Origin of the sequence: Nostoc foliaceum FACHB-393, from assembly GCF_014698505.1 — a bacterium.
Lineage (GTDB): Bacteria > Cyanobacteriota > Cyanobacteriia > Cyanobacteriales > Nostocaceae > Nostoc > Nostoc foliaceum_A.
In genome coordinates, this window is the sequence record NZ_JACJTD010000006.1 from 57,672 (window position 1) to 115,342 (window position 57,671).

The window sequence follows — 57,671 nt, forward strand, 5'->3', positions numbered from 1 at the left end:
TGATCTGATACGTCATCGACTGGCAGAACGGCGGCGTTCTGAAATTGCTCGTAATATAGTTCAAGCACAAGTAGAATACCAGTCGGGTAAAGTGTTCCGTGGAACTGTTACTCAAATGATGGATGAGTTACGCAAGTGATAACTGTAGTTCTGGCATCATCATTTAAACGAGCATTTAAGCGATTGGTACGACGACAGCCAGAATTACAAGAGCGAATTGAAGAGCGGTTAGCATTACTAACCGCCGATCCATTTGATCCATTGTTGCAGACCCATAAACTAAAAGGCAAACTGTCTGGAGCTTGGGCGTGTTCAGTGGACTATGATTGTCGCATTGTCTTTAACTTCGTGCAAAATATAGAATCTGGTGAAGAAGAAATTTTGCTAATTGATATCGGCACTCATGATGAAGTGTACTGAATTGTAGGTGCTGTTGAAGAAACCAGATTTGCAGGAAATAGTGCGATCGCTTCTACTATTTTCCCAGATTTACACCGCACAGCAATTACTCCAAGCCGGAGAAAGGAACACACCCAGCAAGGCAAAAGTAAAAAGTTAAAATTCACTCATCAAAAAAGGTTTATAACTACTTTTGTATCGCTATCTTTAGCCAAAAAATATGTGTGAAGCCAATCCAATAGCTCCTCCTGCTAGCACTAACCAAGCTGAATTAATTTTAAATCTAAACACAGCGATCGCACTCAAAACTACCATAATAATTGTTAACCAATCTACCAGTGCAGCTCGTCCTAATGTGTAGGTAACTCCTGCCATTAATCCTAAAGAAGCCGCATTCACACCATCCAGAAATCCACTTGCCCAGGAAGATTGACGCAATTTAGGAACCCAAGGATTAACCACCAACACCAGCACAAAAGCTGGCAAGAAAATGCCGATTGTACCAGCGATCGCTCCGGTATTTCCTGCTAGCAAATACCCAATAAATGTTGCAGTGGTGAAAACAGGGCCCGGTGTAAACTGCCCGATCGCTACGGCATCTAAAAGCTGTTGTGATGTGAGCCACTGGTTGCGCTCGACTAAATCTCGTTGCAGAAATGCCAGCAATACATAACCACTACCATAGAGAACACATCCAATTTTGAGAAAAAATACAAAGACGTTAATCCAACTGACTGATGTAACTGCTGCTGTTGTACTCCCAACCTGCGCCAGAATACCTGAAATAGGTAACAGGAATGCTCCGCTTGTATGTCCTCTGGCTTGCCAATTCTTGAGTAGCATTACAGCGATACCTAGTAATATCAGCACCAAAATTTCATTCAAGCCAGCTAAGTACGCTATAATAGCTGCCACCCCGGCAATAATTGTCGGCATGTCTTTGGCTGCCTTTTTCCCCAAATTCCACACAGCCTGAATCACGATCGCAATAATTACAGGTTTAATTCCATAGAGCAGCCATTCTACCTGGGGAACTGTTTGATAACGAGCATAAATGGCGGCTAATGCCCAAACAATCAACATCGCAGGTAGAATAAAGCAGCTACCCGCAACCAGTAAACCACGCCATCCGGCTCGTTCGTAGCCAATGTGAATGGCTAATTCCGTCGAGTTGGGGCCTGGAATCAAATTCGTAATTCCCAGTAAATCTAGCAGTTTCTCCCGGCTCATCCACTGACGGCGATTCACCACTTCATTGTCCATCATGGCGATGTGGGCAGCAGGCCCACCAAAAGCGATCGCCCCCAATCGCAAAAACACCGCCGCCAGTTCTGTTAATCGCTGCTTTTGTTGTTTGGGAGTCAGAGCATTATAGGAAATCACTTCTTGCTCTTTCTGGATATCCTCAGCTTCTTGCGTCACTATAGTTTTCCTGATTAATTATCATGACAAAATCAGGATATCGAATTTCGATAACGAAAATCTATATAATTAGAAATTAATTTATGATACTATGCCATTGACTAAAAAACACGGTAATGCAATCGAGATTGCGGAGTATATATGAGTAATGTCAAGAAAGTGAGCGATGAGTTTTCGGCAGGTGGACAGCCAACCCCAGAGACACTAAAACAGCTTGCTGATGAAGGATATAAGTCTGTGGTGAATCTGCGATCGCCCAATGAGGTTGGAGCGTTAGCAGACGAACAGCAACAAGCAAAAGCCGCAGGTCTTGAATATGTCAATGTTCCACTCAATTCAACTTCAGCCAACGACAACTTGACTGCAACAGTTCTCTCAGAACTAGAAAAATTGCCGACTCCTGTATATTTTCATTGTGGTGTAGGTGGACGAGCCAGCGCCTTAGCGCTCATTGCCTTTGCAACCCATCAAAAGTTGAACCGTGAACAGGTTTTGGCAAGAGCAAAGGAACTTGATATCAACCTAAACCAACCTCATCTCCAGAAGTTTTTAGAAAGCCTATCGTGACTAGTGGTGAGTTGAAGTTATAGAGACGCGATTAATCGCGTCTGTACTGAATTATGAGTTAAGAGTTAGGAGTTAAAAGTTTTCCCCAATCTGCCCTACTCCCTACTCACCACTATTTCTCGAACAATTCGCCAAATAATTCCCGTACCTTTTCTTTTGCGTCTTCTAGAGTCATTTTTCCTAAATCGGTAGCCCGATATAGTCGTCGGCTCTGCCGCCCCGATCTCTCCTCAACAGAATATAGATATCCCTTGCGCTCCATATCATGCAGCATTGGATAGAGTGTTCCAGCACTGAGTTTATAGCCGTGACGTGCCAGTTCTTCAATAATACCTAGCCCAAAAATTTGCTCCTGAACTGCATGATGCAGAATGTGAAGCCGAATCAAGCTTGAGTAGAATTCTCTTCCATCCATTGGGCAAGGCTTTTGCGACACTTAGAATTTCATTTTCCCTTATATCGCACTGGTTCAAATCTACCGCCTAAATATTTGGCGAGAAATTCTTATGCGATCGCATCCCTCGCTCAAAACATTTTCTAATATGACAAACCAGCCTGCTACTGACCAATTTAAAATATTAAGGTGGTCAGTAAATTACACTAACCACCATGCGTGAGACTTTATTTAACTATTCCTGAATGACCAGGGATATCTGCTAAAGGTTCAAATCTGCCGCCTAAGTATTTAGCAAGAAACTCTTCTGCGATCGCAAAAAAGTGCAAGCGATTTTCTGGTCTGGCAAAACCATGTCCTTCATCTGTGTAAAGTGCATATTGCACCGGCAAACCAGCTTGCTGCATTGCGTTGACAATTTGATCGCTTTCTGATTGTTTCACTCGCGGATCATTTGCACCTTGACCGATAAGTAAAGGTTTTTGAATTCGGTCAGCAAAGAATAAAGGCGATCGCGACTTCAAAAATTCCTCTTCTGTCTCCAAGTTACCGACACGATGATAAAGCATTGCCTTCAGCGGTTCCCAATAGGGCGGTATAGTTCCTATCAGCGTAATTAGATTACTCGGCCCCACAATATCCACACCAGCAGCAAAAACTTCTGGTGTAAAAGTTAACCCCACTAAGGTAGCGTAACCACCATAAGAACCACCCATAATTGCAATCTTTTGCGGATCGGAAATACCTTGTTCCACTAGCCAGTTTACACTGTCAATCAAGTCGTCGTGCATCTTAGCAGCCCATTCTCGATTTCCAGCATTCAAAAATGCTTTGCCGTAGCCAGTGGAACCGCGAAAGTTTACTTGTAAAACAGCATAACCCCGGTTAGCTAGCCATTGCGCTGTAGGAGAGAAACCCCAAACATCCCGCGCCCAAGGGCCACCGTGAACCAGCAATACTGTTGGTAAATTCTGGGTAGGTATTCCCGCAGGGGTTGTTAGGTAACTGTGGATAGTTAAGCCATCCCGTGCTTCGTAGGAAATCGGTTGCATTGAAGCTAACTGCAACGTTTCGAGTTTGGGTTGGTTACTAAAAAGGAAAGTGCTAGTTTTTGACTCTCGGTTGTAGGCATAGTAATAAACTGGCCCATCGTCAGTTCTATAAGCTACTAGCCAAGTTTTATCTTCCAAGTCGCGGCTAATTACAGAGAATTCTCCAGGACGCAGCTTGGCAATTTCTTCAAAATCAGCGGCGATACTTTGGTCAATTACCTGCCATTCCTGTTTATCTTTGTAGAAAGAAACTGCTTGGATAACTCGTGTTACAGGCTGAATGACTATCCCCATAACATCATACTGCTCATCTTGGGCGATCGCTGTTTCTTCACGGGTATCTAAGTCAACAGCTAGCAGACGTTGGGCGTTAGCATCATGACTGCCTTCAATATAAAGTGTTTTGCCATCAGCCGAGAAGCTAACAGAATTCCCTTGTTCTTCTAGTCCCCAGTGACGGAGAACATCCCACTCTTTATCTGTGGTTTCCCGTAATAACAAATCGTAACCACCATCAGGAGTACTAGCTATTGCTGCACGTACTTGAAAATCAGCGTCAGATGTCCAACTGATAATGTTACCGGGGTTGTCAGTGTCGAACTCAATCGCACCATTTTTTAAGTTGATGCGGTAAACGTCAAACTTTTGGGGATTATTTAAGTTCAACGCTACCAGCACTTCATCTGGAAATTTAGGTTCCAGTTCCACGAGTTCGGCTTTCACACCCTGGAATGGCGTTAAGTCACGCACAATCTTGGAGTGAATATTAACCAAGTGGAGGTGAAAGTTCTCGTCGCCATCCGAGTCTTGCATATAAATCAACTGGTCGGCGTTATAAGTCCAAAAGAAAATGCGGATACCGCGCTTTTTGTCGGCAGTTAGTATTTGGTCGTCTTCTTGTCCTATAGTTCGCAACCATACCTGCAAAACATTTTTCTCATCAGGGGCGATATATGCCAAGTACTTACCATCAGGCGAGAGTTGTGGGCTAGTTTTTTCGGGATTCCCAAACAGAATTTCGCGCGGAATCAGCGGTGGTAGGGAGGGTGCTTGAGCAGATGACATATTTTCTTTTCATCCTCTACTTGACTACCCTATTGTCACTTGGTGGAGAAAATGACAATTCATCCTATTGGGTGAACCTAGAATAGGTACGGGAATGCCTGAAGGTAAAAGAGCGCCCCCATGTAGAGTCGCAATTTATTGCGTCTAAAAGACAGGCACATTAGAGAGACGCGATAAATCGCCGTCTCTACAGACGAATTTACTCATCAATTATTCTCGGCGACGAGTCTTTGATACTCGTGAATGAGTCTTTGATACTCGTGAATGAGTCTTTGATATTCGTGAATGAGTCTTTGATACTCGTGAATGAGTCTTTGATACTCGTGAATGAGTCTTTGATACTCGTGAATGAGTCTTTGATATTCGTGAATGAGTCTTTGATACTCGTGAACGAGCCTTTGATACTCGGCGACGAGTCTTTGATACTCGGTGACGAGTCTTTGATACTCGGTGACGAGTCTTTGATACTCATTGACGGCAATTATCGCAATGTCCGCAACTCAGGTTAGCGGCTTCTTTGCCAAAACCAAAGGCGTTTAACAAAAACTGCCAACGACATTGCTTAGTTGTCAGGTATTGATGCATCTGCTTTGCAGCGTGTAATTGCGTCGGTGGCTGATTTCCCGCTTTTTGAGCAATGGTGTAATGAAAAGGGTCAAGCCAGTTTAGCTGACCACTGCTGTGGAGTAATGCCAGCGCTGTAGCACCTTCGGGAAATTTTCGGGTTACTGCATTCACTTCTCCCTGTTTCGGTAATTTTTTCACAAGTTGCTGCGCTATTTGTTGTTGCGATCGCATTTGTTCTTGAAAAAACTCTTGTCTCTGCTTATCCCCTGAATCTAACCACCCCGTAGGTTCACTCACTAATGTCAACGCTTCTGCGGGTTTCCCATCCCTTCCAGCGCGGCCTATTTCTTGCACATATTCAGATAGCAGATGTGGCGCGTGAAAATGTGCGACCCAACGAACATCACTTTTATTTATCCCCATACCAAACGCACAGGTGCAAACCACAAAGGGTATTTTACCACTTAACCAGTTTGCTTCTACTGCACGGCGTTCAGCCGCACCCAATCCCGCATGATAACTAGCTGTGGCATAACCCATCTCTGCTAACCATTCAGCTAAATCTTCGCTATCTCTCCTAGTGCGAACATAAACTAATCCCGATTGTTGCGGTCTAATTTGAATAAACTTTAATAACTGCTGTTTCCTACCTCGTGGTGTCCAAGCTATGCGAACGCTGGGATGCAAGTTCGGACGGTAAGGATTCAAGCGGAAAATCTCTGGTTGCTGTAATTGTAAAACTGTTTGAATAATCTTTTGGGCTGAGGGGTCAGCAGTAGCAGTAAAAGCAGCGATGCTGATTTTTGTTCCTGGTGGTTTTGATTTTAGCAATGCAGGACGCACCGCTCCTAATCTGCGATAAGCCGGGCGAAAAGTATCACCCCACTGCACTAAACAATGGGCTTCATCTAAAATTAAGCCATTAATTTGCAATTGTGGGTGAGACAATGTTTCCCACACAGGCGCACTTAGCAAAGTTTCTGGCGATAAATAAAGTAATCTTAGCTGTTGACGTTCCAAAGCTTGCAGAGTTGCACGGCGTTGAGATGAAGACAATTCACTATGTAAAAGTGCTGCTTTTTGGTGGCTTTCTCGTAGTTCCTGTACTTGATTTTCCATCAACGCCACCAAGGGCGAAACTACTAAAGTTAATCCTGTTTGTAGGAGTGCAGGAAGTTGAAAACAAATCGACTTACCTCCACCTGTGGGCATAATAATCAGCGCATCTTTTTTCGCCAATAAACTGCTGACAATTTCTCCTTGTGGTGGACGGAAATCTTCATAACCCCAGATTTTTTGAAAAGCTGCGCGAACTTCTTGCCAAGATTTTGTTGTAGGCTGATTCATAATCAATGCTAGATACACATATATCCTTGAATACTGAAATATAGCCTTTATTATCCAGCTAATGGTTCAGTAATTTCATCATCTGACACTGCAACCCGCTGACCGAAAGAATGAATTATAATTAATTATTGTTTTCCGACATATTAAATAAAAGATGTAGACGGATGAACGAAGAATTAAAACACAAGTTTTACATCAGCACTAATAAATCTAAATTAGATATTCAAATGATTCATGATTTTTTAGAAACCTCCTATTGGGCTGAAAACATCCCATTAGATACTGTTGAAAAGTCAATAAACAATTCTTTATGTTTTGGACTTTATGAAGGTAATCAACAAGTTGGCTTTGCGAGAGTCATAACTGATTATGCAACTTCTGCGTTATTAAAAGATGTTTTTATTCTGGAGCCTTATCGAGGACAGGGTTTAGGAAAATGGTTTGTAGAATATATTTTGGAATATCCAGAACTGCAAGATGTGCAAAGGTGGTTGTTAGGTACAAAAGATGCTCATGGACTTTATCACCGTTATGGGTTTAAAAATTTGACAGAGCCGGAAAAAATCATGATGCGTTTAAATCCTAATACTTATCAATCATGAGTAAGAGGATATTTTAAAAGTATTAGGCGAGTAGAAATCGCTACTACACAAACATAGGCGCTTTGCTGCTTACCACAGGGTAGTTCACCTGCATAGACTACCCAAAATCAAAGTTTTGCTAACCTGCGGAGGCAGGTTTTGTCTGTATAGCCGTGACTTCTAGTCGCCAAAGCTACTGATTTTGGGAATGGAAGGGACAACCACCCGCCGTTAATTTCTGAAGAAAAGCATTATTATCAAAATAATGTTCTAAAGACTCAATCTTTAAGTCATCAGTCACACGAGCAATACTAACTCCTACGATTTCTATTGTTTCTCCTGTGGGTGCATAGTCTTTATAGGAGCCATTAAATGTTCCCCAATGCCGCCACTTAAAGGTAACATTAGGCGGCCCCGAAAGGATTTCTGTTAATTCCCAAAGGAAGCCATTAGGAAAGGCTGTATGAAAAACTTCAAATGACGATTCAAAGGTTTCTGTTTCAGAGCTATACTGCTCACTTTCACCCAAAAACAGGTTATAAGTACCTTCAACTGCAACATCCTGAGCAGTGAATTGTTGTCCTCCATTGGTACTCATTTTAAACTTATCAGTAACAATCGAAAGCCACTGTTGAGGATTAGATTTATTAGAAGCTTCCATCTCAAAATTTCGGACTAAGTTTTGTGCGATCGCTTCTAAAGAACCTTCTGGATGCTGAAATTTACTCTCTTGATGAAGAAATTCATTGGTGTATGAATAATCCGGGCGTTTTCCTTCTCGCCACTGTACTTCTTCATCATGAGCAATGACTATATCTCTATCTTGTACCCAGAGTGGCAATTTTGTTGTTTTCTCGCTACTCATACAAGCTAACTGACTATAAACATCGTTTCTTAGAATAAGATTTTATGGATATAAGTAAATCGAAAAATCTCAAAAAGTAAACAATATTCATAATAAACCCAGTATGCTTGACTTTTTGCACAAATCAGAATATTGGCAACACAGATGCTTCTTGAGCTATAAATTTATCCTATCGGATTTAGAAGCTTTTTAGTCTGTAAACAATTCTGCTGATAATTCACCTTCAGCAACCTTTGTCACAGAACCTGTCATAGAAATCGTAAAATCATCTTTGACTTGGATCAAAATTTCTCCACCAGGCATTTGCACAGTAATAGAGGAATCACACAAACCAAGTTTATGTGCAACAGCCGCTGCTGCACTGCTGCTACTACCTGAAGCTAAAGTGTAGCCAGCGCCCCTCTCCCAAATTTCAATTTGGATGGTATTTCGGTTAACAACTTTCATAAATTGAACATTGGTACGGTTTGGAAAAAGGGGATGAACCTCTAATATTGGCCCATACTGTTTGGCAATGGCGGGCTTGACTTCAGCTAGAGGAATCACACAGTGGGGATTACCAATAGTCGCTGCACAAAAGGTAAAAGTTTCATCGCTAACACTGATTTTTTCTTCAATTACTTCTCTGCGTAGGTGTAGCCCGCCGTAGGCATCGCCAACTACTGGGATATCATTACTCCAAAAGCTAACTTTTCCCATCTCTACCTGAACCGTTTTCCCTGCATCTTGAATAACCGATTGAACCAATCCACCCACAGTTTCAATTGAGAAAGACTCTTCGCTAACAAGACCTCTATCCCAGAGGTAGCGAGAAAAAATCCGCAGTCCATTGCCACTCTTTTCAGCCTCACTCCCGTCTGGATTGAAGATGCGTAATGCAAACCGGGCTGTTTTAGACGCTAACGGCCCCAACAAAATACCATCTGAGCCAATTCCAAAATTCCGATGGCAAATTGTTTTAATTTTTTCAGGAGTGAGCGGAAATAATAAATCTTGGGGATTCATAACTAGATAGTCGTTACCAAGAGCATGATATTTGTAGAACTTCATCAATTTAGGCTAATCACACATTACTACAAGGCAAAAAAATTGCTGTATTTAAATCAAATCTAATTCCATTACATTCCCTTCAGAGAAACCGATACTGGAGTAAACGGGTTTACCCAATGGCGAAGCGTTAAGAACTACTCGCGTGCAACCGATCGCTTTTAAATATTCAATTGCTCTATTAGTTAAGTCTTTGGCAATGCCTTGTCTGCGGTAAGATTGTTCAACGTAAACGCCCCAAATATATCCAAATTTGCGGTATTCATCTTTGAAAACATTCGGGTATAAACCTGCAAAAAGTTGACAACTAACAGAACCCACCACGGTATTATCAACCTCTGCAATAAAAGCCTTGTAAAATAAATCCTGACGCGCCTCTTCTATGAATTTGAGGGTAATATTCTGCCACTCCAGGAGGATATTACTCTCATCAATACCAATATCTAGCCACATTTGGTAAAACTGTTTTGCAATCAGTGAGTCTTCTTTGGTGGTGGCTTCTCTGATAGTGATATGTTTTTCTGTCAGCATAATTTTCCAACAAATTTTCGGAACTCAAACATAACTCCTCCCCAAAGTTGGAGAGGAGTGATTTAACATCAGCTAAAAATTAGGTGTGGTGCTTTTATTCTGAGCAGATTAAATCAGTCAACAGTTAACAGATCCCATCTCAGACTTTCTGCGCTGATACTTCCTCTGGCTTTTCTTGACTTTGCAAAGATGCATACAGCCTATTCAATGCATTTACATAAGCTTGCGCGGATGCCACGATGATATCTGTGTTCGCTGCATGACCAGAAAACACTTTAGATTCATAACGTAAACGAATCGTCACTTCTCCAATGGCATCAATACCGGCTGTTACAGACTGCACAGAAAACTCAATCAACTGGTTGGGCACATTCACCACACGGTTGATGGCTTTGTAAACTGCATCCACTGGCCCAGTACCGATCGCAGCATCGGTTAATTCTTCACCTTCTGGGGTACGCAGGGTAACTGTAGCAGTGGGACGGGCGTTGCTACCACAGGAAACTTGCACCAACTCTACTCGGAACAAATCGGGTGCTTGTTGGATTTCATCATTAACGATCGCTTCCAAATCCCAATCAGAAATATCTTTCTTTTTATCTGCTACTTCTTTGAATCTGACAAATGCTTTATTTAATTCAGTATCTGACAGTTCAAAGCCCAATTCTTTCAATCGGGTGCGGAAAGCATTTCTGCCTGAATGTTTGCCCAAAACTATTTGATTGTCTGTCAAGCCAATCAATTGGGCATCCATAATTTCATAGGTGAGTTTGTTTTTTAACACACCATCTTGGTGAATTCCAGACTCATGGGCAAAGGCATTTGCCCCGACGATCGCTTTATTTGGTTGGACTAACATTCCCGTCAAATTGGAAACTAAGCGTGAGGTTTTGTAAATTTGTCGGGTGTCGATATTTGTCAGGGACTCTTGAGAATCTTCTGGTCTTCCGAGATAGGGATTAAAATATTGTCGCCGCACATGCAACGCCATTACCAATTCTTCTAGTGATGCATTTCCGGCTCGTTCGCCAATGCCATTGATAGTACATTCTAGTTGGCGTGCACCATTTTTCACGGCTTCTAAGAAGTTAGCAACTGCCAAGCCTAAATCATTATGACCGTGAACGGAAATAATTGCTTGGTCGATGTTGGGGACATTTTCAATAATGCCTTTAATGATTGCTCCAAATTCGCTAGGGGTGGTGTAACCGACAGTATCGGGAATGTTAACTGTTGTTGCACCAGCTGCGATCGTTCGCTCTAATACTTGGTAAAGAAATTCTGGATCGGAACGAGCCGCATCCATTGGCGAAAATTCGACATCTTTCATGAAGGACTTGGCATAAGCTACCATTTCTTCTGCGATCGCTAATACCTCTGCCCTTGACTTCCGCAACTGATACTCTAAATGAATATCAGAAGTCGAAATAAATGTGTGAATTCTAGCGTTAACTGCTGGTTTTAATGCTTCTGCGGCTGCTTCAATATCTGCTTTAATTGCTCTTGCCAAACTGCAAATTACCGGGCCATTTTCTGTCCCCACAATCTTGGCAATCTTGCTGACTGCTTCAAAATCTCCGGGACTAGCAAAGGCAAAGCCTGCCTCAATTATATCTACGCCCAGACGCGCCAGTTGCTTGGCAATAACTAGCTTTTCGTCTATATTTAGAGTCGCTCCCGGACACTGTTCTCCATCTCGCAGTGTAGTATCAAAAATGATAATTCGATCTGTTTTATTTGTCATTTGCGGTTTGTTGTTTAGTTTTTACTTGTAACTCAAAATATCTTCAACCTTAGTTTTTCTTTTACTCTTACCTTTGTAAATAATTGCTAAGGCTACTAACCTTCAGTTTTTTCTATTTGATCTCTGATATCATTTAAATCTATATATCTATCAGTAGCATTGCGTAACTCTCTCGCGATCATTCCTTCAGTTGAAACTACCGTAATATGTGTATTTTTTGAGCGTAATAGTTCGATTGCTCTTTCAAAATCTCCATCGCCACTGAATAATACTACTCGGTCATACTGGTCTACTGTATTAAACATATCTACAACAATTTCAATATCTAAATTCGCTTTTTGCGAGTAACGACCAGAAGTATCATCATAGTATTCTTTAAGAATTTTAGTTCTGACTGTATATCCTAGACTAATTAGAGCATCTCTAAAACCTCGCTGATCTTGTGGGTCTTTTAAGCCAGTGTACCAGAATGCATTAATTAATGTTGTTTCTGATTGCTCATGTTTGAAGTATTCTAAGACTCGCCGCGGGTCAAAAAACCACCCATTTTTTTGTTGAGCATAGAACATATTGTTTCCGTCTACAAAAATAGACAGACGATTCATTGGAGAACCCATACAAATTTACACCTAATAATATAAATGAATTTAGATGGAACAATAGATTATAGCAATTTTCAAATGCCTTGTTTGCTAATATCTATAAAGTAGCTCTTCATCTATAGCTTTTATCCTACCTCTTTCAAGGCATAAAAACGGATGCAACATTGGAGTTGAGATACTGGGTGCTAACCTTATTCACCTCCGGCACTGCAAGAGCCACCCTGTGATCAAAATCTACCAATAAAATTGAACCAGTAACAGCATTCATTGCTGTATAACACTAAAGTTTACTCCTAAAGAGGTATGGCATAGGCTTAGGGTAAGATATAAGTTGATGCCTATCTATAGGTAAAGCTTTCAGTATAAGGACACGCTTTATGGGGAGTACCAATATTGCGCCAAATACAGAAGACGACCTTGGGACAGCTTCTAGTAAAACACCCAGTTAAGAGCGTACTTGTTGGTTGAGTTAGGGTAAAATCTTGCTGCAACCAAGTACAGAGACGACGTATATCCGGCTATGATCTGTGAGACAATCACTAGTTGTAACTAACTCAACAGAAAAATAATAAGTTAGGCAGTACCTGAGTAGGAATCTCTTGGGGGCTACCTTTGCCAATAAAACTTTGTTGATGAATAGAAGATACTTTACAAATGTATAAGATTATCATTTAAGTCTTAATTTCAATGTGCTTGCATTAAAACGTGGTCTGAATAAATAAAAGTGTTGGACTTAAATCAATCAGTAACACGATATGGCAGAAGAACCTACATCTACCTTAACTAAAAACTATGTCTCTGCTGCCAATAGACTGTCAAGTAAACCGACAAAATTAACGTCAACAGCATCGGCTCTCCAGTCTAGATGGATGGTTCTTTTAGGCCATCTCCTCGCTGGCGGTTGCACAATGGGGGCAGCATTGCTGAGTGCTTCTGGTGGGGAATTGGTTCAATTACTGGAAAATAAGGCGCTTTCTGGCTTTTTTCAACTGCGTGGCCCGATTGTGCCTCCAGAAGATATCGTAATTTTAGCAATAGACGATCACTCAATATCAGTTCCCGAACAGTACTATAAAACAGATCCGAAACAGTATGCCTACCTAGAAACACTGAAATCTTATCCTTATAAACGTGCTGCTTATGCCCAGATAATCACAAAATTAATCAAAGCAGGTGCACGCTCTGTAGCAGTAGACGTAATATTTGACACAACAAGTAGATATGGAGTTAGTGACGATCGCAAATTCCAGGCAGTATTGCAAAAACATGGCAGCAAAGTTACCTTAGGAGCCGTCTACGAAAATTCCCAGACACACCAAGGGTCTTTTATGCAACTGATTGACCCACAACAGATGTTTCGTACAGGGTCGGTGTCCATTGGCTCAGTTAATTTCCCCTTAGAGGTGGATGGTAAAGTTCATCGATTGGCGAGTGAGTTTTCTAAGCTGTTAGCTAAAGATAATTTGATCGAGAAGCTACCCTCTTTTGATGAAGCAGCGCTCAGGGCAGCACAAGTAAATTATCCCAGACCAAAGGGCGATCGCATTTATTTTTGGGGGCCTGCGGGTACATTTGAGCAAATACCCTTTTGGCATGTACTAGACCCGGAAAACTGGAACACCTATTTGCAGCAGGGAAAGTTCTTCAAAAACAAGATAGTGCTGATTGGTGCAACAGATAAGTTAAATAATGATTATCATCCAGTCGCTGCAAGCAATAGCACTGAACGCATGTCGGGTGTGGAAATTCACGCCAATGCGATCGCAACTTTGATGACAGGTAAAGCGATCGCCCCAGGAATTAACACTCTACCATTGCGGGGTTTGTTTGTGCTGATTCTAGTAGGCAGTACAGCCTTGATGATTAGCAGACGCAGGCGTAGTATCAATAAATTTCTGTATAGCCTGGCTCTATCTGGCGCTTGGGTAGGAATTAGCTATGGGTTATTTATCTATGGTCAGTTAATTTTTCCTACTACTGTACCAATGATTGCGATCGCAATGACCGGACTTTGCTATCTGGGAACCTCAGTAATGAGGGAAAGCATCAGAAAACGTCAATTAGTAGATATTTTTCAGAAGTATAAAACCTCCCCCGTTGTCCAAGAGATTATCAGCCAACAATATGACTTGCAATACCTAATCCAACAAAGGGATTTAGCCTTATCAGGGAAAATCCTGGCTCAACGCTACAAAATTGTCAAAGTTCTCGGTTCCGGTGGATTTAGCGAAACCTATATTGCCGAAGATACCCTACGTCCAGGGAATCCGCGATGTGTTGTCAAGCAACTAAAACCAGCCAGCACCAAACCAGAAGCCTTGCAACTTGCCAGACGTTTATTTAACTCAGAGGCGCAAACACTAGAAAAATTGGGAACACACGCTCAAATCCCTCAACTTTTGGCGTATTTTGAAGAAGATGAAGAATTTTATTTAGTACAAGAACAGATCATTGGTCATCCTTTAAATCAGGAATTGCCATCAGGCAGAGCAATTGATGAAATTGCAGTGATCAAAATTGTCAAAGACTTATTGCAAACATTAACATTTGTCCATAAAAACAACGTGATTCACCGGGATATTAAACCCAGCAATATCATCCGGCGACATTCAGACGGGAAACTGGTACTGATTGACTTTGGAGCCGTCAAAGAAGTCAGTACAAAACAGCTTGATGATGAAGAGCAAACCCCTTTCACCATTGGCATTGGTACTCAGGGTTACGCACCCAGCGAACAATGTTTTGGCCGTCCCCACTACAGTAGTGATATCTATGCAGTCGGCATGGTTGGAATTAAAGCCTTGACTGGTATAGCACCTCGTGAGCTAGATAGAGATGCTGATGGAGAGATAAAATGGAGCGATGCCTACGGCGGTAAACTACGCTCCCAGTTTAGCCACTCTTTAACTAAGATTCTCAGTAAAATGGTGCTGGATGACTTCAAACAGCGATATCAGTCTGCATCAGAGGCTCTTGAGGATCTTAAAGTTTTTGACAATGTTATAAATTTCCAAAGCAGATACCCCATCCCACAGGATGACCCATTAATGAATACTTTAGACCAATTAAACGAATTAAACGCTCCTACAAAATCTAACTCAGAAGCATCCTCAGAAACTATTTGAGAAGGACGCGAGGACACGGAGATGCAGAGAGAATATTTGATAGTTTCTCCCCGTCTCCGTGTCTTTTTTACTTAGTCCTGCACATGATTTTAAATTAACGACAAAAATTCTTCTCCTGTGGTGGGATGAATGCCTATAGTTTCATCCAAATCTTCCTTAGTAATGCCCTTGCGAATTGCCACACCCAGACTTTGAATGATATCTGCTGCATGTTCACCCACCATATGAGCACCCAAAACTAGCCCAGAATCACTATTTAGCACTAACTTCATAGTGATTGGTTCATTCTGTTCGATTAGCTGATACAACAGTGGTTGGAACTGGGTGCAGTAACATTGTACAGATTCACCAAATTTTTCCCGTGCTTTCGCCTCTGTCATCCCCACACTAGCCGCTTCTGGACGGCAAAAAACAGCAGTGGGCACATAATCATAATTTAGTTTTTGCGCCTTGTTGCCAAAAACTTTATCGGCAAAGGCAATACCTTCTGCCTGAGCCACTGGAGACAATTGCACGCGGCTGGTGCAGTCACCCACAGCAAAAATGTTTTTTTGGCTGGTGCAGCTGTATTCGTCTACTTTGATTGCACCATGTTCGCCAAGTTCAACATGGGCATTTTCCAAACCAAGATTCTTGGTATTTGGAGCGTAACCTGTGGCAACTAAGATGGTATCTGCTGTAATTATTTCTCGGCTCTCACCAGTAATAGTTAGCAACAAACTCTCATCTGAGTATTTGATTTTTTGAATTGTGCTGTTGGTGAATAACTTAATTCCCCGTTTGCTCAAACCTTTTTGTACAGCAGAGCGAATGTCATCATCAAACCCCGATAAAATCATCTCGTCTTTTTCAATTACCGTCACCTTGCAACCGAAAGCGTGCATCATGCTAGAAAATTCTACGCCAATGTAGCCGCCGCCAATAATTGCTAAACGTTTTGGCAAATAAGGTAGCTGAAACATCTCGCGGGATGTGATGGCGTATTCTATACCTGGAATTTTGGGCTTGAGGGGTTGCCCTCCCACAGCAATTAAAATTTTGTCGGCTGTAACTTTGCGTCCATCGATATTGATAGTATGGGTATCGATGAAAGTGGCATGTTCAGAAATTAGTTCAATTCCAGCTTTTTGCAATTGCTGAAAATACGATTGGTTAATGCTGTCAATATGCTGATGTACTGACTTAATAAATAATGTCCAGTCAAAGTATGTTTGACAGTCACTCCACCCATAACTGTGCGCTATTTGATTTTGGAGGGCGAAGTCAGCTGCGTAGACAATCAGTTTTTTCGGAACGCAACCGCGATTTACACAAGTCCCACCGACGGTTTCTTGTTCGGCAATAGCGACACGGACACCGTAGCTAGCTGCTTTTTTAGCTGCTGCCAATCCCCCAGGCCCAGCACCAATGACAAACAAATCGTAATCAAATGTCATAAAAATCTGTTCCTTTTTCAGTTTTTGGAAAGCAGAGCTATTTCATCCCTTATAGTTATTCAGACAAAACTTAATCTACTGTCTTTGGATGGACAATTGGGGATGAAACTAGGCTGATATGTAGCAGATTGCCGAATTAATAGCAATTAGTTCCAAAAGGAACAGCGTAGGCGCAGCCCACCGTAGGCATCGCTAGATTATTGGTAAGTTATATTACATTATCTTGCCAAACAAGGATATTGTCTATTTTACAAGAGGTATAAGTTTGCGTAGGCGTAGCCCGTCGTAGACATCGCTTCGGGCGGGTGTGCGATCGCGCTTTTGCTCCAAAGCATATAAATAACAGCCTAATCTTCAGTGACAATCTCACCTAAGACTAAAATAGTTATGGAAAAACACCCTTGTAAATAAATCGATGAATGTGTTCTTAAATCCAGAGATAGAGCAATTCATCCAAACTCAGATTGAAAGCGACGCGTACCCAACACCCTTGCGTAAGGTAAAAATCAAAAACAAAGGCGGGTGCGGGGATTGAACCCGCTAATCCCCACAATGGTGGAGACGTAACCGATAACCCTAAATTCTCCGTCCCCGAAAGGCAAGTTGCGAACAAGGATAACCCGCCATGAAGTATGAAGGATAAAGTATATTTCATCCTTTACCCTTCAGCAATATCTACAATTCACCCGTAGCCAGCATCTGGATGATCCGAGGCGTACCTGGGTCGAATCCTGCCAAATCCCAAGACAGCGAATCTTCAGGATCTACCAAAGTAATTTGGTAAGGTGTCAAGGTGACATACACAGCCTTGACGTTAGGATTTACCTTTTTGCGGTACTGTTTCAACGCTTGACTTGGATGCTTATTTCCCGCCCAGCTTTCCGAGTCAGTCCAAAAGCACACAACATCTGCCTTAAACTTATTCTTAATCATCCAGTCGTAAGCTACAGACGCATCAGTTCCACCGAAGTTTTGGTTGCTAGCTTTGCGAACCGCAGAACTAAAACTATCTTTGGCAGTGATACCTAATTCCCGGAATTCTGTAGCAAAGCCGCGAATCATGTAGTTTTTCTCTGCTTTTGCTGTTACCAGTGCCATTGTGGTGGCAATTTCACAACAACTTAGTCCCATATCTGCAACCAAGCTACCCATAGAACCAGAAACATCCACGGCGTGTATGAATACTTTACCTGTGGGTTGCACAACATCAAAAGACAGTTCAACTGCTTTTTCTAAAATGTCCACAATCCGAGGAACTGGGTTCCAAGTTTTCTTACTGCGTCCTAATGTTCCACCAGATTCATAAGTTTTGAGTGCTTTCAAAACATCAATCGGATGGATGCGACCTTTACGCAGATGTTCTCTGCGATTAAGAACTGCTTCCACTTGCAGCAAATTAGCATTTTCATCGGCTCGCAACACACCCAGTTCAGTTAAAGAACCTAAGTTACGTAACATTGCACCTATTGGCATTTCCTGAAATAGCAGCTGCCAAGCAAGCTTATCCATTTTGCCCACAGGTGCAGCCATTTCGTGGGTTAAGCGTCCTTGGGAAATAGCTTCATGGGTTTGGGTGGGATTCCGCTTGAGCCACTCATACCACCAAATCTGCGCCAACGCCTCTGAGGGGATATCTGCTGGCAATTCTTCCCAGCCTTTAACTACCCACTCAAATAGTTGACGGTGATTTTCTGTAGGCGGTTTGACATGGAACAACCGCAACGCATCTCGGTGCGAGAAGCCTTGACGCTGTTGATATTTCAACAGTTGATAAGCTAAACCCTTAACATCTTCCCTTGAGAGCCAAGTTTTACCAGCTTCCCGCACTACTTTGCCAAATCCCCGCAGAGATTTGGTGTAGTTCAACCATTCGTAGAAGTGGCTACCAGTACGGACAACTTGCGGAAATATTTCACCAAACGCCTGTTTTGCTTCTGGTGTTTCACCCATCGACAGCAGCACCAAAGCCAAGATAGGCGCACTGTTATTGATGGCGCGTCCATCGCTAGCATACAAAATTTCTTCTGCTACACGGCTGGGATTTTCGGCAACAGCTTGTCTGACAACTGTCACAAAATCCTCAGTTAATTCTTGTTTACCAGCGTAGTAAGTGCTTTTTGCTGTGCCAACCAACAGACAACGGCGCAGCATTTTCCAAATACCAGCATCAAACATCCAGCCGCCAGAACGTCCCTGAATCATCTCTGCTTCCCGTCCGGGGATGGGTTGATTTTGTGGTGTAGTCGTCTTCTTTTTAGTGAAAAAATTGTAATTCATGGTTTCATCTCCCGGCCCTTGCGGGCAAAAATGAAAGGTGGCGGAGCGGGATTTGAACCCGCGACCTCTCGAACCCTAATCGATAACCCTAATTCGTCGGCCTTTTCAGGCAAGGGGTGAACAAGGATGTTTAGCGCTCTACCTCTGAGCTACCCGCCACATAAAAAGTTAGGAGTTAAGAGTTAGGAGTTAGGAGTTAAATATTTAAAACTTCTCACTCTTGAGTTTCTACTCAGCATTCAGTACTCAATTTGGTGTAGTGGAGCGGGAATCGAACCCGCGACCTCCCGCTTGGCAGGCGATAACCCTCAATTCTTCGGCCTTTTCAGGCAAGAGGTGAATAAGGATGTTTAGGCGCTCTAACCACTGAGCTACCCACCACATATCAAGTAAAGTTGACTTGTATTATTAATGTAGTATTTGTATTATTTGTTGTCAAGGGGCTGGCAAGCTAATTTATAGAGTTCCTGGTTGAGTCAAAAAACCTCTTTTTTTCGCTCGTAAAAACTTTTGCCCGTAGTTTACTGCCGTAGGCATCGCAGACAAATGTTAGAGAAGTTCCAGTTACTGAAGGCTATACTACTTACTAGCGAAAGGTTTTGCCGGCAACTTTGCCAAAAGATACAAAAAAGTGTCCCAATTTTTGCCAATATAGATAGTATTATTTCCCAAAATTCACTTGGCAAAAATCGGCATGAGTGAGAAACCCATAGAAAGTGACGGCAAGGCTTTTCTCGTTCTACTTTTGCCCATCTCGTTTTTGATTATTTTCCTGGTTGCCACATGGAGAATTTTACTGGCGCTGATTGTGCTGGTAATTGGCTTCAAGCTTTGGCAGGAATATCAATGGCAACAGTGGACTCATCGAGTTAACCCAATTTTTCATCAGTTGGTTCGGGAAAATCAGGGCAGACTTACGCCAATGGACTTGGCAATAAGGGGCAATTTTCCTGGAACAACGGCAAAACGCTACTTGGATAGTAAAGCCTCAGAATTTGGCGCTAGTATAGTGAACTCCGAAGATGCGGGGCAGTCTTATTACTTTATAACTGCCAGCATTCTCGGCAATATTCTTGATAGTAGTGAGCCTGTTAAAGAACTTCCTGCTCAACCAGTTACTAAAACTGCGCGATCGCTCCTAGCACCACCACCAACCCCACAGGAGGAAGAACCAGAAACCGAATCAACACCACAGCCAACCCATGAAGAAGCTAAACGATCGCTGGAAAAACAGTTAATTTTTGGCTCTCTGATTCAATCTGAACTTGCCAAGCGACTAAATGTCTATTCCAGCACGGTTTATAAACGACGAAATGATCCAGAATTTCCTGAGTGGAGTCGCAGCAAAGACCCTGATGGTATTGCCTGGACATACTCGGAAAAAACTAAGGAGTTTTTCCCAGTGGAGGAAGAAGGGTAAAACAATTCGTAATTCCTAATTCGTAATTCGTAATTAGAATTTTGGAATTTTTGTTTGTAAACCCACAGCTTCGTTGATGGAATTTAATCCGCTTTGTTCTAGCTTGGAAAGCAAACCTGCTAGAATTCGGCGTACCATCAGTGGGCCTTCGTAAATCCAGCCTGTATAAACCTGGATTAGACTAGCACCAGCAGTAATTTTCTCCCAAGCATCTTCAGCAGAAAAGATGCCACCAACGCCAATAATTGGCATTTGTCCTTGGGTTTGCTGCCAAATAAAACGAATTACCTCAGTGGAGCGATCGCGCAATGGTTCACCGCTAATTCCGCCAGCTTCTTCCTGAGGTGATTTGCCCGTTTGGTCAATCACTTGGGTTTTTAGTCCATCACGGCGGATGGTGGTGTTAGTGGCAATAATTCCTGCCAATTGGTAGGTTTTAGCTAAAGAAATAATGTCAGCGATCGCTTCCCATTCTAAATCTGGGGCTATCTTGACAAAAATGGGTTTATGTGTATTATTTTCTTGTTGTAATAAATCTAAGATAGTACTGAGCATAGAAGCATCTTGGAGCGATCGCAAACCAGGTGTATTTGGCGAAGATACATTAACAACAAAATAATCTCCCAAATCCTTGAGTAAACGAAAACTATCGAGATAATCCTGTGCAGCTGCTTCTAGGGGAGTTACTTTAGATTTACCCAAATTTATCCCTATGGGTATTGACTGGATTAACTTCTGCTTTTCCTGTGCCAAACGTGCCGCCATTGCTGCTGCACCAAGATTATTAAAGCCCATCCGATTGAGAGCAGCTTTATCCAACGGCAAGCGAAACAAACGGGGAGGCGGATTTCCTGGTTGTGCGTGAAAAGTTACAGTTCCTAGTTCCGCAAAGCCAAAACCCAGGTTAGACCAAATGCCAGCAGCTACTCCATCCTTGTCGAAACCAGCTGCTAACCCTACAGGGTTTGGGAAGTTTAGCCCAAACAAGTTTTGTTCTAGGCGTGAATCGTACAGACATAAAGACTGCTTTAGGCGTTGGTTTGCCCAACTAGCAGGGGTTTGTGATAGCCAGCTAAAACTGCGAATCGTCTGCTGGTGTAACCACTCTGAATCGGCTTTTACCAGATTGAACAAAAGCGGACGAATAGCGACTTGATAAATATCCATTTCAATTCTTAACACTACGCGAATTCGGTAGACTGCCAGGCTTCCTCTCTAGCTTTCTGGATTTCCTCTCTAGCTTTCTGGATTTCCTCTCTAGCTTGTCGGAGTTCCTCTTTAGCCTGCCGCGCTTCCTCTTTAGCTTGTCGGAGTTCTTCTTTAAATTGCCGCATTTCTTCAGCAATCTGCCGCGCTTCTTCGGCAGAATTTCTCATTTCTTCAGCAAGCTGCCGGGTTTCTTCGGCAGAATTTCTTATTTCTTCAGCAAGCTCTCGCTGCTCCTCTTGTGAGAGCCTGACATATTCAGAAGACTCCCGCTGCTTCTCTTGTGAAAGCCTAGTTTCTTCAGCAGACTCCCGCTTTTCCTCTGAGACTTGTCGCTGCTCCTCTAGAGTATCGGACGAAGATTCACCCATTTCTTTAGCACTCCATAATGTAACTTCCACCAACATCTTACTTAAAACTTTCAGCAGACACCTGTGGCGATATTAGTCAAGGTGCTTTTCTGGGCATCTTATATATTACAAGTTATGTAAACCAATAAATCAGATGGGGCAGCCGCAAAAACCTATAGCCGCCGAACAGCAGATCCTCTCCTTGGGACGTGTCCTCCAGAGCCTCAGAGAAGAAGATGATGTTGACGTTCTGATTGAAACTACTATTTCTTATCTTAAGGAACAGTTTGACTACAGACTGATTTGGGTTGCTCTTTACGATCGCCTGAATCACATATTATTCGGCAAAGGGGGCATCACACCTGATCATGACACGAGCTTTTTACGCCAAAGGGTTGTTCTCAGTCCTGGGGATTTATTAGAGCAAGTGGTGATTGAACAGCATCCCTTGGGCATAGCTGATTTACAAACTGAAATCCGCGCCGCCGAATGGCGAAAGATAGCAGAAAAATTCCATATCCAAGGAACGATTATTTTACCAATTCGCTATAAAGACCGTTGCTTGGGTTTGCTGTTACTGGGTTCAGAACGCTGGGGCTACCTACTGACAGGGGAAGCAAAAGCACGTTTGATGATGGTTTTAGGTGAACTAGGGGCAGTGCTTTATCAAAATGAGATGCATTTGCAGCAAAAGCAAACCAAGCGAACCGACGAGCCATTGTTAGAATTGCTTGAAAATTTACGCACCCTCGGAAATCTGAATCAAAGACTTGAAGCAGGAGTGCAAGCAACTCATAAATTTGTTTCCCCTAGCCGAACAAATGTTTACTGGTTTGAGCGAGAAGGGCGCTACTTTTGGTGTCGGATGAGCAATCAGCTTGTGAAAATTGATCGCAATTCCAGCACTCAGCAAGCAGCAGGAATGACTGTACAGGAGTTGAGCGACTTTTATTATGCTTTGGCAGTTAACCAAATTGTCTCGATTGGTGATGCCCGCAGTTCTTTAAAGAGCCATTTTACGGCAAAATTGCTGCAACGGCTGAAGGTGCGATCGCTCTTGGCAGCTCCGATAATCTGGCAAAAGAACCTATTAGGTTTTCTGGCGGTAGAAAGCAATGAACCTCGCATTTGGACGGAGGCAGACAAAAATTTTGTTCAAGGTGTTGCTGGCTTAATCTCTCTGGTTGCACCTAGCGAAAGTATGGAAAGCACTATCAAACAGATTCAAGAGGATGCCCACCTGACTGGTCAAGTTGCCCAAGGTATCTATAGGGAACATGAACTTCAGGAAACTTTACACAGCTGTGCTAAAAGAGTTTTAGCTCGATTAGCTGCCACACGCTTTTTGCTGTTGCAGTATGACCCTGAACAGAATAATTATCAATTTATTTACCAAAGTCAGCCCCATAATCGCCGACCGTTGACATTTACCCTTTATCCTCTCAAAGAATTAGATGGGCAGCTTTTGGAACGTTCAACTCAAGCGGTGGAAATTGAGAACTTAGATGAAGATTTACGCTTTTTTAACTGGCGTCCCCCTTTACTAGAAAATGGTGTGCGATCGCTACTTGTTTGTAAATGCACTCACGGTCATATACCAGCAGCAATTTTGGTCATCACTCACGAAACCCATCGCTCATGGACAACTCTAGAAAAGGAATTACTGTGGGCCGTTAGTCAACAGATTGGTGTAATTGTTCGTCAGTGGCAATTACATAACCGCACCACCCAGCAGCAAAAATCTTCCCAGGCATTTGAGCAATGCCTACGCATTCTGACACAATCCCAGAACAGTAAAATCGAGGTTGGAAAAAAGCATTTAGAACGCACAGCACTCGAACAAATAGCATCAATTTTGGCCTGTCCCCTAGCGATAATGCTATCCTGGTCGCCTGGCGAAAGTATGGCAGAAATTATCCCTGGAGTGATTGACAATAGTCAATTTGGGATTTTTTCCGATGCATCAATTCCTATCCAGGCTGAAGCCTTAATTCAGTGGGCACTTGCTACGGAGAGTTACTTGACTTTGAAGGTAGATAATTTACTACCGGAAACTCGAAAATGGTTGAGTGTGCCAGACAAAGGTCAAATTTTGGTGATGGCGTTACGTACCAATACTGATTATGAAACTACTGGTGTAGTGTTGTTAGCAGACTATCAAGAGCGTCGCTGGTCAGAAGCAAACCTCAGTGCGACAGCAACTCTGATTTCTCAATTAGCTTGGTGGCGTCGTGAAAAGCAAATTACCCGACTTTTAGAATCCACAACAGAAGAATTACGACAACTCAACTGGTACAAACATCGTCGTTTAGAGGAAATCCAAAGAATAACGGCGCTATCCCTTAAACAAATACATGATTTGGGTATTCCTGCTAATGAACTTGCTCAGATGCGCTACCAGCTATTGTTGCGGCAGCTAGACCATACAGCCGCTTCCATGAGTGGAATGCTAAAACTTGAGCACTGGCAGCTACACATGAGTTGGGAAACTATGCCCATAGCCAGTTTACTGAAGCGATCGCTCGAACGCATCGAAAATCAACTTAAACAACAAAAGCTGTGGATTGGCGTACATGGCTTAGGACAACCGATTGACGAGCAAGAGTCACCAAAGAATTCTTCCCTTGCTAGAGGCGTTCCTACCTCCAGCGCTCAATCTTCAATGGCGATCGCTGGTGATATTGTCAAAATTGAATTAGTTATCCATGAATTATTGGTTACTGCCTGTAACCGTTCTCCAATCGGCGGCAGAATTGATATTTGGTGTCGCCGTTTAGATGCGTCAAAACCCTCGGATACAAAGCATTCTTTTACAAGTGGAGGGTCTGAACATCAGACATCGCTAGAACTGTCGATTACATACAACGGTGCGATCGAACCACAGTTACTCACAGAACTACATGATAATACACCCAAAGATGTGCTTGCTCCCTCCAACCTTGACCAACCGCCAGGTTTACATCTGCTGATCTGCCAAAACCTCATGCAGGAGTTGGGAGGGGAGTTAAATTTTTATCAATTACCAGATAATCGGGTAGTTAGCCGCTTGTTGTTGCCCTTAGTTGGCCATGATTCTTAGTAGTACTCTCCTCCAACTGCCTAAAGTCCCATCTTTTCAGATAGGGAACTCAGGAATGAGTCTATAGAGAGATTGACCACACATTTGTTCGTCGAAAGTATCCTCCCTTCGTAGCAAACTGGTTATAATTATTTTCCATCTCTCTCAGAAATCAAATTCTCATATACACAGTATTTATATGGGACGTATTCGTTCTAAATCTGACCTACCTACAAAAATCTGTCCGGTATGTCAACGTCCTTTCACATGGCGTAAAAAGTGGCAAGATTGTTGGGACGATGTGAAATACTGCTCAGAACGTTGTCGTCGTCGCCGTTCTGAAGCTCAAAATGAAACTAACCGCAACACAGACGCAAATAGCGCAAGAGATTAATGGAGTCACAGGTGCAACCTAAATTAATTATTCATGGGGGGGCTGGTAGTTCTCTCCACGGTAAAGGCGGATTGGAGGCGGTGCGCCGATCGCTCCATAAAGTAATAGAAGAAGTCTATTCTCTACTATTATGCGGAGCAACTGCCTCTGAGGCGGTGGTGCAGGGTTGCCAAATGCTAGAAGATAACCCCCGCTTTAATGCTGGTACTGGTTCAGTACTGCAATCTGATGGGCAAATCCGCATGAGTGCTTCTCTAATGGATGGTGCATCAGGGCGATTTAGTGGTGTGATTAATATTTCGCGGGTGAAAAATCCCATTGAGTTGGCACAATTTTTACAAAACTCGCCAGACCGAGTATTATCAGATTTCGGCTCTGCTGAGTTGGCGCGGGAAATGCAAATTCCCAGCTATAACGCTTTAACTGATTTGCGGTTACAAGAGTGGATACAAGAGCGCCAGGATAATTTTAAAAGCGCAATGGCTGGTGTGGTAGCAGAACCTGAACTGCTAGAAACCAGCAATGCCGGACGCGGTACCATCGGTGTGGTAGCTTTAGATGCCTATGGTAGGCTAGCTGCTGGCACTTCTACTGGTGGTAAGGGCTTTGAGCGAATTGGCAGGGTAAGTGATTCTGCTATGCCAGCAGGTAATTATGCTACTAGTAATGCTGGTGTTAGTTGTACTGGCATTGGGGAAGATATCATCGATGAGTGTCTAGCTCCCCGGATTGTAGTACGTGTGACTGATGGTATGTCCTTGAGGGAGGCTATGCAGCGATCCTTTGGGGAAGCGCACCAGAACAAACGGGATTTGGGAGCGATCGCTTTAGATGTTAGTGGAGCGATCGCTTGGGGAAAAACCAGTGAAATCTTACTCGCCGCCTACCACGACGGCGAAAAAATTGGCGACACTTTGGAATGGAATGATAGTGAATTGATTGGCTATCGTTGAATAAATTCTAGCGCCTGAGTTAAAATTTCTTCCTGGTCAACCATTGCGGCTAATTCTTGGGCTTCATAACGCCCCTCAAAAGCTTCTAGCGCCGCTCTTTTCAGTGCCACTTGATATCCTTGTTGCAGAATATCGATTAATTCTGCTTGATTCAAGTAAAACCCACCGGATTTGCGGCGCTTGTTTATTTTGTTGATTTCACGCACTGTATTTTCTATCGAAACATCCCAAGAGCGAGTAGAACGTTTTTCGGCCTTTTGTTTAATTAAATGGATGAGCAGAATCACACTATAACTATCAATCTTATTGATTTTGTCACTGAGGCTCATTTCTTCTAACTCATCCACCAACAGCAACGCCTCATGGATTTTGCCTTGTTCTAGAAATTGCCTAAGTTCTAGTAGTTCTTCCATGTTATTTTTTGAGATTTTGGCTTCACTACTAATCTAGCTAGATTAGACATCTTGCAAAAATCCTAGTTTATAGTCTAAAACCACAGATGAATTGCGATTAACAGTGATGAATTATTTATGTTGATCTGTGGTTTCATTTTCAACACTTTTCCTTTGCCAAGCTGGTTTTACTACCTGACGACTACGGGCAATCACTAGAGAATCATCAGGCACATCTTCTGTAACGGTAGAACCGGCAGCCACGTAGACATCATCTCCCAAGGTGAGTGGAGCTACTAAAACGCTATTGGCTCCAGTCTTTGTGCGATCGCCTATTTTTGTACGGTGTTTCTTCACGCCGTCATAATTGGCAGTAATTGTACCGGCACCAATATTTACCTGATTGCCAACAACGGTATCACCTATATATGACAAATGTGCTGCATTCGTGCGATCGCCTAATTGAGTATTTTTCAATTCCACAAAATTCCCTACACGGCAATTAGCACCTACTTGTACGTGACCACGCAAATGAGCATAAGGGCCAATTCGGCTTCCTGCCTGCACAGTGCTATCTGTTACTACTGAATACTGCACGGTGACATTTTCAGCCAAGTGACTATTTTCAATTAAACTCCCTGGCCCAATATGACTTCCCGTTTGAATCACTGTATTTCCCCGCAGATGAGTTTGGGGTTCAATAATTACATCGGGCTGTAATGTCACTGTTTCATCAATGGTGATGCTTGTGGGGTCGATGAGAGTGACACCCGCTAACATCCATTTTTCCTTGACTCGTTTTTGCAAAATTTCAGATGCTGTTGCGAGTTGCAAGCGATCGTTGATACCGAGAATTTCTTGGTAGTCTTCTACATCCACTGCCATTACTTGTCCGACTTGAGTCACGGCATCAGTAAGATAGTATTCTTTTTGGGCATTGTTTGCCTGTAGGTGAGGGAGTACTTTTGCCAAATCTTGCCAACGAAAGCAGTAAACTCCAGCGTTAATCCGCTGATTTTGCCTTTGAGCAGCAGTACAATCCTTGTGTTCGACCATTTGCTGCACAATATTTTCATCGTTACAAAAAACTCGCCCGTAGCCTGTGGGGTCTGGTAGGTTCGAGGTGAGAATAGTGGCGGCGTTCTGATTTCGGGCGTGAGTTTGTAACATCTGCTGAAGAGTTTCACTACGTATCAACGGTAAATCGCCGTTAAGTACTAGTAAATCCCCAGTGTAGTCTTCCAAGTGAGGAAGTAATTGCTGGATGGCATGACCTGTCCCTAGTTGCACAGTCTGTTCCACAAACTCCAAAGTGGGAATTGAATGCATGGCGGCTTGCACTTCCTCGGACTGATATCCCACAATCACGATTCGCCGTGAGGGCGAAAGTGGTTCTACACTTTCGAGAACTCTCTCTAATAGCGATCGCCCACCCAAAGAGTGTAAAACCTTGGGTAACCGTGATTTCATCCTGGTGCCGCGTCCCGCCGCTAGAATTGCTACAACTACCATAATTAGCTATCAGCTATCAGTGAAATTATGATTAATGCTGTTGGTACTTTAAAATTTAGGCTCAAACCATACCAGCTAACCATAGAAGAGTGAAATATACAATGAGTTACGATAATACCAATTCGTGCTAATTACGGCAGCTACAAAATCCCCTACTCCTAGTCCCCAGCCTTTTTACTGACTGGAGCCAATAAACTCGGCAAACTGCTGCATTAACTTGGGATTACGCCAACCGGAATCAGCTTCTTCTTGCATCACTAAAAGTCCTTCTGCTGAAGTAAAAGCTCTTTTGTAAGGTCGTTCGCTGGTCAGAGCATCGTAAATATCAATTAACTGAAATACTTGCGCTAGGTAGGGAATATCATCCCCTTTGAGTCCATCAGGGTAGCCTGAGCCATCCCAGCGTTCGTGGTGATGGCGAATAATGGGAATTACACCCCGCATACTGCGCAATGGCTGACAGATTTTTTCTCCTATCAAAACGTGCTGCTGCATGATCTGCCAATCTTCGGGGGTGAGTTTGCCTTTTTTCAGCAGCACTGCATCGGGAATACCCACCTTACCAATATCGTGGAGATAACCACCCCATCTCAAATCTCGAATTTGGTAGCGTGAGAGGTTGAGGTATTCACCAAAAACTTGTCCCAGTTTTACCAGGCGTTCACAATGGTTGCCTGTATTGGGATCGCGACTTTCAATCGACATGGCAATGGAAAATAGTACTTGTTCGGCATGGTCTAAATCTTCGTTCAGACGTTTCTGCCGCACCAAGGACTTGACACGCGCCGCTAGTTCCACACGATCAAAGGGTTTGGTGAGAAAATCATCTGCCCCAACTTCAATTCCCCGAATGCGCGATCGCCTGTCATTTAATGCTGTAATAAAAATCACTGGGATTAGCCTAGTCTGCTCATCCTGTTTGAGCAATTGGCAGACTTCAAATCCATCCATTCCTGGCATCATCACATCCAGCAAAATCAAATCTGGTTGTTTTTGAGTTACCAATCCGACAACGATGGAACCACTATCCGCCTCAATTACTTCGTATCCTTCCATCCCCAACAGGGCAACAGCAGTCATCCGACTAGCGGCATGATCGTCAACAACTAAAACCTTCGGCGGATCTAAATCAAACCCATTCACTTTAGAACCTTTGGCTTGTAGTGTTCTAGAGACCAATGAATCATCACCACAATTAACATCAGCTTTTATCCAAGAAGACACTGCTTGTCTATCTTCAAGCATAAGGTCTTGTTGAGGTAAGCCTAAAGAATAACCCTCCGAATTTTGCGATCCTACGGCATTATTTGAACCGATACTCTTTACTCTGCTAATGGGGTTTGACCCACTAACAATTTCTTCTGTAAAGCCTGTATGGTTGGATTTCCATTGAATCACAAAGGCACTCCAAGTTTTTGCAGAAGTTAACAGTGTCAGATTTAAAAAACAAATTTAATATTCGACTGTATCTGAGCCAGAGTTTCCATAGGGATTATCCATGATGTCAAGCTGCTATCTAGGTTTTCGCAGCATGTATCTTTTATGTTACGAACAAAGGGTATCCTGTTGTCAAATTTTTTGTTTTGCTTCTAGTTCCAGTATGATAAATTGGCACAAATCTTAAATCAGGTTTTTTACGGAGATTTTTAACCTAACAGCGCTAGAAAGCATTAGGATTGCTTGCTTTATATCGATATATCGGGTTTTTAGTTTTAAATCTTTATGGTAAGCATTAGGTATATATATTTTTATTTATACAATTATAGCAATACTCAAGTATATCAAATTACATATAGTATTTGATACTATCTTTAATTAAGCTATTTGGCTGGTAAAAACTCGTTGCCTGAGTATCTGGAAAGTAAATCAGAATTTTTGGCAAAAAAATGTCTAACTTTTCTGGAATTAAGGACTGAGGATGAGGTTTTAGTTGCCGCAGCTATGCCCGTCGTAGACATTGCAACCGAATTACAAACTAGTTCCCATAAAATCCCTGCCTTGTGTTCCCGACAGCCACCTTTTTCGCCAACGGGAGGTAGTTTCCAGCGAAGAGGTTTGTTGCTCTTGTTGTCGCCGCATGACTATGACTTCGGTTGAATCGCTCAATTCCGGATCGCGATAGGGAATGGCAGCACGGGTTAGTAAGTGTTCTTTTTCAGCTTGCGAGAGGGAAGTGAGTGCTGTTAGAGGAGAGCTATGGTTTAGCCCGTAATAAGTGCTGGGTACTGAGTGGTATTTAGACTCGATACTACCAGAATGTGCTGCCACGGTACCAGGCGATCGCCTTCCCACAGGTGGTGTAGAACCGATGATTAAGCCAGCAGACAAAAGTGCTGTGCGTATAGCAGCAGAACAAGAATAGGTGGCTAATAAACCATCTTGATGTAAACAAAATGACAGTTGTTTAATAAATTCAACAGTCCATAATTGAGGACAATGTGGTGGTGAAAAGGGATCGAGGAAAATTGCATCTGCCCAGAAACCGGACTGACGTACTACCGTGATTGTAGTTCTAGCATCGCCAATTAGTAGCTTTGCTTTTAGACAAGGTGTTTGCACATAATGCTCAAAAGCTAGCTGGGACAAACTTTCAATATAGTTACAGTTCCAATTGTCGAATAAGTGATGAGCGATCGCAGCTTGTGGCACTGCTGGATTCAGTTCTAAACCGATTACTTCAACACAACAACTAGGATTCATTGCCCAAATTGTCTGCAAAGCAGCAGCTGTGTTATATCCTAGACCATAACAAATATCCAACAGCCGCAAGACCGGTTTATGCGCCGCTGTAGCCAGTTGAGTCGGTTCCACAAATTTGAAAAAACTCTCCTGCTGCGCTCCATGATGGCTGTGAAAGGATTCACCAAACTCCTGAGAGACAAAGGTGAAGGAACCATCTGCTGTTAGCTTAGGTGTAAAATTCTCTAAGTCTGACATCTTACAAAAAACTAAATAATGACCAATGTCCAATCCTCAATTTGTTGTTTCGCCAGCTTGGCTGCTTGAACATCTAGAAGATCCGCAAGTCGTTATTGTGGATTGTCGCTTTTCTTTAGCCGATTCACAACTAGGACAACAACAGTACCAAACAAGCCATATAGAGGGATCATATTACTTAGATTTGAATCAGGATCTTTCCAGTCCAGTAGGTAAGCATGGCGGGAGACATCCTTTACCTAACCCCAATGATATAGCTAAAAAATTTGAGTCGATTGGGGTAAATTACCAAAAAACTTTAGTTGTAGCTTATGATGATTCGCGCTTTGCCTTTGCAGCTCGTTTATGGTGGCTTTTGCGCTATCTAGGACATGAGCAAGTAGCAGTGCTCGATGGAGGCTTTTCTGGATGGCAAAAAGCTGGGTATCCTGTTACAGATGTTGTACCTCAACCACAGATGGGTAAGTTTGTAGCTCAAGTGCAAACCGAAAAGGTGGTAGATATTACAGGGGTGAAAAGCCGGAAAGAGAGCCAAGAGGTAGTATTGGTAGATTCAAGAGAAAGCGATCGCTACCGAGGTGAACGAGAACCAATTGATAAAATTGCTGGACATATACCCGGCGCAGTCAACTATCCCTGGCAAGAAGTTACAGACTCTTCCGGCTACCTACTCCCTCAAGAAGAACAATACCGTCGGTGGGAGAAGCTAGAAACAGCCGAAGAAATCTTGGTATATTGCGGTTCTGGGGTTACTGCTTGCGTAAATTTACTTTCTTTAGAATTAGCTGGCATTACCAAGGGTAAACTTTATGCGGGCAGCTGGAGTGATTGGATTTCTTATTTATAGTCATTAGTCATTAGTTTTTGACAATTGGACTTTGGACAAACTTCAAAACCGACCTAATTGCAAACTGTAATTAATACTGAAGAACCAGCCATCAAAATCAATGTTTTCGACGGTTGAACTACCTAAACTTGCTCCAGCCTGTACATTCAAATTACTGGTATCGGATATTCGGTAATTTAAGTGCCCGAATAGCCGATGAAATTGGTCTTCTCGATCGCGCTGTGTAAAGTCCGAGAAGTTCACCTGGTAATCAATACCAACCTGGAGAGGTTTTTGCAAGTAGTAGTTCAGAGACACCCAAAAGGAATTGATTATCCGATCGCGACTTTGGGGATCAGCAAAATTCACACTCAATTCGTAGAAGCTATCTAGCGTTAATTTTGGAGTTAAGGGATCTCGCCGTCCCAAAGACAGTTGCAGAGAATTCTCATTTAAAAAGCGATCGCCTGCTTTAAAGCTATCCAAGCGATCACTGTTGTTAGCATAAAATAACTGTTGATTGCTCCAACTGATTTCTCCGTACATTCGCTGCGATATATGCTGGTAAAGACTGAGATTAAATCTTATCTGGTTGTAATGATATTGTGACTGATTTATATAACGAATGAGATTGCCATCAATTGAAGCGTTTAAAAAAGTCTTAGATGTCAAAGGGAAATATGCAGAGGTTAGCGTCAGTCCAGAAATAATTAAACCATCTTCTATGGGACTATCATTTGAGGAAAAAATATTAGTCGTCTGGAAGTAACCTACACGGCCCTGTAGATAGCCGATAGGTTTAAACTGAGGTAAGATTTGGGGTTGTTCTATCGGTTTTGGTAGCTGTTGTTCTAGGGGTCGCAGCCGTACACGCAATCCCAATTCGCGATCGCTATCAGACTCAGGTGGTTGTTTTGGCGATCGTAGCAACTGTATTAGCCTCTCTAGCCTTTGGGACTGATTTATTTGAGGTGGATTCAACACTTCCTCTTTTGAGTCTGGAGGAGATGCAGGCAAAACACTTGGCTGCGATTCTAGCTGTGGCGGGTCATTTTGCTTTTGAGTCTCTCCAAATTCTCCGGTTGGATCTGGATTGGTAGGTGAAATTTCTGTTGTTTCCTGTGCCAGATTTAACCGCGTATGGGAATCTAAAGTTGGTAACTCACTCGACTGCTTGCACAAAGAGTTAATTACCTCTTGCTCTAAATTCTGACATAGCTGATAAGTTACCTGTGTGTTTGCTAAATTTTTAGGATGCCAAATATCTGTATTTGCAGATTCTGCCGCATCTACTCTAATGCAACACCAGCTCCCACCACTGGACGCTAAAAAAATACAAAAAAACAAATTCTTCCAGTTTTTGAGTCGCATCTGTTAGATTGCGTTGATCGCATTTGGCAAATGTAGACCCACAAGCTGTATCAGAAGTTCCGATTTAGAAAATACAATTGAGTGCATATATCTTAACCTTGTAGGTATATACTGAAACTACAAACTAAAATTGCTGCTTTTCGGATTGTTCTCCAGATTTTTGCAAAACTGAGATGATGCGATAAAGATTATTATGTTCAGATTTAGTTAAATACAGCCAGTAAGTCACTTCACAACACATCCCTAAGAACTTCTTCTCACTGTATCTGATCTGCTTATCTTATTAGAATCAATTATATGTAAGGTACTTTTCATTTAATTGTTGATATCAATTACTAACTTTTAAATTTGTCAGAGATTTTATTGCATATAATATAAGTTTAAGAATAAAAATTTAAATAAACTATATATGAATATGATTCACTTTTTGTCTATTTTATCTATTAAATGTAGACAAAATTACAAATAATTTTACTAAATAAACTTTCTATAACAATTATCAGCAGCTTAAACCTTTAACTTTTTTGGTATTAGTTGAAATTCACAAATTCTCAAACTATGTTTCATAAATCGTTTCCACTATTAGTGATTGGTTTATGGGGAGTTATAGTACTGCCTTTGCCAAATAGGGTAAGTGCCATAACTCCTCTAACGCGAGCGGAGATTCAGAACCTCCGCAATATGGTACAACTGATACCCAAAGATAAACTCAAGAAACGTCCCGCACGCAAATTAGATGCAATGATTCCTGGAGACGGGCTGTCAACTGGTCGAGCTTCTCTAGCAGATTTGCGTTTTAATGATGGCTCTTTGGCACGAATTGGAGAACAGGCGTTATTTCAATTTTTGCCGAAGACTCGTGACTTTAAACTGTCAAATGGGACTGTGTTACTACTCATCCCACCAGGAAAAGGGCAAACACGCATACAAACACCAAATGCAGCAGCAGCAATTCGTGGTTCAGCATTATTTGTACGCTACGACCAACAAACAGACACTACGATTGTGGGTGCACTGACAAATAGTGGCATTGAAGTTTCTAACAAAGAAGCTTCTGAAACTCAGGTGTTGGAAGCAGGGCAAATGGTGATTATAGTTAAAGGGAAATTTGAGAGATTATATGATTTTGATCTGAGAAATTTTTATGAAACTAGCCAACTGGTTCGGGAACTTGATTTGAACAGGCAAAGTCCTGTGCCTACACCTGATCCTGCAATCACTAGTGTTCAAGCTGAGACTGCTGCGGCTTTAGAAGCACAGCCACCCATAAAAGGCGAGGGAGTAATTGAAAACCCCTCTTTTGTGCAGCTAACTCCTACACCCGACACCCCAACTGAGACAAAACCCGACACCCCAACTGAGACAACACCCGTAACCTCAACTGAGAAAAAACCTGACACCCCAACTAAGACAACACCCGTAACCTCAACTGAGGCAAAACCCGACACCTCAACTAAGACAACACCCGTAACCTCAACTGAGAAAAAACCTGACACCCCAACTAAGACAACACCCATAACCTCAACTGAGAAAAAACCTGACACCCCGACTGAGACAACACCAGATACCCCACCTAAGACAACACCTGTAACCTCAACTGAGAAAAAACCTGACACTCCAACTAAGACAACACCCGTAACCCCAATTGAAAAATTACCCAACACCCCAATTGAAGAATTACCCAACACCCCAATTGAAGAATTACCCAACACCCCGACTGAGACAACACCCATAACCCCGACTGAGACAACACCCGTAACCCCAACTGAGACAACACCCGTAACCCCAACTGAGACAACACCCGTAACCCCAACTGAGACAACACCCATAACCCCGACTGAGACAACACCCGTAACCCCAACTGAGACAACACCCGTAACCCCAACTGAGACAACACCCGTAACCCCGACTGAGACAACACCCGTAACCCCAACTGAGACAACACCCGTAACCCCGACTGAGACAACACCCGTAACCCCAACTGAGACAACACCCGTAACCCCAACTGAGACAACACCCGTAACCCCGACTGACTCTCCAAGCACATAAAACTGCTAATGAAGGTACAAGATATTCTGCGAATGCCGAACGCGGTTCGTTTTGTCATAATTTTGCGTAAGTCCTGGGGACTTAGCTGCTCCATCGCAGTAGCACATACTTATGCCCGATACCAGATGCAGAACCATGACAAATGAATTGTAGTTACTGCCTTTACAGCAACCACAGCAAAAAGTGATATTCCCTACGACTAGAGAACATCTGCTAGCGCTAGATTAAATCAAGGACAGGACTTACACAGAGTTCACCAGATATCCTTATATAGTGCAATCACATTTTCTGTGTAAGCTCCCAAGAACTAACTTGTTGCTAAAGAGATATATAAATCTATGACTTTTGATTACGACCTGTTTGTAATTGGTGCGGGTTCTGGAGGTTTGGCGGCTTCCAAACGGGCGGCTAGCTATGGGGCAAAAGTGGCGATCGCTGAAGATGATTTAGTTGGTGGTACTTGTGTGATTCGTGGTTGCGTTCCCAAAAAACTTATGGTCTATGGCTCTCACTTTCCCGCACTCTTCAGTGAAGCTTCAGGCTATGGCTGGAAAGTAGGTAATGCCGAGTTTGACTGGGAACATTTCATTACATCTATAGATAAGGAAGTTCGGCGACTGTCCCAACTACACATCAGCTTTTTAGAAAAAGCCGGAGTTGAATTAATTCCTAGCCGTGCCACATTGCTAGACTCCCATACAGTAGAAGTTGATGGACGCAAAGTTACAGCAGACAAAATTTTAATTGCTGTTGGCGGGCGTCCCATCAAACCAGATTTACCAGGGATGGAATATGGCATTACCTCTAACGAAATCTTTCATCTAAAAGAACAACCAAAACACATCATCATTCTTGGCGCTGGTTATATTGGCACAGAATTTGCCTGTATCATGCGTGGTTTGGGTTCTGATGTCACACAAATTACCAGAGGTGAAAAGATTTTGAAGGGGTTTGATGAGGACATCACTACAGAAATTGAAGAAGGGATGACGAACCACGGAATTCGATTGATTAAGAATAATGTGGTAAAAACAGTTGAACGCGTGCCGGAAGGATTTAAACTGACTTTATCAGGCGAAGACCAAGAACCAGTAATTGCCGATGTGTTTTTAGTGGCGACTGGTCGAACTCCCAATGTAGATGGACTAGGTTTAGAAAACGCTGGGATTGATGTTGTCGCTAGTTCTATCGAAGGTCCTGGATACGATACCACAAGTGCGATCGCAGTCAATGAATATAGTCAAACTAGTCAAGCAAATATCTTTGCTGTTGGCGATGTCACAGACCGAATCAATTTAACTCCCGTAGCTATTGGCGAAGGTCGCGCCTTTGCTGATAGCGAATTCGGCAATAACCGCCGCGAATTCAGTCACGAAACTGTTCCCACAGCTATATTTTCTACCCCAGAAGCCGCGACAGTAGGCTGGACAGAAGCCGAAGCACGGGAAAAACTCGGTGATGCCGTAAAAATTTTTCGCACTCGCTTTCGCCCCATGTACCATAGTTTGACTGGTAAGCAAGAGAAGATAATGATGAAGTTGGTGGTTGATAGCAACACTGACAAAGTGCTAGGCGCTCACATGGTAGGTGAAAATGCCGCTGAGATCATTCAAGGTATAGCGATCGCCGTCAAGATGGGCGCAACTAAAAAAGATTTTGACGCCACCGTTGGTATCCATCCCTCCGCAGCCGAAGAATTTGTCACAATGCGATAACTAGGTCATTTGTCATTTGTCCTTTGAAATCACAATTGACAAATGACTAAGGACGACCCTAACGGGAAAACTTTAATGCTCACCCAGTATATCTACTTGCACGGCTTCGCTTCCAGTCCTAATTCTGCTAAAGCGCGGGATATAGGCGATCGCTTTACCCAAATTCACACAAAGCTAAAAATTCCCGATCTAAATGCTGGCAATTTTTCGCAGTTGACAATCACTCGTCAGATGACTCAAGTTGCCGCAGAATTCAGTAATAATTCTACGCCAGTAACGCTCATTGGCTCAAGTTTAGGCGGCTTGACAGCTGCCCACTTGGGACAGCAATATTTACAAGTACAACATCTTGTGCTGCTAGCACCAGCTTTTGGGTTTTTATCCCATTGGTTGCCCAAGGTAGGGGATGAAGAAGTGCAGCGTTGGCAGCAAGAAAAATATATCATGGTCTACCACTATGGGGAGGAGCGAAAGCTTCCCTTAAGTTACGATTTTGTTACGGATGCTGCCCAATACCAAGAGGAATTTTTGCAACGTCCTATTCCCACCTTGATTTTGCATGGAAAAAAGGATGAAGTCATCCCCATTGAAGCTAGTCGTAACTTTGGGCGTTCGCGTCCTTGGGTGAAGTTAGTCGAACTCGACAGTGACCACGCCTTAGGTAATGTTATGGAAGAAATTTGGCAGGCAATTCGCCTCTTTTGCCAATTACCTTGAAGCTGTAAAATATTAGACTCTCACATAAATAATTGTCCTTAGTCATTTGTCCTTTCTTTAGTTACTAATGACTAATGACCAATGACCAATGACTAATTACTAAAATTATGCTTCCCTTTATCCGGTCAGATTTAGCCCAATTTACCGCGTACAAACCTCACCCCAGCAGCGATACAGCCGGAGCTGTCCCCGCACAATTTGATCGGCTAGATACAAATGAAAGCCCCTATGATTTACCACCTGAGTTAAAAGAGAAGCTAGTCTGGACATATCAGCAAGTAATTGAAACAAATCGTTATCCCGATGGCGGACATGAAACACTTAAGGATGCGATCGCCGAATACGTCAATGAATCAGCCGATCTCTCAATATCCAATACTGCCGCCAATATCTCTGTGGGCAATGGTTCAGATGAACTAATCCGTTCTTTATTAATCGCTACCTGTCTAGGAGGAGAAGGTTCAATTCTAGTTGCCAATCCCACTTTCTCTATGTACGGAATTTTGGCACAAACTTTGGGTATTCCTATAGTGGCGGTGGGTAGAAATGAAACAAATTTTGAAATTGACTTAGAAGCCGCACAGTCTGCCATTGAACAAACTCAAAATCCCCCCATTCGTGTAGTTTTCGTAGTGCATCCCAATTCGCCGACTGCCAATAGTCTAACTGCGGCAGAGTTGGCATGGTTAAAAAGTTTGAGTGAGCATATTTTGGTAGTAATTGATGAAGCTTACTTTGAATTCAGTCAAACTACCTTAGTAGGTGAATTAGCACAGCGCCCCAATTGGGTGATATTACGCACTTTTTCTAAAGCCTTCCGATTGGCATCTCTCCGTGTTGGTTATTGTGTTGCTCATCCCGAAGCGATCGCCATTTTAGAAAAAGTTCGCTTACCTTACAATCTCCCCAGCTTTTCTATAGCAGCAGCATTAGTTGCTTTACAAAACCGCACACTCTTGCTAGGGTCAATTCCCCAAACCCTAAGTGAACGAGCCAAACTAATCGAAATTTTATCCCAGCAACCAGAACTACGAATTACCGCAAGCGCTGCTAACTTTATTTACCTGCGTCTTAAACCAAATGGCTTTAATTCACAAGATGTTGCGTTAAAAACTTTCCACCAGAAACTTAGGACACTCGGCACTCTTGTGCGACACATTAGCGGAGGATTGCGAATTACTGTAGGAACAACAGAGGAAAACACCCGCACCGTTAATCGAGTACAAGCTGCTTTGGCAAATTTGGAATTTTAGCAATTCACTCAATAATTAAATCGGTTGTCCACCTCACTGCCCAAACGGCGTACTATTCCCACTGTTTGTGGCAGCACACCGACTAAAAGAGCAAAGGCAACATCCGGCAAAAGAGCGACTATTTCTGGCGGAAAGTATTGTTCAAATTGATCGAGAATCTTTTGAACGCGCTGCCCAGCTACAGGGTTTTCTGTAATTTGTTTGATCAATCGAATCCACTGTCGCCTAATCAAGTAAGCCTTCTGGCGTTCTTCATTAGATTCGGGAGTTAATAAAGACAGATTACCTATGGGCAGTGCCCTTTGGCAATCACAATCGTAATCCCCACCCACAGCAGCCCCAGGTCCAGCAAACTCTGCATGGTAGCGTTTAAAGAGGATTAATCCATTTCGTCTACGACTATTGACAATGAAAACTTCTCCACTGTGTAAACGTGTAAGGATATCCGAGCCTTGCGACTGCTCAGTTCCATCTGGCATGACAAGAGAGTCAAGGAAACTAGTGTCAGGGTAATAAGTTGATACCATAGATGTCTGATAGCGCCGATGCTGTTCGCTATCCATGTTTTTTAAACTTTCAACGAATTTGGTAGTAGTATGCACTTCAAAACGGAACTAGCTGTTATGTAAAATTAGGTTTTTGAATTCTTTATATTATCAAGAGTCTTTTCATCAATTTGACTAAAATAGTAACAAATAGGCATTGTTTAATAATTTAGTGATCATATTTTATGAGATATAACTCGATTTGTCTTTAAATTCGGAGAGGGTTTTCTTAAAGTTTTTATAAAGATGAATAACTTAATTACAAAGTTATTATGAGCTATTGCTAATTCCCTAAGGGTAACTGTACAGCTATTTTCATTATAATTAATTTATTTATCTATATAAGAAACTTTAAGATATTTGTTATTTCATGACCAATAAAAAAGACAAAATTTAATATTTAATCATTCCAAGTAAATCTTAAAAACTTATATTTTAACTAATATGAAAAATAGTAATAACCGTAAAATATTCACATTAAATATCATTAAAATAATTATCTGAAGCTATATACATCTACCTATTTAGCTAATCTTGGCTAACTGAGTTTTTAATTAGGTAACTTTGTGCTTTGATTGTCGATATTGGTGATTGATTTTTTCCAAAGTACTCACAATATCAAAATTTATAATTGCCAAAATAAAATTTAAATAATCGAATCAGCCCTCAGATGCTTGTGCAATAACATTTGGCTTGAGCGCCTTATGAAAAATGTATTCCAATTAGATTCGACTTTATGCACCCGATATCCCAGCTTAAAATAAAGTTGCCTTGCTTGATGGTTATTTTCCAAAACGTGAAGATATAAGTCTTGAAATCCCCACTCACGAGAAACTTTTTCACAGCTAGCCAGTAAGCCTGAAGCCACACCATGTCTCCGGTATTGTGGGTGAACTGCTAAATTGGATAAGTAAGGAAAACCCGTGCCAACCTGGCTCCACGAATCACTGTAACGTACACCCAGTTCCACACTTCCCACTAAATTATTAGCCGCACCAGTAGTAGCTTCAAAGGCGACTAAACAAATATGACGCGGCGGGGGTGATGCAATGCGATGCCTTAAGTCTTCGTAAATACCCAGACGTAGTAATGGAAAAGCCCATCCCCACATACCCTGTTGGGAGTGAAAGCTTTCAGCAATAATTTGGGAAACACCGATCAAATCAGCAGATGTAGCTGTACGAATTTGAAATTGACAGCACGCTGGATCGATTGGCTGTTGCTGGTATGGATGAAAAAACCGATATTTCAAGGCTAGTTTAGTATTGATTTTATTCAACGAAAATTTTTTCAAATATCCTCAAACACCATTTAAGCTGAAGAAAAACTATATATTTGCCCAGGAGCTTGAACTAACCTAAGATTGCTAATTCACTTTTGCTTGTGGATCATACAAAGTTTTACAATTTAGTTTGGGGCTTTATAGCCTGTAAGTTTGAAAGAGTCTTAGAAGTTACAGCTTCATACATCTACAATCTTAAGTTCAGTAGGTTCAGGTGCATACTTTGCTTTAGGTAGGAAGAATATCAGTCTGTTTACCACAAAAGCATCTGTAAATTCGTACAGGTTTATGTAAATGGGTAGACAAATAGCATAACCTGCCCATAGGCATTACCTAAAAAATTGTTAAGTAAGTACACTACCGACAAACTTTGGTTGCAGTACTGAATTTTTTTATGCAATTGCCGCTACACTAACGGGACTCTGATACTAAGTCATAGGAACGGGCTGTACAGTTAGTGGGGAAGAATCTACAAGATTATCCCTAACTTCTTAACCACTACCACTTGTCTTAATGATAGTTCTGATTGCTAAATTAGAAAGAGGCATTTGTCTAATAGTATACTTTGGCTTTAAATCTTATTGTTTTAATTTTTTTGACTCTACCATGACTACCATAAATAAAATTTACCTGCAAGTGTTAGTACAACTGCTGCGGAGGGAAAACTTAATATGCAGCTTCATCTGGATTTTTCAGCCAGCTATGAGTGCTGTATGTAGTATCAGGCGTTGCTCACAGGAGGTGAAGCAAGATTTTGCAAGCAAGCATCGACTCCATAACACTAAAACTGACTATGAAAGCAATTACACTGCACCAAAGCAAACGGTAATCGGCATACGCCATTGAGACGAATTACTGTGAGTAAACGCTCCTACACTCAGCAGTCATGTAGCCAAACAGCCTTATTGGTCGAAATGCTCTGCTCTTACCTGACTCAGAAAAATACTTACCTGATCAGATTATTCTTTATCCGACTGCCGTTGCAGCAGGAAAGCGGTGCATGAAATCCCAAGCAAACAGTAAGCCTAAAATTTTGGTTGTCGATGATGAACCAGACAACCTTGACTTGCTTTACCGCACTTTCTATCGCGACTATAAGGTGCTAAGGGCAAACTCTGGCCCTGCGGCACTCGATCTGCTGGCTCAAGAGGGGGAGGTCGCAGTGATCATCTCCGATCAGCGGATGCCGATGATGAGCGGTACAGAATTTTTGAGCCTGACAGCAACTCAATATCCAGATATTATCCGGATTATTTTAACTGGCTACACCGATGTCGAAGACTTGGTGGAAGCAATTAACGCTGGTAAGGTATTTAAATATGTCACCAAACCGTGGGAAGCTGAGGAACTCAAAGCAGTGGTACGCCAAGCTTTGGATACTCACAATATCCTTAAAGCCCGCACCCGCGAACTTACTCGCACACTCCGACAAGAATCGCTGCTGAATACCGTTACAAATACGATTCGCAGTGCTTTAGACTATCGCCAAATTTTGCAGGCGATTGTAGATACAGTGGGTCATATGTTGGAGGTGGATGTTTGCCTGTTGCGTCCCTTCCAAGATGAGCAGTTAGCGGATAAAGGATTCATTTATCAGAAGGCTCTTTCTGAACAAGCAGAGGTGCAGGCAAATAATTTTTCTGCTGCGTCCTTCTCAACCTCTGCCCCTCTGCCTCTTTTGGCTCAGACGGTGTGGGAAACCCGCGAAGTCCAGGTGATTCACGATGTAACTGATGATGAGCGTATTCACGGTAATACTCCCGAACTGCGCCAACGTGGGGCAGCTTTTATTGCCGCTAACATTTGCTCTAGTTTAGTTGTGCCATTGATCTGCCAACAAGAACTGATGGCAGTGCTAGCACTACATCAGTGTTCTCTGCCTCGCTTCTGGGGGGATGATGAGGTGCAGTTAGTGTTAATGGTGGCGGATCAGGCAGCTTTAGCTTTGTCTCAAGCTTATGCTTACGAACAAGTACGTGCCCTTGCCAAGCGAGAGAGCTTAATTAATACAATTACTAGCGCGATTCGCTCTAGCTTAGACCCCCAAGATATTTTTGCCGCTATCACCCAGCAATTGGGACAAGCCTTACAAGTCGATGGCTGCGTCCTGTCTTTGTGGACAGAGGAAGATGAGTTTGTCGAATGTGTGGGCTTGTATGACAGTTTTCAACATTCGGAGAATTTGCGTAGGCACAGCTCGCCGCAGTTGCCAGTTCTAGATAATAATCTTAGTAGCAATAATCACCTACCAACTCAGAGATTACCTTATTCTCAATCATCTATACAGGAAAATCCAATCCTCCAACAAATGCTACAGACACATGAACCTGTGGTAATTGGTAATGTGAGCCATTCTCCCTCAGATGTGCAGGGTTTTAATTTGCCTTTAAAAATGCCAGCGCGATCGCTAATGTTTGTGCCATTATTGGCTGATGGGAAATGTATCGGTAGTATTACTTTACACGAGGGTAAAAAAGTACGCCGATGGCTGTCATCTGATATCGATTTGGCTAAAGCAGTAGCATCTCAAGCAGCGATCGCTGTGCAGCAGTCACATCTGTATCAAAAAACTCGCCAACAAGCTGAACGCTTACTGGAATTAGACAAACAAAAAACTGAATTTTTCCAAAATATCTCCCATGAGTTTCGCACACCCATCACCTTGATTCAAGGGCCTTTAGAGTCGGCGGTGGCGGCTGGTGAAGGATTATCTTACTCCCAAAGTGCGATCGCTCTACGTAACTCCCGCCGCCTGCTGCGACTGGTAAATCAACTATTGGATTTACAACGCCTGGATGCGGGGAGAATGCAGCCTAGTTTCCGCCCTTGCGATCTAGTCGAATTTGTTAGCCAAATTGTTGAATCTTTTCGTCCCTACTGTGAGAAAAAAGGACTGCATCTCGCCACCCAGTTAGATGAATGTTCTACGGTGTACTTGGATATGGAAAAATTTGACAAGGTGGTTTACAACCTCCTGTCAAATGCCATGAAGTTCACTCCTGAAGGTGGCACAATCAGTGTCAGACTAAAATCTGAACATGATCGTTGCATATTACAAGTACAAGATACTGGAATTGGGATTATTAAAGAACAAATTCCCCACCTATTTGAGCGCTTCCGCCAAGCTGAAGGTTCAGCAAACCGCTCGTATGAAGGCAGTGGTTTGGGTTTAGCTTTAGTTAAAGAATTGGTAGAACTACATGGTGGTCAAGTCACAGTGGAATCAGTTTACGGCGAAGGTACTACCTTTAGTTTATGGCTTGTTAGTGGAAATGCTCATTTACCCGCACAACAAGTACTAGAAACGCCTACTGAACTGAATACAAGCCGAGCTAGTGTAGAATTGGCTGATTTAGAACTGTTAGAGGCAACAACAGGCAATATTGAAGATATTACACTAAATTTCTCCCCCAATGTTGATACTCAAGACTCAGCACTTAAGACTCAGCACTCAATTTTAGTTGTAGATGACAACCCGGATTTGCGAACCTATGTATCCGATATTTTCCGCCGCAACGGCTATTATGTACGCACAGCCCGTAACGGTTATGAAGGGCACGGTATAGCTAAGGAAATTATACCCAGCTTGATTGTGACTGATTTAATGATGCCCTTGGTGAGCGGACTTGAGATGATTCAGATGATCCGCAATGAGGAGAAGTTGAAAGGAATACCAATCATTCTGTTGACAGCGAAAGTAGACGAGGAAACCCGCATCGAAGGTACAGAACATGGTGCGGATGCTTATTTAGCAAAACCATTCAATGATCGGGAACTTTTGGCGGAAGTTCGGAATCTTTTAGCATTGAAGGAAAATGAACGCCGAATCGTGGAATTAAATACTTATCTAACAGAATCGGTGTTAAAACGCTTTTTACCGGCTGTATTGGTACAAAAAGCCGCAACTGGAGATTTAACGTTAGATTTGCGCCCAGAACCACGCTTAATTACTGTTTTGTTTAGTGACATTGTGGGTTTTACACAGCTAGCAAATACTCTCAGATCCCGGCGAGTAGCAGAGTTACTAAATGAATATTTAGAAGCCATGACCAAGGTTGTATTTGGCAATGGCGGCACTGTAGATAAATTTATGGGAGATGCTATCTTAGCTTTATACGGAGCGCCGGAAGAACTAACCCCTAATGAACAGGTGCGTCGTGCTATCAACACAGCAAGAGCAATGCACCGCTCACTAGCTGACTTGAACCAGCGCTGGCGAGACCAAGGTGTATTCGATGGTGACAAACTTACTAGCGTACAGTTCCGGTGCGGTATCCACCAAGGTACTGCTGTTGTGGGGATGTTTGGTAGCGCTGAACGTGCCGATTATACTGCCATTGGTCCAAGTGTGAATATTGCTGCAAGGTTGCAAGCTGCGGCTGTTCCCGGTACTATCCTGGTTTCTGCAGCTGTGGCAGATTATTTGCAAGAAGAAGAAATTACTAAAGGTAGTCCGCTAGAACTTAAAGGAGTAGATGAAACAGTTTTGACCTTCGCTGTTAAACCAGAGCTAATTGTTAATCGCTAAAATTTAGACTGGTATTTTAAAGCATTACCAATGAGTAAGAGTGCCTAATCATATCCAGTTTCTATAGTATGACACCATCAGTTGCAGACAAAACTCCAATTCCAGCCAAGGTCTGGAGGCGACACACCGATCCACCAGCTTTGTGGATTTCTGTCGTTATAGGTTCAGTCTCTCTGCACTTACTGGCGTTCTGGCTGATGCGCTCATCTAATGCATTTAGTCTGTGGTTTCCCCAGCAAAGTGAATCTGCTGTTCCCATTGAATTAATAGACATTGCTCCCAAGACAAAAACAACAGCTAAAATAGTTTCGCCAAAGCCAGCATCCGCAAATCAAAAGTCTGTACTAGCGCGTTCACCACAAACAGCACGAACCATGCCCAGAAATCAAGATTTTGGCGCAATAAATTCTGCTGATAATAATTTCCAGCAAAAGAGCCGAACTTACGCCTCTCAACCTCATAAGCAACCCTTTAGCCAACGGAGAGTTCCTACGCCGACATTTACACCTACAGCCACACCGACACAGACACCGACATTTACATCGACCCCAATACCGAAATCTACACCGATACCAACACCGACACCTACAGTTCCAGTCGTTAATCTACCTTGGAACCGCCGTCAAGAAATCAAATTGGGAAAGGGAACGCTACTACCAACAGGTATTCCATCAAATCCACCAGTTTCGGAACCTGAAAACAGAAAAACTCCAGCAACTCCGACTAGGGAAACTTTACCAACTCCCACTAGGGAAACTCCAGCAACTCCGACTAAGGGAACTCCGCCAACCCCGACTAGGGAAACTTTACCAACTCCCACTAGGGAAACTCCAGCAACTCCGACTAAGGAAACTCCACCAACCCCGACTAGAGAAACTTCACCAACTCGAACTAGAGAAACTCCACTAACTCCGACAGAGGGAGCATCGCTAGTAATAGTAGATCCTTTGTCTAGAGATGAAATGAGTAACTTGATAGAAACAAGAGGATTTCGACAAGATGCTTTACCTGACGTTATCGCTAGATACAGCGGAAGCACCACAAAACAGTTGGATTCAAGTTTTCTACCAAGCGATTCCGAAGTTAAGCCTGCACAGATCCTTGCTAGCTTAGTAATTGATCACAATGGCAACTTTCAACAGGCTGTAGTTCTAGAAATAGAACCAGCAACACTGCAAAGTGAAAAAATCACATATGAGCGAGTTCTCAACGAGGTTTTCAAAACAGAAAACTTTGTTGCTGCTCAGAACAACGATGGCACAAAACCAGATTTGAGCAATCTTTTTGTACGGATCACAATCCAAGCTGCCAATTCCAACTAACTAAATAATTGACTTGGATTTTTGCAAAATCTGTGTTATAATTATAAAGTTGGAAAACTGCGGGCGTAGTTTAGTGGTAAAACTATAGCCTTCCAAGCTATTAATGCGGGTTCGATTCCCGCCGCCCGCTTAGAAAAAGCTCTAAAACGCAATAGTGAATAGAGCGTGAACTGAAACTGTATCTGAATTAAAAAGACTTAGGGCGAAATTCCCTTGTTAAATTAGGTAAAGTTTTAGCAAATTATACTATTACAACAAGTAAGTCTCGGCTTGGTAAAATAACCAGTTAGATAAATAACTATTTCAATTATCCAATGCCTACTATGTAAGTAAGTGGGCAAGAATAAATTCAACTATGTTACATAATGTAAAATTAATTATATAAATTGGCTTGTAGTAAGCGGCTAGAGCCGCTTACTACAAGCCTTTAATTATTCACGTCACTTATTTAGTTATTACAATATCTACAAGTAGATAATAAATAGCAAATAGCAAGTCGATCTAATGCTAATACTACGTTAGTCGGTCTATTTTGGAGTGGGTATGTTGTCTTTCCTAACCAGCTAACGCAAGTCTTATGTTAAACAGCTTAATTATTGCTTTTCTTGACTAAGTAACAGTCATAATTGATCAAGCGATCGCCAACCTTGGCAAAGAAATAAAAAACTAGAGGAATATCGCACAGCTTTTATTTTTGAGTATCCCTCATTGTTCTAACATCAACAATGTGAAATATTTCTTTATCCAAATTTGCCACTGACGTAATCTCGGGTATCTTCCTGTTGAGGATTGTTAAAAATATTCTCTGTAAAGTTGTATTCGACCAGATATCCCATTTTGCTGCCCGTTTCTGTCGCCTGTGCATTGAAAAAGGCTGTCATATCAGACACCCGTGCGGCTTGTTGCATATTATGGGTGACGATAATAATGGTATATTGGGACTTCAGTTCTTGGAGTAATTCTTCAACCCGCAAAGTTGAAATTGGGTCAAGAGCAGAGCAGGGTTCATCCATTAGCAAAACCTCTGGTTGAATTGCGAGCGCACGAGCAATGCACAAGCGTTGCTGTTGACCACCAGATATAGATAAACCACTTTGTTTGAGTTTGTGCTTAACTTCATCCCATAAAGCAGCTTGCCGTAAACTCCGCTCTACCAATTCATCCATATCACCGCGATAACCATTAATCCGTGCTCCAAAGGCGATATTTTCATAAATTGACTTTGGAAAGGGGTTAGGCTTTTGAAAAACCATACCAACCCGACGGCGTAATTCTACTGTGTCAATTCTTTTGTCATAAATATCGGTTTCACCAAAGGTAATTCTTCCTTCAATTCGTGCACCAGGAATCAAGTCATTTAAACGGTTAAAACATCTTAGTACAGTGCTTTTACCGCATCCAGAAGGACCAATAAGAGCAGTAATTTTATTTTTGCCAATGTTTAGGTTAACATCACGAACTGCTTTGAAATTACCATAGAAAACAGATAATTGTTCAGCTTGTAAAATATTCTCGGAAGTAGCGGTTTTTGAGCTTGATACCATACAAAAATTTCAGGTAAATCCTGAAAATCTACATTTAAATGAGGTCGATTTATTTAGCGTGACTGCTGGAATTTATTGCGTAAAAATATTGCTGTTGAATTCATTAACAGCAGCACAATCATCAAAACAACAATACCAGCAGCAGCATTCTGGTGAAACTCTACTTGAGGGCGAGAAACCCAGTCAAAAATTTGAATTGGCAGTGCTGTAAAAGAACTTTGCAAACCTTGTGGAGAAAGCTGAGGCAAGAAAGTAATAAACCCAACAGCCCCAATTACAATCAATGGAGCCGTCTCACCGATCGCTCGTGAAAGTGCCAGAATAGTACCGGTAAGTATACCCGGTAAAGCAATGGGGAAAATTTGTTCTCGGATGATTTGCCACCTGTTAGCACCAAGGGCAAAACCTGCTTGTCGCAAACTATCGGGAACCGCACGTAGCGCTTCACGAGTAGTAATGATGATAATTGGTAGAATCAATAAACTTAAAGTTAAAGCACCAGCTAGCACTGTGCGTCCCTTAGTTATTGGTTCCATTACCCGCACAAAAATTTGTAAGCCCAGCAAGCCATAAATAATTGATGGCACTGCGGCTAAATTTGCAATATTGATTTCAATTAACCGAGTAAACCAGTTGTCCTGGGCATACTCTTCTAAGAAAATTCCTGCGCCTACTCCTAAAGGAAATGAAATTAAAGCCGTTATTACCAAGAGCCAAATAGTACCAACTAAGGGAGCTAATACTCCAGAAGAAGAGGCACGACGCGAGGAAAAACTGGTAAGAAAAGACCAATTCAAGCGTCCAAGACCGTCAGTTAAGACATCAATGAGCAAAATGGCTAATATCAACAACGCAAATAAAGTTGCAACCCAAGTAGCGATCGCAAAAACTTTGTCAAGGTTGTAGCGTTTATTGATCGATAGGTTAAAGTTCGGATTTGCCCCAGAGTCAGACAGATTTGTAGAGTGAATATTGCCCTTTGTCATTCGTATTTCTCCCGGAAGCGACGAACAAACCAGTAACTAAAAATATTTAGGGCTAATGTTATGAGAAATAAAGTCATACCCACCGCAAAAATAGTTTTATAGGCCAGTGAGCCTGCTGGTGTGTCTCCTTTACTTACTTGGACAATGTATGCTGTCATTGTCTGAATCGGCACTAGCGGATTTAAGCCCAACTGAGGATTTTGACCAGCCGCGATAGTAACAATCATTGTTTCACCAATCGCGCGGGAAATAGCCAAGATAAAAGAAGCTACTATCCCAGATAAAGCCGCTGGTAACACTACTGAAATAATTGTTTCCCGCTTAGTTGATCCCAATGCATAGGCACCTTCCCGCAAACTACGCGGAACTGAATAAAGAGCGTCTTCACTCAAAGAAGCTACCAGAGGAATAATCGAAATTCCCAATACTATACCTGCACTCAAAGCATTGAATCCCTGCATCCCTGGGATGAATGTTTGAAGAAAGGGTGTAACTGTGAACAATGCAAAGTAACCAAACACAACAGTGGGTACTCCTGCCAATACTTCTAGAGCTGGCTTTAGCCATTTGCGAAGTTTAGCTGGAGCATACTCACTTAAGCAGATGGCAGCTAACAATCCTAGTGGTAATGCTACTGCGATCGCAATTACAGATATGAGCAATGTGGCGCTAATTAGCACCATGATTCCGAACTGCTTATTAGTAAACAGCGGTGTCCATTGTGTGTCTGTTAAAAACTGCCAGATCGAAACTTCTTGAAAAAATTCAACAGTCTCAAAAATCAGTGTTAAGACAATGCCAATCGTGGTTACAACCGAGATCAAAGCAAACAAAGCGAACAGGACTTTGACGCCAGTTTCTACTCGTTTACTCAAAGTCCGATTGGGCTGCCATAAGTTGGAATTACCTGGTTGATTAGATAACGGGTTGTAAGTCATTTACGGACAACCTCATAAATTCAAACTCTCTTTGTATGTATGGACACACTACCATTCTATGAGAACTGGCCTTAGGCTGGAAATAAAGCTTACTTTCAAGACCATAAGCCTTAAATAAAGCCAGTATAAGCAGACTTTTTTTGACAAGCTCCTACTTCCAGCTACTAGGGCTTAGTACAAATTGTGCAGATAAACTCGCATTTTCAGAAAAGTAATTAGTGGATAACTCTTACTTTTCTTGCTTGAGAAGGTCTTTTAAAGTAACACCCACTTGAGAACCCTTACCCTCAAAAATCGAACCGACTTTTCCACTATTAAAGCGTCCCTGAACTTCAGTCAGTAAATCGCTAGGTAAAGGTACATAGCCCACTTCTGTAACTAGCTTTTGGTTTGCTGGAGCATAATTGAAATCAACAAAAGCCTTGACTTCAGGACGAGTCGCCGCAGTTTTCTTAACGTAGATAAACTCTGGGCGCGAAAGCGGCTGATAAGTACCATCGCCGATGGTTTGTGGACTTGGCTGAACACAGCCCTTACCACCATCAATGCCAACCAGCTTTAACTTCTCTTTGTTGTTCTCATAATAGGCATAGCCAAAGAAGGCTATACCACCTTGATCAGCGCTCACACCCTGTACCAGGGTGTTGTCATCTTCACTAGCAGTGAAATCCCCTCGGCTTTGCCCTTCTTTACCCACAACGGCTTGAGTGAAATAGTCGTAAGTACCAGAGTCAGTACCAGGGCCATACAAACCTATTTTCTGTGCAGGAAATTTCGGGTTAATTTGGTTCCATTGGGTAATTTTGCCTTGAGCCGCAGGTTCCCACATTTTCTTTAGTTCATCAACTTTGAGGCAAGCTGCAAAGTTGTTTTGGGGGTTAACCACTACAGATAGACCATCGTAAGCAATTGGCAATTCAATGTACTCGATATTACCTTTTTTACATAGTTCCACTTCTTCCGGCTTAATGGGGCGGGAAGCATTAGAAATATCAGTTTCACCCGCACAGAATTTCTTGAAGCCGCCACCTGTACCAGAGGAAGCCACAGTAACTTGCACCCCAGGATTAGCCTTTTGAAACTCTTCTGCCATCGCCTCAGAAATAGGATAGACGGTACTAGAACCATCAATCTGGACTTTTCCAGATAAATTTGATCCGGTTGCTGTGTTGGTGGCTGGGGTAGCGCCGCCATCAGCTGCTGGGCTAGAGTTGTTAGAAGCTTGATTATTATCGCCGCAAGAGCCAATACCAATTGCTAGAGCAACCAGGGGAGCAACCAACTGCACCTTTGAAGAGAACATAAGGATCTTTATAAATGATGCTATGGATTAACAGTATGAACATTAGCACCCAAAAGTAAGACAAAGGTTAACAAACGGTTAAGTAAATGCTAATACATACTTATAATTCCTAAAAATAAAGTTAGCAAAGGCACATATTAAGACGGATAAAGCCTTAAAATTATGATACAAATTATACCATTAATTAGTGTTGCACAAAGTAAAATACAAATAATAATTTGGGTACGTTTTGAATATTTTTTTGAGATTGCACATTTTTAAATAAATTTACTGCTATAAATTATCAATTAACAAGCAGCTTTAAGGTAAGGTATTCCGCAGTAAGATTGAAACCCCTCCTTGCCATTTGGGTTCTGCATACCCCTACGGGGAAGGAAGCTAGCAGTATAAGCAAAGCTAAGGTGGGAGAGTTCATAGATTAATGTTTATACTGGTTCCTGTTGGTTTTTTCTTTTGCCTTTCCCTGGTTGTCTGATAAATGTTTGCTGCTTCCAATCAATTACTATGGTCTATGATTGGCTTACTCCTGACAATGGGTGGTACTTTCCTAGAAGCTTATGGCATCACCTTACCCTGGAGTTGGAGTAGGCACGGAATTCAGACTTTTTCTTTAGGTGTCACTTTTCAAATTGGTGCAGTGCTACTGGTAGGTTGCTTAGGGGGCAAAAATGCCGGTGCCCTGTCGCAAATTGCTTATTTAGTGATGGGTTTAACGTTATTACCAGTATTTGCCGATGGCGGCGGTATCGGTTATATCAAGTTATCTCAATTTGGCTATTTGCTAGGCTTTATTCCTGGAGCTTGGATTTGTGGCTTGTTCGCTTTTAAAGCTAGACCTCGGCTGGAAACTCTCGCCTTTAGTTGCATCTGTGGCTTGTTAACTCTCCATCTATGCGGTATTACTTATTTGATTATTAGCTATATTTTTCAGTGGAAAGGCACAGAAAATCTACCCTTGATGCAAACAATCCTCAGATATTCCTGGTTTGCACTACCAGGGCAACTAACTGTGGTCTGTGCCGTTACTGTAATAGCATATGTATTGCGTCATTTAATGTTTTATTAATTTATTGTCTTTCGTCCTTTGTCATTTGTCAAAAGCTCATGACCAATGAATGACCCTTACGCGTGACGCTCGTTTGCCTTCGGTGTCTCCCCTTGGGAAAGGAATTGCTAACGCTACGTTATCACCAGTAGCTCCTATGAGCGGCTGCGTTGGGTAGGCAATGCCCAACTTGTATCCCTCCTGGGAAGGAAGGCAAGCTACGCGCAACATCTCCCCTTGGGAGAAGGAACTGACGTGGTTTCCACACAACTTGCTACAACTTTAGGAGAGTTCCTAACGCAGTGGCTCGCCTTCTCCCAAAGGGAGGAATAGCAACTGTGCTGCCTCAATAATGACCAATGACCAATGACCAATGACTAATTCACCATGCGTTTAAAAAATCGCCTTTTCTGGATCGCTGCCTTCATAGCTTTTTTCTTAGACCAAATAACAAAATACTGGGTGGTGCAAACCTTTAGCTTAGGGCAGACACTACCACTCTTACCTGGGATATTTCACTTCACCTATGTCACTAACACTGGTGCTGCTTTTAGTTTGTTAAGTGGGAAAGTAGAGTGGTTGCGATGGCTATCTTTAGGAGTGAGTTTAGTATTGATAGCGTTGGCCTTGTTTGGCCCAACGTTAAACTTATGGGATCAGTTGGGCTATGGCTTGATTTTAGGTGGAGCTATGGGCAACGGTATTGATCGCTTTGTTTTAGGCTACGTCGTTGATTTTCTTGATTTTCGCCTGATTAACTTTGCTGTATTTAATGTGGCTGACTCATTTATCAGTATCGGTATTGTTTGCCTGTTAATTGCTTCCTTGCAAAAAACACCAACTTCAACTGGCAGGTCGCATTAAACTATTAAGCCTGGGATTAATCATCCCAGGCTATCGATTTTTGAAATCCTTGCTCAGTCTTATATGCGAGGACTTAATTTATTGGTTTTAGCGATTTTGATTTTTCATCTTATACCAGTTCACATAACTGGTGTAAGAAGTCAAGATGCACTGACAATCGCTGAAGACAAACTAGTATTCAGATTATGCCCCAGCTTTTAATTTAATTACCTGGGGTAGGAGTGTTTGGCGAACTAGAGCCTGGAATTGTACTCGGAGAACTCATACCTGGTTCGGTAGTGCTGCCAGGAGTACCAGACTCAGGTGAAGTTGAGCTTCCTGGTTCGGTAGTGCTACCAGGAGTACCAGGTTCATTTGGGGTGACGGTTCCTGGTGCTGGAGTTAAGTTGCTAGGAGTGCCAGGTTCAGTTGGGGTGATGGTTCCTGGTGCTGTTGTGCTACCAGGAGTGCCAGGTTCAGTTGGAGTGACGGTTCCTGGTGCTGGAGTTAAATTGCTAGGAGTGCCAGGTTCAGTTGGGGTGATGGTTCCTGGTGCTGTTGTGCTATCAGGAGTGGTGGTGCTATCAGGAGTTGTGCTATCGGGCGTGGTGATGCTATCAGGCGTGGTTTCTGCCGGAACTGTAGTGCTACCAGGAGCGCTAGGGGTGACTGCTGTGCCACCGGAACAACGGGAGTTGAGTGGAAAATACTCGCACAGAATTTTCATTCCTTCTGGCGACATCTTGATTTCCGTTGGTGCACTAGTAGAGTCGCTACTGGATTGGGCTATGGGGGATTTACTGGATTCGGCTACGGCAATATTAGTGGTGAATGCCAAAGATAAAGCCGCACCAATCAGAGTCAGAGATTTTCCCATCATTCTGTAATTAACCTAAACGGAACACTCGGCCCATTAAAACAGACAATAAGATTTAGAAAATCTTCCTAAATGAATATATTTAGGTTTGTTTCAAAATATATGGATATGTAAAATTGGTAAAAATTAAATCTGCTGTCTCCCGAAAACTAGTGTTTATAAATACAACAATAAAAGTAATGACTGTAGTTATATAACTAGTAATATATATCAGATAAGCCTTTGAGAATGGAGAAAAAAATGTGCATCTGTAAATAAGTTACAAAAATAACAAACTAATTCTGGACTTAAGCTGGTTGCAAGTATAAATTAGCTCAAAAAGTACCGTATAAAAAATTTATGCTTTGGCTTATGAGTAAAATGATGAAAGACTAACATCTAAAATTGTAATTCGCCCGATTCTTCACTAAAAACTGTGATGTGAATAGCCGATGAGTTTTCCCCAACCCCCTCAAAAGCCACAAACGTTACTTGGTCAACTGACTCAAGCAGTACATACTATTCAAGCTAGGGTCGATTTTTCTAAATTGGCGCTCAAGCCTAATGCCAAAGTACCGGAACTCTGGGTGCAGGATGCGGGGGCGGATAAGGCAGAGGTATATCCACTGTTGGGCGATCGCTATATTCTAGGTCGTAGCTCCAAATCCAGCGATATCGTCATCCGTAACCCTGTTGTCAGCCAAATTCACCTATCGCTATCGCGGAATTCTACTCAGCGCACACCAGTTTTCGTCATCAAAGACGAAAACTCTACCAATGGCATTTATCGGGGCAAGCGTCGTGTTAATTCCCTGGAACTGCGTCACGGCGATATTCTTACTCTGGGTCCCCCAGAACTCGCCGCTTCTGTGCGGTTGCAATACGTCGATCCACCAGCTTGGTATGTCAAAGCTGCCAGTTGGACAGCTTATGGTGTTGGCGGTGTTAGTGCCCTGTTAGCGTTAGTGATTGGCGTAGAATGGCTAAAATTTCAAGTTAAACCCCTACCTACAGCTACACGCGCTCCAGTAGTTGTTTACGCCCGTGATGGAGCCACTCCCCTAAGAGAGCCTCGGACTACCTCTCATGTAGACATGAAGCGATTAGAGGAATTTGGCCCTTATTTACCTTCTGCGGTAGTGGCTTCAGAAGATAGTCGTTACTACTGGCACTTTGGGGTTGACCCTCTGGGGATTTTACGAGCCGTGTTGATCAATAGCCGCAGCGGAGATGTGCAACAAGGAGCCAGCACTGTTACCCAGCAAGTTGCCCGCAGTTTGTTCCGCGAGTATGTAGGAAGACAGGATACCCTTGGACGCAAATTGCGAGAGGCAATTGTCGCTTTGAAGCTCGAAACCTTTTACAGCAAAGATGAAATTTTGCTGATGTACTTAAATCGGGTTTTTTTGGGGGGAGATACCTCTGGCTTTGAGGATGCAGCCCGTTATTACTTTGAGAAGTCGGCTAAAGAATTAACTTTGGCAGAAGCAGCAACTTTGGTAGGAATTTTACCTGCTCCCAACGCTTTCGATTTCTGTGGGGATGGGCCAAATAAGCTAGAAGCAGCTGAATACCGGAATCGCGTGATTAAGCGGTTGCTGGAGATGGGCAAAATTAAACCTGAAGATGCGAACCGAGCTAGACGCTCCACTGTTCAAGTTAGTCCTAAAGTCTGTGAACAGCAAGCTAAGACGATCGCTCCTTATTTTTACAGTTACGTCTTCTCTGAGCTTGAATCAATCTTGGGGGAGGGAGCCGCAAGAGAAGGAAATTATATCATTGAAACAAAGCTTGATCCAGCGATACAGAGTCAAGCAGAAGCAGCATTAAATAATTCGGTGAACAACTCTGGTAGAACTTTTAATTTTTCTCAAGGGGCTGTAGTCACTCTTGACTCTAGTACAGGCAGTATCCTGGCAATGGTGGGCGGGACTGATTACAGGAAAAGTCAGTTCAATCGTGCTGTTCAAGCCAAAAGACAACCAGGTTCCACCTTCAAAATTTTTGCTTACACTGCTGCTATTCAACAGGGAATTCCAGAATCAAAAAGTTATTCTTGCGCCGCTTTACCTTGGCAAGGCTTTACTTATAAACCCTGTCGTGCTGGTGCTGGCGCTAGTTTAGATATTGCCACCGGGCTGGCTCTTTCAGAAAATCCCATCGCCCTGCGAGTTGCCAGAGAAGTCGGGCTGAATAGAGTCGTGGCAATGGCGCAGCGTTTGGGAATAAAATCAACCCTTGATCCAGTTCCTGGTTTAGTATTAGGTCAAAGTGTGGTCAATGTTTTGGAAATGACTGGTGCTTTTGGCGCTATTGGCAATCGTGGTGTGTGGAATCCTCCCCATGCGATTAACCGAATTTTAGACAGTGGTGATTGCCGCGATCGCGATGATATCAAAACCTGCCGTGTAATCTACTCCTTCGACCAAGATCCAGATGCCAACAAACGAGTGCTGGCAAATAGTGTAGCCGATGAGATGACTAGTTTGATGCGTGGCGTAGTCACAAGAGGTACTGGTCGTAGTGCTGCAATTGGACTGGGGGAAGCTGGAAAAACAGGCACGACTGATAAAAACGTTGACTTATGGTTCATAGGTTTTATCCCCGGTCGGCGGCTTGTGACTGGTGTTTGGCTGGGAAACGACAATAATTCCCCTACATCTGGTAGCAGCGCTCAAGCAGCTCAGTTGTGGGGAAATTATATGCGGAGAATTACAAGGTAAATTGGGGACTGGGGACTGGGGACTAGGAAAAGGCAAAAGGTTACAGGGTGGGCAGAATTCACGTTTGCTAACTTATCTCTTCCCAATTTCCACCAATCCCCAATTCCTAGTCTCCAGTCCCCAATTACTATTGATATCCCCGCCAAGGAATAACTTCCAGCGTACCGCTAGGCTTAAATATCACTTGGAAGTGGGCAAGAGGTTCTTTATCGTTGGGAGCTGCGACGTTGGAACCGTATATAGCGTTGAACATTTTAGGAAGGGGTGTTTCTCGGAAATAGTCAAAGGCGACTTGGTTGAGTGGTTCATAGTCAGCAATTACTCCTTCTTTGTTGACTGCCACCCGATATTTCAAATCTCGCGTAAAGGTGGGAGTACCACTCCAGGTTTGGCGAACTGTACTATAAAGCTTTTGGTTTAAACCTTTGACTATATTAGAGTCAGTAATTTTTGTGCCGACAACCTCTGGTGTTCTAGCATATCCTCGCCAAGGGCTAACTTCTAACACACCTTTTGTAGTAAACACTACTCGAAATTGGGCGATCGGTTCATTGGAAATGGGAGCGCGGTTAGCTGGATTGT

47 protein-coding genes and 3 tRNA genes (2 of these 50 cut by a window edge) are annotated in these 57,671 nt (G+C 42.6%); 23 read left to right on the plus strand and 27 right to left on the minus strand.

The genetic code is table 11. The features are described from left to right. The 3 genes in view from H6G92_RS07555 to H6G92_RS40215 are tightly spaced (at most 13 nt apart) and all read left to right on the plus strand, a layout consistent with a single transcriptional unit that may run on beyond the window. A protein-coding gene (locus H6G92_RS07555) for a hypothetical protein (RefSeq protein WP_190892427.1) crosses the window boundary here: on the plus strand, positions 1-139 show its 3' portion. Its footprint begins 77 nt before the window's first position; 139 of the gene's 216 nt are visible here — the last part of the coding sequence; its start codon lies beyond the left edge, outside the window; it ends in the stop codon at positions 137-139. After that, a complete protein-coding gene (locus tag H6G92_RS07560; RefSeq protein ID WP_190892429.1) occupies positions 136-420 on the plus strand; it encodes a type II toxin-antitoxin system RelE/ParE family toxin in 285 nt (94 codons plus the stop codon). Before H6G92_RS07555 ends, H6G92_RS07560 begins: the two co-directional genes overlap by 4 nt. A 13-nt stretch (positions 421-433) precedes the next feature. Beyond that, positions 434-559: a hypothetical protein gene (locus H6G92_RS40215; RefSeq protein WP_277926727.1), complete on the plus strand. Its 126-nt coding sequence runs from the start codon at positions 434-436 to the stop codon at positions 557-559. 47 nt (positions 560-606) lie between these two features. Here H6G92_RS40215 and H6G92_RS07565 read toward each other — a convergent pair whose 3' ends face one another. Then, positions 607-1,821 (minus strand): chromate transporter, encoded by a 1,215-nt coding sequence (locus tag H6G92_RS07565; RefSeq protein WP_190892431.1) that lies wholly within the window; start codon positions 1,819-1,821, stop codon positions 607-609. Between the two features lie 141 nt (positions 1,822-1,962). On the opposite strand from H6G92_RS07565, the gene H6G92_RS07570 reads away from it, so the two are divergent. Next, a complete protein-coding gene (locus H6G92_RS07570) occupies positions 1,963-2,388 on the plus strand; it encodes a beta-lactamase hydrolase domain-containing protein (protein WP_190892433.1) in 426 nt (141 codons plus the stop codon). A 112-nt stretch (positions 2,389-2,500) separates the two neighbouring features. On the opposite strand, the gene H6G92_RS07575 is transcribed toward H6G92_RS07570, so the two are convergent. The 3 genes from H6G92_RS07575 to H6G92_RS07585 all read right to left on the minus strand — a co-directional run bounded on the left by H6G92_RS07575 (position 2,501) and on the right by H6G92_RS07585 (position 6,813). After that, positions 2,501-2,803, minus strand: coding sequence for a PadR family transcriptional regulator (locus H6G92_RS07575; protein ID WP_190892701.1), 303 nt, complete (start codon positions 2,801-2,803; stop codon positions 2,501-2,503). A 206-nt stretch (positions 2,804-3,009) separates the two neighbouring features. Then, positions 3,010-4,899, minus strand: a complete 1,890-nt coding sequence (locus tag H6G92_RS07580) for a S9 family peptidase (protein WP_190892435.1) — start codon at positions 4,897-4,899, stop codon at positions 3,010-3,012. A 468-nt stretch (positions 4,900-5,367) separates the two neighbouring features. Further along, positions 5,368-6,813, minus strand: coding sequence for a RecQ family ATP-dependent DNA helicase (locus H6G92_RS07585; protein ID WP_190892438.1), 1,446 nt, complete (start codon positions 6,811-6,813; stop codon positions 5,368-5,370). Between the two features lie 164 nt (positions 6,814-6,977). On the opposite strand from H6G92_RS07585, the gene H6G92_RS07590 reads away from it, so the two are divergent. Continuing rightward, positions 6,978-7,415: a GNAT family N-acetyltransferase gene (locus H6G92_RS07590; protein WP_190892440.1), complete on the plus strand. Its 438-nt coding sequence runs from the start codon at positions 6,978-6,980 to the stop codon at positions 7,413-7,415. 172 nt (positions 7,416-7,587) lie between these two features. On the opposite strand, the gene H6G92_RS07595 is transcribed toward H6G92_RS07590, so the two are convergent. The 5 genes from H6G92_RS07595 to H6G92_RS07615 all read right to left on the minus strand — a co-directional run bounded on the left by H6G92_RS07595 (position 7,588) and on the right by H6G92_RS07615 (position 12,198). Further along, positions 7,588-8,259 carry an ester cyclase gene (locus H6G92_RS07595; protein WP_190892442.1) on the minus strand — a complete coding sequence of 224 codons (672 nt, stop codon included), beginning with the start codon at positions 8,257-8,259 and terminating at the stop codon, positions 7,588-7,590. Between the two features lie 189 nt (positions 8,260-8,448). After that, positions 8,449-9,309 carry a diaminopimelate epimerase gene (dapF, locus tag H6G92_RS07600; RefSeq protein WP_190892444.1) on the minus strand — a complete coding sequence of 287 codons (861 nt, stop codon included), beginning with the start codon at positions 9,307-9,309 and terminating at the stop codon, positions 8,449-8,451. A gap of 48 nt (positions 9,310-9,357) precedes the next feature. Then, positions 9,358-9,837: a GNAT family N-acetyltransferase gene (locus H6G92_RS07605; protein ID WP_190892446.1), complete on the minus strand. Its 480-nt coding sequence runs from the start codon at positions 9,835-9,837 to the stop codon at positions 9,358-9,360. 139 nt (positions 9,838-9,976) lie between these two features. Further along, on the minus strand, positions 9,977-11,581 hold the full coding sequence (locus H6G92_RS07610; protein WP_190892448.1) for a 2-isopropylmalate synthase: 1,605 nt from the start codon (positions 11,579-11,581) through the stop codon (positions 9,977-9,979). Between the two features lie 95 nt (positions 11,582-11,676). Continuing rightward, on the minus strand, positions 11,677-12,198 hold the full coding sequence (locus H6G92_RS07615; RefSeq protein WP_041565194.1) for a LabA-like NYN domain-containing protein: 522 nt from the start codon (positions 12,196-12,198) through the stop codon (positions 11,677-11,679). Positions 12,199-12,938: 740 nt separating this feature from the next. Between H6G92_RS07615 and H6G92_RS07620 the strand changes: the two genes are divergently transcribed. Beyond that, positions 12,939-15,308 (plus strand): CHASE2 domain-containing serine/threonine-protein kinase, encoded by a 2,370-nt coding sequence (locus H6G92_RS07620; protein WP_190892451.1) that lies wholly within the window; start codon positions 12,939-12,941, stop codon positions 15,306-15,308. 89 nt (positions 15,309-15,397) lie between these two features. On the opposite strand, the gene gorA is transcribed toward H6G92_RS07620, so the two are convergent. The 4 genes from gorA to H6G92_RS07640 all read right to left on the minus strand — a co-directional run bounded on the left by gorA (position 15,398) and on the right by H6G92_RS07640 (position 19,403). Beyond that, positions 15,398-16,744: a glutathione-disulfide reductase gene (gene gorA / locus H6G92_RS07625; protein WP_190892453.1), complete on the minus strand. Its 1,347-nt coding sequence runs from the start codon at positions 16,742-16,744 to the stop codon at positions 15,398-15,400. Between the two features lie 675 nt (positions 16,745-17,419). Beyond that, complete coding sequence (locus tag H6G92_RS07630; RefSeq protein WP_190892455.1) at positions 17,420-19,021, minus strand: TROVE domain-containing protein; 1,602 nt, start codon at positions 19,019-19,021, stop codon at positions 17,420-17,422. 37 nt (positions 19,022-19,058) lie between these two features. Next, positions 19,059-19,180, minus strand: a tRNA-OTHER gene (locus tag H6G92_RS07635). A 93-nt stretch (positions 19,181-19,273) separates the two neighbouring features. Next, positions 19,274-19,403: transfer RNA gene (locus tag H6G92_RS07640), tRNA-OTHER, on the minus strand. Between the two features lie 312 nt (positions 19,404-19,715). Between H6G92_RS07640 and H6G92_RS07645 the strand changes: the two genes are divergently transcribed. Beyond that, positions 19,716-20,441: a hypothetical protein gene (locus H6G92_RS07645; protein WP_190892458.1), complete on the plus strand. Its 726-nt coding sequence runs from the start codon at positions 19,716-19,718 to the stop codon at positions 20,439-20,441. A gap of 33 nt (positions 20,442-20,474) precedes the next feature. Here H6G92_RS07645 and H6G92_RS07650 read toward each other — a convergent pair whose 3' ends face one another. Continuing rightward, positions 20,475-21,608: a quinone-dependent dihydroorotate dehydrogenase gene (locus tag H6G92_RS07650; protein ID WP_190892460.1), complete on the minus strand. Its 1,134-nt coding sequence runs from the start codon at positions 21,606-21,608 to the stop codon at positions 20,475-20,477. Between the two features lie 14 nt (positions 21,609-21,622). Further along, on the minus strand, positions 21,623-22,048 hold the full coding sequence (locus tag H6G92_RS07655; protein ID WP_190892464.1) for a hypothetical protein: 426 nt from the start codon (positions 22,046-22,048) through the stop codon (positions 21,623-21,625). 103 nt (positions 22,049-22,151) lie between these two features. On the opposite strand from H6G92_RS07655, the gene H6G92_RS07660 reads away from it, so the two are divergent. The 3 genes from H6G92_RS07660 to H6G92_RS07670 all read left to right on the plus strand — a co-directional run bounded on the left by H6G92_RS07660 (position 22,152) and on the right by H6G92_RS07670 (position 26,402). Then, on the plus strand, positions 22,152-25,076 hold the full coding sequence (locus tag H6G92_RS07660) for a sensor histidine kinase (RefSeq protein WP_190892474.1): 2,925 nt from the start codon (positions 22,152-22,154) through the stop codon (positions 25,074-25,076). A 178-nt stretch (positions 25,077-25,254) separates the two neighbouring features. Next, positions 25,255-25,449, plus strand: coding sequence for a DUF2256 domain-containing protein (locus tag H6G92_RS07665; RefSeq protein WP_190892476.1), 195 nt, complete (start codon positions 25,255-25,257; stop codon positions 25,447-25,449). Then, the gene (locus H6G92_RS07670; protein WP_190892477.1) at positions 25,449-26,402 is read left to right on the plus strand and encodes an isoaspartyl peptidase/L-asparaginase; all 954 of its coding nucleotides are present in this window, start codon (positions 25,449-25,451) and stop codon (positions 26,400-26,402) included. Before H6G92_RS07665 ends, H6G92_RS07670 begins: the two co-directional genes overlap by 1 nt. Here the strand turns inward: H6G92_RS07670 and H6G92_RS07675 are convergent. From H6G92_RS07675 to H6G92_RS07690, 4 genes are all read right to left on the minus strand, one after another. After that, positions 26,393-26,815: a DUF29 family protein gene (locus tag H6G92_RS07675; protein ID WP_190892478.1), complete on the minus strand. Its 423-nt coding sequence runs from the start codon at positions 26,813-26,815 to the stop codon at positions 26,393-26,395. The genes H6G92_RS07670 and H6G92_RS07675 overlap by 10 nt on opposite strands. A 111-nt stretch (positions 26,816-26,926) precedes the next feature. Continuing rightward, complete coding sequence (gene glmU, locus H6G92_RS07680) at positions 26,927-28,306, minus strand: bifunctional UDP-N-acetylglucosamine diphosphorylase/glucosamine-1-phosphate N-acetyltransferase GlmU (RefSeq protein ID WP_190892479.1); 1,380 nt, start codon at positions 28,304-28,306, stop codon at positions 26,927-26,929. A gap of 174 nt (positions 28,307-28,480) precedes the next feature. Next, positions 28,481-29,704, minus strand: a complete 1,224-nt coding sequence (locus H6G92_RS07685; protein ID WP_190892480.1) for an HD domain-containing phosphohydrolase — start codon at positions 29,702-29,704, stop codon at positions 28,481-28,483. A gap of 570 nt (positions 29,705-30,274) precedes the next feature. Then, positions 30,275-31,243 (minus strand): tRNA (5-methylaminomethyl-2-thiouridine)(34)-methyltransferase MnmD, encoded by a 969-nt coding sequence (locus H6G92_RS07690; RefSeq protein ID WP_190892482.1) that lies wholly within the window; start codon positions 31,241-31,243, stop codon positions 30,275-30,277. Positions 31,244-31,268: 25 nt separating this feature from the next. Here H6G92_RS07690 and H6G92_RS07695 point away from each other — a divergent pair, with 25 nt between their 5' ends. Beyond that, a complete protein-coding gene (locus tag H6G92_RS07695; RefSeq protein ID WP_190892483.1) occupies positions 31,269-32,090 on the plus strand; it encodes a sulfurtransferase in 822 nt (273 codons plus the stop codon). A gap of 42 nt (positions 32,091-32,132) precedes the next feature. Here the strand turns inward: H6G92_RS07695 and H6G92_RS07700 are convergent, their stop codons facing one another. Continuing rightward, positions 32,133-33,440 (minus strand): hypothetical protein, encoded by a 1,308-nt coding sequence (locus H6G92_RS07700; RefSeq protein WP_190892484.1) that lies wholly within the window; start codon positions 33,438-33,440, stop codon positions 32,133-32,135. Between the two features lie 558 nt (positions 33,441-33,998). Between H6G92_RS07700 and H6G92_RS40220 the strand changes: the two genes are divergently transcribed. The 4 genes from H6G92_RS40220 to H6G92_RS07720 all read left to right on the plus strand — a co-directional run bounded on the left by H6G92_RS40220 (position 33,999) and on the right by H6G92_RS07720 (position 39,174). Then, positions 33,999-35,489 carry a FecR domain-containing protein gene (locus H6G92_RS40220; protein ID WP_190892485.1) on the plus strand — a complete coding sequence of 497 codons (1,491 nt, stop codon included), beginning with the start codon at positions 33,999-34,001 and terminating at the stop codon, positions 35,487-35,489. Positions 35,490-35,827: 338 nt separating this feature from the next. Then, a complete protein-coding gene (gor, locus tag H6G92_RS07710; protein ID WP_190892486.1) occupies positions 35,828-37,204 on the plus strand; it encodes a glutathione-disulfide reductase in 1,377 nt (458 codons plus the stop codon). Positions 37,205-37,279: 75 nt separating this feature from the next. After that, positions 37,280-37,921, plus strand: a complete 642-nt coding sequence (locus H6G92_RS07715) for a YqiA/YcfP family alpha/beta fold hydrolase (protein ID WP_190892703.1) — start codon at positions 37,280-37,282, stop codon at positions 37,919-37,921. A 107-nt stretch (positions 37,922-38,028) separates the two neighbouring features. Then, positions 38,029-39,174, plus strand: a complete 1,146-nt coding sequence (locus H6G92_RS07720) for a histidinol-phosphate transaminase (protein WP_190892488.1) — start codon at positions 38,029-38,031, stop codon at positions 39,172-39,174. Between the two features lie 8 nt (positions 39,175-39,182). Here H6G92_RS07720 and H6G92_RS07725 read toward each other — a convergent pair whose 3' ends face one another. Then, positions 39,183-39,737 carry a hypothetical protein gene (locus H6G92_RS07725; protein WP_190892490.1) on the minus strand — a complete coding sequence of 185 codons (555 nt, stop codon included), beginning with the start codon at positions 39,735-39,737 and terminating at the stop codon, positions 39,183-39,185. Positions 39,738-40,365: 628 nt separating this feature from the next. Further along, positions 40,366-40,998 carry a GNAT family N-acetyltransferase gene (locus H6G92_RS07730; protein ID WP_242059066.1) on the minus strand — a complete coding sequence of 211 codons (633 nt, stop codon included), beginning with the start codon at positions 40,996-40,998 and terminating at the stop codon, positions 40,366-40,368. 609 nt (positions 40,999-41,607) lie between these two features. On the opposite strand from H6G92_RS07730, the gene H6G92_RS07735 reads away from it, so the two are divergent. The 4 genes from H6G92_RS07735 (at position 41,608) to H6G92_RS07750 (ending at position 46,981) form a co-directional block, all read left to right on the plus strand. Further along, positions 41,608-41,847 (plus strand): hypothetical protein, encoded by a 240-nt coding sequence (locus H6G92_RS07735; protein WP_190892494.1) that lies wholly within the window; start codon positions 41,608-41,610, stop codon positions 41,845-41,847. Between the two features lie 154 nt (positions 41,848-42,001). Continuing rightward, entirely contained in the window at positions 42,002-45,529 is a 3,528-nt protein-coding gene (locus H6G92_RS07740; protein WP_190892497.1) for a response regulator, read from the plus strand. A 68-nt stretch (positions 45,530-45,597) separates the two neighbouring features. Further along, the gene (locus H6G92_RS07745) at positions 45,598-46,851 is read left to right on the plus strand and encodes a hypothetical protein (RefSeq protein ID WP_190892499.1); all 1,254 of its coding nucleotides are present in this window, start codon (positions 45,598-45,600) and stop codon (positions 46,849-46,851) included. Between the two features lie 59 nt (positions 46,852-46,910). Then, positions 46,911-46,981, plus strand: a tRNA-Gly gene (locus H6G92_RS07750). Between the two features lie 610 nt (positions 46,982-47,591). Here H6G92_RS07750 and pstB read toward each other — a convergent pair. From pstB to H6G92_RS07770, 4 genes are all read right to left on the minus strand, one after another. After that, positions 47,592-48,395, minus strand: coding sequence for a phosphate ABC transporter ATP-binding protein PstB (gene pstB / locus H6G92_RS07755; RefSeq protein ID WP_190892501.1), 804 nt, complete (start codon positions 48,393-48,395; stop codon positions 47,592-47,594). A gap of 53 nt (positions 48,396-48,448) precedes the next feature. Beyond that, entirely contained in the window at positions 48,449-49,381 is a 933-nt protein-coding gene (gene pstA, locus H6G92_RS07760) for a phosphate ABC transporter permease PstA (protein ID WP_190892503.1), read from the minus strand. Beyond that, on the minus strand, positions 49,378-50,319 hold the full coding sequence (gene pstC, locus H6G92_RS07765) for a phosphate ABC transporter permease subunit PstC (RefSeq protein ID WP_190892506.1): 942 nt from the start codon (positions 50,317-50,319) through the stop codon (positions 49,378-49,380). Before pstC ends, pstA begins: the two co-directional genes overlap by 4 nt. 229 nt (positions 50,320-50,548) lie before the next feature. Further along, positions 50,549-51,622, minus strand: coding sequence for a PstS family phosphate ABC transporter substrate-binding protein (locus tag H6G92_RS07770; RefSeq protein ID WP_190892508.1), 1,074 nt, complete (start codon positions 51,620-51,622; stop codon positions 50,549-50,551). Positions 51,623-52,100: 478 nt separating this feature from the next. On the opposite strand from H6G92_RS07770, the gene H6G92_RS07775 reads away from it, so the two are divergent. From H6G92_RS07775 to H6G92_RS07790, 4 genes are all read left to right on the plus strand, one after another. Then, complete coding sequence (locus H6G92_RS07775; RefSeq protein ID WP_190892511.1) at positions 52,101-52,688, plus strand: biotin transporter BioY; 588 nt, start codon at positions 52,101-52,103, stop codon at positions 52,686-52,688. Between the two features lie 366 nt (positions 52,689-53,054). Beyond that, positions 53,055-53,531, plus strand: coding sequence for a signal peptidase II (gene lspA, locus H6G92_RS07780; protein ID WP_190892513.1), 477 nt, complete (start codon positions 53,055-53,057; stop codon positions 53,529-53,531). A 221-nt stretch (positions 53,532-53,752) separates the two neighbouring features. Continuing rightward, entirely contained in the window at positions 53,753-54,397 is a 645-nt protein-coding gene (locus H6G92_RS07785) for a hypothetical protein (RefSeq protein ID WP_190892515.1), read from the plus strand. A gap of 421 nt (positions 54,398-54,818) precedes the next feature. Then, on the plus strand, positions 54,819-57,089 hold the full coding sequence (locus tag H6G92_RS07790) for a transglycosylase domain-containing protein (protein ID WP_190892526.1): 2,271 nt from the start codon (positions 54,819-54,821) through the stop codon (positions 57,087-57,089). Positions 57,090-57,216: 127 nt separating this feature from the next. On the opposite strand, the gene H6G92_RS07795 is transcribed toward H6G92_RS07790, so the two are convergent. Then, a protein-coding gene (locus tag H6G92_RS07795) for a DUF4335 domain-containing protein (RefSeq protein WP_190892529.1) crosses the window boundary here: on the minus strand, positions 57,217-57,671 show its 3' portion. 976 nt of this gene lie beyond the right edge of the window; the window shows 455 of its 1,431 coding nt (coding positions 977-1,431); the start codon falls outside the window, past its right edge; the stop codon is at positions 57,217-57,219.

Excerpts from the sequence above, each read along its gene's own strand:
- H6G92_RS07570 (WP_190892433.1), top strand. The coding sequence starts at position 1,963 with ATGAGTAATGTCAAGAAAGTGAGCGATGAGTTTTCGGCAGGTGGACAG.
- H6G92_RS07575 (WP_190892701.1), bottom strand. The coding sequence starts at position 2,803 with ATGGATGGAAGAGAATTCTACTCAAGCTTGATTCGGCTTCACATTCTG.
- H6G92_RS07580 (WP_190892435.1), bottom strand. The coding sequence starts at position 4,899 with ATGTCATCTGCTCAAGCACCCTCCCTACCACCGCTGATTCCGCGCGAA.
- H6G92_RS07585 (WP_190892438.1), bottom strand. The coding sequence starts at position 6,813 with ATGAATCAGCCTACAACAAAATCTTGGCAAGAAGTTCGCGCAGCTTTT.
- H6G92_RS07590 (WP_190892440.1), top strand. The coding sequence starts at position 6,978 with ATGAACGAAGAATTAAAACACAAGTTTTACATCAGCACTAATAAATCT.
- H6G92_RS07595 (WP_190892442.1), bottom strand. The coding sequence starts at position 8,259 with ATGAGTAGCGAGAAAACAACAAAATTGCCACTCTGGGTACAAGATAGA.
- dapF (WP_190892444.1), bottom strand. The coding sequence starts at position 9,309 with ATGAAGTTCTACAAATATCATGCTCTTGGTAACGACTATCTAGTTATG.
- H6G92_RS07605 (WP_190892446.1), bottom strand. The coding sequence starts at position 9,837 with ATGCTGACAGAAAAACATATCACTATCAGAGAAGCCACCACCAAAGAA.
- H6G92_RS07610 (WP_190892448.1), bottom strand. The coding sequence starts at position 11,581 with ATGACAAATAAAACAGATCGAATTATCATTTTTGATACTACACTGCGA.
- H6G92_RS07615 (WP_041565194.1), bottom strand. The coding sequence starts at position 12,198 with ATGGGTTCTCCAATGAATCGTCTGTCTATTTTTGTAGACGGAAACAAT.
- H6G92_RS07620 (WP_190892451.1), top strand. The coding sequence starts at position 12,939 with ATGGCAGAAGAACCTACATCTACCTTAACTAAAAACTATGTCTCTGCT.
- gorA (WP_190892453.1), bottom strand. The coding sequence starts at position 16,744 with ATGACATTTGATTACGATTTGTTTGTCATTGGTGCTGGGCCTGGGGGA.
- H6G92_RS07630 (WP_190892455.1), bottom strand. The coding sequence starts at position 19,021 with ATGAATTACAATTTTTTCACTAAAAAGAAGACGACTACACCACAAAAT.
- H6G92_RS07645 (WP_190892458.1), top strand. The coding sequence starts at position 19,716 with ATGAGTGAGAAACCCATAGAAAGTGACGGCAAGGCTTTTCTCGTTCTA.
- H6G92_RS07650 (WP_190892460.1), bottom strand. The coding sequence starts at position 21,608 with ATGGATATTTATCAAGTCGCTATTCGTCCGCTTTTGTTCAATCTGGTA.
- H6G92_RS07660 (WP_190892474.1), top strand. The coding sequence starts at position 22,152 with ATGGGGCAGCCGCAAAAACCTATAGCCGCCGAACAGCAGATCCTCTCC.
- H6G92_RS07665 (WP_190892476.1), top strand. The coding sequence starts at position 25,255 with ATGGGACGTATTCGTTCTAAATCTGACCTACCTACAAAAATCTGTCCG.
- H6G92_RS07670 (WP_190892477.1), top strand. The coding sequence starts at position 25,449 with ATGGAGTCACAGGTGCAACCTAAATTAATTATTCATGGGGGGGCTGGT.
- H6G92_RS07675 (WP_190892478.1), bottom strand. The coding sequence starts at position 26,815 with ATGGAAGAACTACTAGAACTTAGGCAATTTCTAGAACAAGGCAAAATC.
- glmU (WP_190892479.1), bottom strand. The coding sequence starts at position 28,306 with ATGGTAGTTGTAGCAATTCTAGCGGCGGGACGCGGCACCAGGATGAAA.
- H6G92_RS07690 (WP_190892482.1), bottom strand. The coding sequence starts at position 31,243 with ATGTCAGACTTAGAGAATTTTACACCTAAGCTAACAGCAGATGGTTCC.
- H6G92_RS07695 (WP_190892483.1), top strand. The coding sequence starts at position 31,269 with ATGTCCAATCCTCAATTTGTTGTTTCGCCAGCTTGGCTGCTTGAACAT.
- H6G92_RS07700 (WP_190892484.1), bottom strand. The coding sequence starts at position 33,440 with ATGCGACTCAAAAACTGGAAGAATTTGTTTTTTTGTATTTTTTTAGCG.
- H6G92_RS40220 (WP_190892485.1), top strand. The coding sequence starts at position 33,999 with ATGTTTCATAAATCGTTTCCACTATTAGTGATTGGTTTATGGGGAGTT.
- gor (WP_190892486.1), top strand. The coding sequence starts at position 35,828 with ATGACTTTTGATTACGACCTGTTTGTAATTGGTGCGGGTTCTGGAGGT.
- H6G92_RS07715 (WP_190892703.1), top strand. The coding sequence starts at position 37,280 with ATGCTCACCCAGTATATCTACTTGCACGGCTTCGCTTCCAGTCCTAAT.
- H6G92_RS07720 (WP_190892488.1), top strand. The coding sequence starts at position 38,029 with ATGCTTCCCTTTATCCGGTCAGATTTAGCCCAATTTACCGCGTACAAA.
- H6G92_RS07725 (WP_190892490.1), bottom strand. The coding sequence starts at position 39,737 with ATGGATAGCGAACAGCATCGGCGCTATCAGACATCTATGGTATCAACT.
- H6G92_RS07735 (WP_190892494.1), top strand. The coding sequence starts at position 41,608 with ATGACTACCATAAATAAAATTTACCTGCAAGTGTTAGTACAACTGCTG.
- H6G92_RS07740 (WP_190892497.1), top strand. The coding sequence starts at position 42,002 with ATGAAATCCCAAGCAAACAGTAAGCCTAAAATTTTGGTTGTCGATGAT.
- H6G92_RS07745 (WP_190892499.1), top strand. The coding sequence starts at position 45,598 with ATGACACCATCAGTTGCAGACAAAACTCCAATTCCAGCCAAGGTCTGG.
- pstB (WP_190892501.1), bottom strand. The coding sequence starts at position 48,395 with ATGGTATCAAGCTCAAAAACCGCTACTTCCGAGAATATTTTACAAGCT.
- pstA (WP_190892503.1), bottom strand. The coding sequence starts at position 49,381 with ATGACAAAGGGCAATATTCACTCTACAAATCTGTCTGACTCTGGGGCA.
- pstC (WP_190892506.1), bottom strand. The coding sequence starts at position 50,319 with ATGACTTACAACCCGTTATCTAATCAACCAGGTAATTCCAACTTATGG.
- H6G92_RS07770 (WP_190892508.1), bottom strand. The coding sequence starts at position 51,622 with ATGTTCTCTTCAAAGGTGCAGTTGGTTGCTCCCCTGGTTGCTCTAGCA.
- H6G92_RS07775 (WP_190892511.1), top strand. The coding sequence starts at position 52,101 with ATGTTTGCTGCTTCCAATCAATTACTATGGTCTATGATTGGCTTACTC.
- lspA (WP_190892513.1), top strand. The coding sequence starts at position 53,055 with ATGCGTTTAAAAAATCGCCTTTTCTGGATCGCTGCCTTCATAGCTTTT.
- H6G92_RS07790 (WP_190892526.1), top strand. The coding sequence starts at position 54,819 with ATGAGTTTTCCCCAACCCCCTCAAAAGCCACAAACGTTACTTGGTCAA.